Origin of the sequence: Pseudosulfitobacter koreensis, assembly GCF_024733015.1 — a bacterium.
GTDB lineage: Bacteria > Pseudomonadota > Alphaproteobacteria > Rhodobacterales > Rhodobacteraceae > Pseudosulfitobacter > Pseudosulfitobacter koreensis.
In genome coordinates, this window is sequence record NZ_JANKJG010000001.1 from 220,113 (window position 1) to 277,540 (window position 57,428).

At 62.3% G+C, this 57,428-nt stretch carries 55 protein-coding genes and 1 tRNA gene (2 of these 56 cut by a window edge); 33 read left to right on the top strand and 23 right to left on the bottom strand.

What is annotated here, in order from left to right:
* The 8 genes from NTA49_RS01205 to NTA49_RS01240 form a co-directional block, all read right to left on the bottom strand.
* Positions 1–89 carry the 5' end (the start) of a DUF1523 family protein gene (locus NTA49_RS01205; protein ID WP_258292820.1) on the bottom strand. It extends 559 nt beyond the left edge of the window, so the window shows 89 of its 648 coding nt (coding positions 1–89); it begins with the start codon at positions 87–89; its stop codon lies beyond the left edge, outside the window.
* Positions 90–102: 13 nt separating this feature from the next.
* The gene (locus NTA49_RS01210) at positions 103–381 is read right to left on the bottom strand and encodes a hypothetical protein (RefSeq protein ID WP_258292821.1); all 279 of its coding nucleotides are present in this window, start codon (positions 379–381) and stop codon (positions 103–105) included.
* Positions 382–384: 3 nt separating this feature from the next.
* Complete coding sequence (locus NTA49_RS01215; protein WP_258292822.1) at positions 385–1,749, bottom strand: DUF6638 family protein; 1,365 nt, start codon at positions 1,747–1,749, stop codon at positions 385–387.
* A complete protein-coding gene (locus NTA49_RS01220) occupies positions 1,746–2,282 on the bottom strand; it encodes a hypothetical protein (protein WP_258292823.1) in 537 nt (178 codons plus the stop codon). The genes NTA49_RS01215 and NTA49_RS01220 overlap by 4 nt, the downstream gene beginning before the upstream one ends.
* Positions 2,282–4,210: an AAA family ATPase gene (locus NTA49_RS01225; RefSeq protein WP_258292824.1), complete on the bottom strand. Its 1,929-nt coding sequence runs from the start codon at positions 4,208–4,210 to the stop codon at positions 2,282–2,284. Before NTA49_RS01225 ends, NTA49_RS01220 begins: the two co-directional genes overlap by 1 nt.
* A gap of 70 nt (positions 4,211–4,280) precedes the next feature.
* Entirely contained in the window at positions 4,281–5,396 is a 1,116-nt protein-coding gene (locus tag NTA49_RS01230) for a hypothetical protein (RefSeq protein ID WP_258292825.1), read from the bottom strand.
* A gap of 25 nt (positions 5,397–5,421) precedes the next feature.
* The gene (locus tag NTA49_RS01235) at positions 5,422–6,498 is read right to left on the bottom strand and encodes a coiled-coil domain-containing protein (protein ID WP_258292826.1); all 1,077 of its coding nucleotides are present in this window, start codon (positions 6,496–6,498) and stop codon (positions 5,422–5,424) included.
* A 144-nt stretch (positions 6,499–6,642) separates the two neighbouring features.
* On the bottom strand, positions 6,643–7,428 hold the full coding sequence (locus NTA49_RS01240; protein ID WP_258292827.1) for an alpha/beta hydrolase: 786 nt from the start codon (positions 7,426–7,428) through the stop codon (positions 6,643–6,645).
* 80 nt (positions 7,429–7,508) lie between these two features.
* Between NTA49_RS01240 and NTA49_RS01245 the strand changes: the two genes are divergently transcribed.
* Complete coding sequence (locus NTA49_RS01245; protein WP_258292828.1) at positions 7,509–8,984, top strand: NAD-dependent succinate-semialdehyde dehydrogenase; 1,476 nt, start codon at positions 7,509–7,511, stop codon at positions 8,982–8,984.
* 96 nt (positions 8,985–9,080) lie between these two features.
* Here the strand turns inward: NTA49_RS01245 and NTA49_RS01250 are convergent, their stop codons facing one another.
* The 6 genes from NTA49_RS01250 to NTA49_RS01275 form a co-directional block, all read right to left on the bottom strand.
* A complete protein-coding gene (locus NTA49_RS01250) occupies positions 9,081–9,551 on the bottom strand; it encodes an Hsp20 family protein (RefSeq protein WP_258292829.1) in 471 nt (156 codons plus the stop codon).
* Positions 9,552–9,713: 162 nt separating this feature from the next.
* Positions 9,714–10,499, bottom strand: a complete 786-nt coding sequence (locus NTA49_RS01255) for a trypsin-like serine peptidase (protein ID WP_258292830.1) — start codon at positions 10,497–10,499, stop codon at positions 9,714–9,716.
* Positions 10,500–10,596: 97 nt separating this feature from the next.
* Positions 10,597–11,982, bottom strand: a complete 1,386-nt coding sequence (gene glcF / locus NTA49_RS01260) for a glycolate oxidase subunit GlcF (RefSeq protein WP_258292831.1) — start codon at positions 11,980–11,982, stop codon at positions 10,597–10,599.
* Between the two features lie 10 nt (positions 11,983–11,992).
* The gene (locus NTA49_RS01265) at positions 11,993–12,361 is read right to left on the bottom strand and encodes a hypothetical protein (protein WP_258292832.1); all 369 of its coding nucleotides are present in this window, start codon (positions 12,359–12,361) and stop codon (positions 11,993–11,995) included.
* On the bottom strand, positions 12,361–13,473 hold the full coding sequence (locus NTA49_RS01270; protein WP_258292833.1) for an FAD-binding protein: 1,113 nt from the start codon (positions 13,471–13,473) through the stop codon (positions 12,361–12,363). Before NTA49_RS01270 ends, NTA49_RS01265 begins: the two co-directional genes overlap by 1 nt.
* A gap of 48 nt (positions 13,474–13,521) precedes the next feature.
* Positions 13,522–14,970 (bottom strand): FAD-linked oxidase C-terminal domain-containing protein, encoded by a 1,449-nt coding sequence (locus tag NTA49_RS01275; RefSeq protein WP_258292834.1) that lies wholly within the window; start codon positions 14,968–14,970, stop codon positions 13,522–13,524.
* Positions 14,971–15,050: 80 nt separating this feature from the next.
* Here NTA49_RS01275 and NTA49_RS01280 point away from each other — a divergent pair, with 80 nt between their 5' ends.
* Together NTA49_RS01280 and NTA49_RS01285 are read left to right on the top strand one after the other, a co-directional pair.
* Positions 15,051–15,749, top strand: a complete 699-nt coding sequence (locus NTA49_RS01280) for a DUF599 domain-containing protein (RefSeq protein WP_258292835.1) — start codon at positions 15,051–15,053, stop codon at positions 15,747–15,749.
* Complete coding sequence (locus NTA49_RS01285; RefSeq protein WP_258292836.1) at positions 15,746–16,093, top strand: hypothetical protein; 348 nt, start codon at positions 15,746–15,748, stop codon at positions 16,091–16,093. Before NTA49_RS01280 ends, NTA49_RS01285 begins: the two co-directional genes overlap by 4 nt.
* Positions 16,094–16,102: 9 nt before the next feature.
* Here the strand turns inward: NTA49_RS01285 and rlmH are convergent, their stop codons facing one another.
* Together rlmH and rsfS are read right to left on the bottom strand one after the other, a co-directional pair.
* On the bottom strand, positions 16,103–16,573 hold the full coding sequence (rlmH, locus tag NTA49_RS01290) for a 23S rRNA (pseudouridine(1915)-N(3))-methyltransferase RlmH (RefSeq protein WP_258292837.1): 471 nt from the start codon (positions 16,571–16,573) through the stop codon (positions 16,103–16,105).
* 7 nt (positions 16,574–16,580) lie between these two features.
* The gene (gene rsfS / locus NTA49_RS01295) at positions 16,581–16,949 is read right to left on the bottom strand and encodes a ribosome silencing factor (protein WP_258292838.1); all 369 of its coding nucleotides are present in this window, start codon (positions 16,947–16,949) and stop codon (positions 16,581–16,583) included.
* Between the two features lie 234 nt (positions 16,950–17,183).
* On the opposite strand from rsfS, the gene NTA49_RS01300 reads away from it, so the two are divergent.
* Entirely contained in the window at positions 17,184–18,401 is a 1,218-nt protein-coding gene (locus tag NTA49_RS01300; RefSeq protein ID WP_258292839.1) for a tetratricopeptide repeat protein, read from the top strand.
* On the opposite strand, the gene NTA49_RS01305 is transcribed toward NTA49_RS01300, so the two are convergent.
* Entirely contained in the window at positions 18,398–19,771 is a 1,374-nt protein-coding gene (locus tag NTA49_RS01305) for a mechanosensitive ion channel family protein (RefSeq protein ID WP_261368089.1), read from the bottom strand. The genes NTA49_RS01300 and NTA49_RS01305 overlap by 4 nt on opposite strands.
* Positions 19,772–20,149: 378 nt before the next feature.
* Between NTA49_RS01305 and leuC the strand changes: the two genes are divergently transcribed.
* The 4 genes from leuC (at position 20,150) to NTA49_RS01325 (ending at position 24,258) form a co-directional block, all read left to right on the top strand.
* Positions 20,150–21,565, top strand: coding sequence for a 3-isopropylmalate dehydratase large subunit (gene leuC / locus NTA49_RS01310; RefSeq protein WP_258292841.1), 1,416 nt, complete (start codon positions 20,150–20,152; stop codon positions 21,563–21,565).
* A 36-nt stretch (positions 21,566–21,601) separates the two neighbouring features.
* The gene (locus NTA49_RS01315) at positions 21,602–22,486 is read left to right on the top strand and encodes a hypothetical protein (protein WP_258292842.1); all 885 of its coding nucleotides are present in this window, start codon (positions 21,602–21,604) and stop codon (positions 22,484–22,486) included.
* Between the two features lie 11 nt (positions 22,487–22,497).
* On the top strand, positions 22,498–23,103 hold the full coding sequence (gene leuD / locus NTA49_RS01320) for a 3-isopropylmalate dehydratase small subunit (protein WP_258292843.1): 606 nt from the start codon (positions 22,498–22,500) through the stop codon (positions 23,101–23,103).
* Positions 23,104–23,442: 339 nt separating this feature from the next.
* Positions 23,443–24,258 (top strand): hypothetical protein, encoded by an 816-nt coding sequence (locus tag NTA49_RS01325; RefSeq protein ID WP_258292844.1) that lies wholly within the window; start codon positions 23,443–23,445, stop codon positions 24,256–24,258.
* On the opposite strand, the gene NTA49_RS17255 is transcribed toward NTA49_RS01325, so the two are convergent.
* Positions 24,246–24,536 carry a hypothetical protein gene (locus tag NTA49_RS17255; protein WP_258292845.1) on the bottom strand — a complete coding sequence of 97 codons (291 nt, stop codon included), beginning with the start codon at positions 24,534–24,536 and terminating at the stop codon, positions 24,246–24,248. The genes NTA49_RS01325 and NTA49_RS17255 overlap by 13 nt on opposite strands.
* A 118-nt stretch (positions 24,537–24,654) precedes the next feature.
* On the opposite strand from NTA49_RS17255, the gene NTA49_RS17260 reads away from it, so the two are divergent.
* The 6 genes from NTA49_RS17260 (at position 24,655) to NTA49_RS01360 (ending at position 30,491) form a co-directional block, all read left to right on the top strand.
* The gene (locus NTA49_RS17260; RefSeq protein ID WP_332844271.1) at positions 24,655–25,326 is read left to right on the top strand and encodes an endonuclease/exonuclease/phosphatase family protein; all 672 of its coding nucleotides are present in this window, start codon (positions 24,655–24,657) and stop codon (positions 25,324–25,326) included.
* A gap of 63 nt (positions 25,327–25,389) precedes the next feature.
* Positions 25,390–26,496, top strand: coding sequence for a 3-isopropylmalate dehydrogenase (gene leuB, locus NTA49_RS01340; protein WP_258292846.1), 1,107 nt, complete (start codon positions 25,390–25,392; stop codon positions 26,494–26,496).
* A gap of 106 nt (positions 26,497–26,602) precedes the next feature.
* Positions 26,603–27,499: a DMT family transporter gene (locus tag NTA49_RS01345; RefSeq protein ID WP_258292847.1), complete on the top strand. Its 897-nt coding sequence runs from the start codon at positions 26,603–26,605 to the stop codon at positions 27,497–27,499.
* A 67-nt stretch (positions 27,500–27,566) separates the two neighbouring features.
* A tRNA-Pro gene (locus NTA49_RS01350) sits at positions 27,567–27,643 on the top strand.
* Between the two features lie 134 nt (positions 27,644–27,777).
* Entirely contained in the window at positions 27,778–28,809 is a 1,032-nt protein-coding gene (locus NTA49_RS01355) for an agmatine deiminase family protein (RefSeq protein ID WP_258292848.1), read from the top strand.
* Complete coding sequence (locus NTA49_RS01360) at positions 28,806–30,491, top strand: amidase (RefSeq protein ID WP_258292849.1); 1,686 nt, start codon at positions 28,806–28,808, stop codon at positions 30,489–30,491. Before NTA49_RS01355 ends, NTA49_RS01360 begins: the two co-directional genes overlap by 4 nt.
* Here NTA49_RS01360 and pcaQ read toward each other — a convergent pair.
* The gene (pcaQ, locus tag NTA49_RS01365; protein WP_258292850.1) at positions 30,488–31,405 is read right to left on the bottom strand and encodes a pca operon transcription factor PcaQ; all 918 of its coding nucleotides are present in this window, start codon (positions 31,403–31,405) and stop codon (positions 30,488–30,490) included. The genes NTA49_RS01360 and pcaQ overlap by 4 nt on opposite strands.
* A 104-nt stretch (positions 31,406–31,509) precedes the next feature.
* Between pcaQ and pobA the strand changes: the two genes are divergently transcribed.
* From pobA to pcaG, 4 genes are read left to right on the top strand one after another with little or no spacing between them, the layout of a single operon-like run.
* On the top strand, positions 31,510–32,679 hold the full coding sequence (pobA, locus tag NTA49_RS01370; RefSeq protein WP_258292851.1) for a 4-hydroxybenzoate 3-monooxygenase: 1,170 nt from the start codon (positions 31,510–31,512) through the stop codon (positions 32,677–32,679).
* A gap of 12 nt (positions 32,680–32,691) precedes the next feature.
* A complete protein-coding gene (gene pcaC, locus NTA49_RS01375) occupies positions 32,692–33,072 on the top strand; it encodes a 4-carboxymuconolactone decarboxylase (protein ID WP_258292852.1) in 381 nt (126 codons plus the stop codon).
* The gene (pcaH, locus tag NTA49_RS01380) at positions 33,069–33,800 is read left to right on the top strand and encodes a protocatechuate 3,4-dioxygenase subunit beta (RefSeq protein ID WP_258292853.1); all 732 of its coding nucleotides are present in this window, start codon (positions 33,069–33,071) and stop codon (positions 33,798–33,800) included. The genes pcaC and pcaH overlap by 4 nt, the downstream gene beginning before the upstream one ends.
* Complete coding sequence (gene pcaG / locus NTA49_RS01385) at positions 33,800–34,405, top strand: protocatechuate 3,4-dioxygenase subunit alpha (protein ID WP_258292854.1); 606 nt, start codon at positions 33,800–33,802, stop codon at positions 34,403–34,405. Before pcaH ends, pcaG begins: the two co-directional genes overlap by 1 nt.
* Before the next feature lie 60 nt (positions 34,406–34,465).
* On the opposite strand, the gene NTA49_RS01390 is transcribed toward pcaG, so the two are convergent.
* Both NTA49_RS01390 and NTA49_RS01395 read right to left on the bottom strand, forming a co-directional pair.
* Entirely contained in the window at positions 34,466–35,302 is an 837-nt protein-coding gene (locus NTA49_RS01390) for an NAD-dependent epimerase/dehydratase family protein (RefSeq protein ID WP_258292855.1), read from the bottom strand.
* A gap of 11 nt (positions 35,303–35,313) precedes the next feature.
* Complete coding sequence (locus NTA49_RS01395; protein ID WP_258292856.1) at positions 35,314–36,528, bottom strand: NAD(P)/FAD-dependent oxidoreductase; 1,215 nt, start codon at positions 36,526–36,528, stop codon at positions 35,314–35,316.
* 278 nt (positions 36,529–36,806) lie between these two features.
* On the opposite strand from NTA49_RS01395, the gene NTA49_RS01400 reads away from it, so the two are divergent.
* From NTA49_RS01400 to NTA49_RS01435, 8 genes are all read left to right on the top strand, one after another.
* Complete coding sequence (locus tag NTA49_RS01400) at positions 36,807–38,225, top strand: circularly permuted type 2 ATP-grasp protein (protein WP_258292857.1); 1,419 nt, start codon at positions 36,807–36,809, stop codon at positions 38,223–38,225.
* A gap of 1 nt (position 38,226) precedes the next feature.
* A complete protein-coding gene (locus NTA49_RS01405; protein WP_258292858.1) occupies positions 38,227–39,168 on the top strand; it encodes an alpha-E domain-containing protein in 942 nt (313 codons plus the stop codon).
* Positions 39,169–39,188: 20 nt separating this feature from the next.
* Positions 39,189–39,986, top strand: a complete 798-nt coding sequence (locus NTA49_RS01410; RefSeq protein ID WP_258292859.1) for a transglutaminase family protein — start codon at positions 39,189–39,191, stop codon at positions 39,984–39,986.
* Positions 39,987–40,020: 34 nt separating this feature from the next.
* The gene (locus NTA49_RS01415) at positions 40,021–40,758 is read left to right on the top strand and encodes a peptidase (RefSeq protein ID WP_261368058.1); all 738 of its coding nucleotides are present in this window, start codon (positions 40,021–40,023) and stop codon (positions 40,756–40,758) included.
* 253 nt (positions 40,759–41,011) lie between these two features.
* Positions 41,012–41,662, top strand: coding sequence for a biliverdin-producing heme oxygenase (locus NTA49_RS01420; protein WP_258292861.1), 651 nt, complete (start codon positions 41,012–41,014; stop codon positions 41,660–41,662).
* Positions 41,659–43,947: an ATP-binding protein gene (locus NTA49_RS01425; RefSeq protein ID WP_258292862.1), complete on the top strand. Its 2,289-nt coding sequence runs from the start codon at positions 41,659–41,661 to the stop codon at positions 43,945–43,947. Before NTA49_RS01420 ends, NTA49_RS01425 begins: the two co-directional genes overlap by 4 nt.
* Positions 43,948–43,975: 28 nt before the next feature.
* Complete coding sequence (locus tag NTA49_RS01430) at positions 43,976–44,545, top strand: response regulator transcription factor (RefSeq protein WP_258292863.1); 570 nt, start codon at positions 43,976–43,978, stop codon at positions 44,543–44,545.
* 425 nt (positions 44,546–44,970) lie between these two features.
* Positions 44,971–45,897 (top strand): cobalamin B12-binding domain-containing protein, encoded by a 927-nt coding sequence (locus tag NTA49_RS01435; protein ID WP_258292864.1) that lies wholly within the window; start codon positions 44,971–44,973, stop codon positions 45,895–45,897.
* Here the strand turns inward: NTA49_RS01435 and ppsR are convergent.
* Together ppsR and NTA49_RS01445 are read right to left on the bottom strand one after the other, a co-directional pair.
* Entirely contained in the window at positions 45,850–47,262 is a 1,413-nt protein-coding gene (gene ppsR / locus NTA49_RS01440; RefSeq protein ID WP_258292865.1) for a transcriptional regulator PpsR, read from the bottom strand. The two genes, NTA49_RS01435 and ppsR, sit on opposite strands and share 48 nt — an antisense overlap.
* Positions 47,263–47,342: 80 nt before the next feature.
* Entirely contained in the window at positions 47,343–47,957 is a 615-nt protein-coding gene (locus NTA49_RS01445; protein WP_258292866.1) for a cobalamin B12-binding domain-containing protein, read from the bottom strand.
* Positions 47,958–48,377: 420 nt separating this feature from the next.
* Between NTA49_RS01445 and bchF the strand changes: the two genes are divergently transcribed.
* The 7 genes in view from bchF to NTA49_RS01480 are tightly spaced (at most 25 nt apart) and all read left to right on the top strand, a layout consistent with a single transcriptional unit that may run on beyond the window.
* Complete coding sequence (gene bchF, locus NTA49_RS01450) at positions 48,378–48,860, top strand: 2-vinyl bacteriochlorophyllide hydratase (protein WP_258292867.1); 483 nt, start codon at positions 48,378–48,380, stop codon at positions 48,858–48,860.
* Positions 48,857–50,152, top strand: coding sequence for a ferredoxin:protochlorophyllide reductase (ATP-dependent) subunit N (locus NTA49_RS01455; RefSeq protein WP_258292868.1), 1,296 nt, complete (start codon positions 48,857–48,859; stop codon positions 50,150–50,152). Before bchF ends, NTA49_RS01455 begins: the two co-directional genes overlap by 4 nt.
* Positions 50,149–51,666, top strand: coding sequence for a ferredoxin:protochlorophyllide reductase (ATP-dependent) subunit B (bchB, locus tag NTA49_RS01460; RefSeq protein ID WP_258292869.1), 1,518 nt, complete (start codon positions 50,149–50,151; stop codon positions 51,664–51,666). Before NTA49_RS01455 ends, bchB begins: the two co-directional genes overlap by 4 nt.
* 4 nt (positions 51,667–51,670) lie before the next feature.
* Positions 51,671–55,201 carry a magnesium chelatase subunit H gene (locus NTA49_RS01465; RefSeq protein ID WP_258292870.1) on the top strand — a complete coding sequence of 1,177 codons (3,531 nt, stop codon included), beginning with the start codon at positions 51,671–51,673 and terminating at the stop codon, positions 55,199–55,201.
* 25 nt (positions 55,202–55,226) lie between these two features.
* Positions 55,227–56,123: a ferredoxin:protochlorophyllide reductase (ATP-dependent) iron-sulfur ATP-binding protein gene (bchL, locus tag NTA49_RS01470; protein WP_258292871.1), complete on the top strand. Its 897-nt coding sequence runs from the start codon at positions 55,227–55,229 to the stop codon at positions 56,121–56,123.
* Positions 56,123–56,788 carry a magnesium protoporphyrin IX methyltransferase gene (gene bchM, locus NTA49_RS01475; protein ID WP_258292872.1) on the top strand — a complete coding sequence of 222 codons (666 nt, stop codon included), beginning with the start codon at positions 56,123–56,125 and terminating at the stop codon, positions 56,786–56,788. The genes bchL and bchM overlap by 1 nt, the downstream gene beginning before the upstream one ends.
* Positions 56,785–57,428, top strand: partial view of a PucC family protein gene (locus NTA49_RS01480; protein ID WP_258292873.1) — the beginning only. The gene runs 784 nt beyond the window's last position; the window shows 644 of its 1,428 coding nt (coding positions 1–644); it begins with the start codon at positions 56,785–56,787; its stop codon lies beyond the right edge, outside the window. The genes bchM and NTA49_RS01480 overlap by 4 nt, the downstream gene beginning before the upstream one ends.

The following is a 57,428-nucleotide window of genomic DNA, read 5'->3' on the forward strand; positions in this document are numbered from 1 at the left end:
ACGATATCCTTCTGCGGCAGGGTATAGTGGAAGAACGCCGCCACAAGAACCCAGAACATGATGATGAAAAACCACTTTATGTACCGCATGAGGGCCCTCCGTTCAGGCGAAATTGGTCAGATAGATGATGACGCCCACCAGTACCGTGGGCACCACATAGACGCCGAGGATCAGCTTGCGCCGCAGGGAATTGTCGTATTCGATCATGCCGACATCTACAAACGCATCTTCGGTCTGCTCGGCCACACCCGCCTGCGCCTGTTCGCGCCATTCCGCGCGCAGCTTGCCCTTGCGCACGCTCCGTGAATAGAGCGACAGCCCGATATAGATGACCGTCAGCACGACAAAGCCGACAACGATCAGACGTAGCAACGCGAACATGGCCTATCTCCTGACTGCGCCCCAGGGGCCGACGCGGGCGACGATATCGTCCAGCGTCTGCGCCCTGGCGCGGGGTTTGGTGACCGGGGGCTCTTCCATCGGGGCATCGTGGCCAAACAGCGCATCGCGCGTGCCAACCTTGTCCGCCTGATATTCCGCCGCCAGATATTGTGCGACATATTCCTTTTTCGGATCGGGCCAGCGTGCGTAGGTGTCATAGAACATCTGCTTGTGACAGATGAACAGCTGGCGCACGTCCTTCGGGCTCAGTTCGGCCAGCAGCATGTTCACCAGATCCGCATCGGCATGATCCGCCGCCCGCAGCGTATAGAAATAGGCGGGGTGATCCGACGCGATACGCGGCCACGCGCCGCCGTTCTCGGCCCAGTTCACCAGCGACGCCAGCGCGTGAAACTCCCCGGGCAGGTGCTGCGCATGGTCGCGCGCCAGCCGCCGCATGTCGGCGCGGGTGGTGCCCGACAGATCAACACCCGCCGAGGTGACGGCATCGACCAGGATAAAATCCATCTTCTGCCGCAGGATCGCGGCAGAATCGATCCCCCGCGCCGCCACGATGGGCTCGGCCAGCCCGTTCAGCTCCAAAAACCGCGCAATCTGGTTACGCTGTCCGGTCCCATAGACATGCTGGATCGGCAGTTCGCCCAGCGCCGACGCATCACCGCTGGCGATCGCCGCCGGATGCGCGAGGCTCTTGAACACGTAAAGCCCGCCGAAATGCGCCGTCCAGAAATTCCCCTGCTCAAAGCGCATCTTCTTCAGCTTCACCGGATTGCGCGTCACATCCCCCGTCTGCGCGGCAAGGCCGATCATCTCGGCGATCAGCACATCGTCGAACCAGGCGTCCTCGACCTGCAGGAACCGGTCCACCTTGCCCGCCAGTTCCTCGGCATTGCGCACGGTGCCTGCGGTGGTGTCTGCGTCGATGGTGATGGCGCGAATGTCGAAAAGCCGCTGCGGTCTGGACACGTCATAGACCGAATTCACCAGCTCGCCCGCCACCGCATCCCGCGCGGTCAGCGCAAACAGCGCCGCCTCGTTCTCGTCGATGAATTGCCGCAAGATGGTGCGAGAGGTCGAGAACTTCGCATCCAGCAGCGGCGCGCGCTTCTGCTCGGTGCTGAGCAGGATAAACTGCCGGTTCACGCCGCCCTTGTTCAGGTAGAGCGGATCGCCCAGATCAGCGCCCACTTCCGGGGAAAAGCCCGAAATGTCGATGTAGAAATCGGTGAGCGCGGTGCGCTTGCCCGTCAGATGCTCCAGCGCACGGTTATAGCGTTCGACCAGCGCGGGGCTGGTGACGGGGTAGAGATTGCCGAACATGAGGCCGAGGCGGATGAGGCGGTTCATTGGGGTGTCACCACTTCATCGTATGCTTCAAGTTCTTCCTTCAAGCGGTCCCATTCGGCCTTAAGATAACAATTCACTAAGTTTGTCAGTTCAAAGGCAATTTCATCATCAGCATTTCTATTTTTACTACTCATCAGCTTCGTCAGCTGGTCAAAAATAGCTTTGGAACCAACTTCCGATGGATTCATCTTGAGAAGCACACTCTGGATGCGCACATTGTAGTCGTCCACTCGCTGCCCCTCGTCTCCAGATTGGTATGGTTTCGCGCCGATGATTGACGCGAAATCTTGCCTTATCGAATCTATCCAAGCCTGGCGAAAATCTGCCAACTTCATTCGCCGGGATAACTCCAATTGAAGGCGCCTATCTGCACGTGCTCTTTGCTCTGCTTGATCACTGAGTATTTTGGCACGCTTTTCGTTCGATTTATTCAAAAGCTTAGTGACGAGAAAAGTGACTAGTAGAATTCCGATTAGCGTCACAAGCTCGCGGTGCTCGGCAATGAAGCTATTAATTGCTTTCAATAGCTCCATCACCCCAACCCCTCCAAATACCGCTTCTTCGCCGCTTCCTGCCGCCCAAACTCTCGCACCATCTCCTCAATCGCCACCTCGTCCGACTTGTCCGCATAGCGGAACTCGGAATCCGCGTAGCGGTTGATCTCCTGTATCACCATCTCCACCGTGATCGGCTGGCGCAGCTCAGAAATCATGTCCTTCTTGGCGTCATAGCCCTTGAACAGGAACAGTTCGGGGTTCTCCATCCATGCGTCGGGCAGCTCGAAATCCATCGCCCGCACCTTCACCGCGTCGGTGATGTTCTTGATCGCACGGCCGGTAAACCGCGGGTCGGCCTCCTGAATGGCCTTCAGATAGGTCCCCAGCTTGGCAATGGTGTCCAGCGTGCCGATCTGGTCCTGCACACGGTCGAACACCTGCATCAACCCCGCCTCGTGCGGGCGGCTGTGGCTTTCGAACGATGCGGCCACCGCCGATTTGATCTCCTGCGCCGAAAACACCTCGTGTGCGCCCACCGGGATGTCGTGGTTCTTGCCCATCAGCAGGTACAGGATGTCGATGTAATCCTCGCGCGTTTGCGGCCCGTCCACCAGAAACCGCGCCCCTGCCCGCTGGCGCAGCGCGTCGTCCACGTTCTCGGGATAGTTCGAGAACATGCCAAAGGTGCAATTGCCCCGCACGACCGTATTGGCCCCGGCAAAGCTTTCCATCAGCACCGCCGTGATCTCCAGCTGGCCCGTGCTCGACTGCCTGTCGCCCCGCTTGCCCGCCAGCTGGTCGATGTCGTCGATTGTGCCGAACCCGATGGCGTTGGGGTCGATGATCGTGTTGATGAAGGCCTTGGCGTTCTGCCCCGACTTGCCCTGATAGCTGTCGATGTTGTCGGTGCTCAGGTTCTGATAGCGGAACGGATAGCCCGCGACGGCGCAGTAATCGTGGATCAGCCCCGCCATCATCTGGATCAGCGTGGTCTTGCCCGTCCCCGGCTTGCCGTCGCCCATGAAGGTAAAGATGAACCCGCCCAGTTCGGCAAAGGGGTTCAGCTTACGGTAGAAATCATAGGCCATCAGCATCTTGGCCAGCTTCATCGCCTGATATTTGGCGATGTGGTTGCCCACGACCTCGTTGGGTTTCTTGAAGGTCATGGTCAGCTTGGTCGACTTCGCCTTGGTCGCGGGGCTGAATCCCGCAATGGTGAAATCATCCGCCTCGACGTGCCAGACCGCGTTGGTAAACCCCGCCAGACGCGGCGCCTCCTGCGCGCGCAGGGCGACCTTCTCCATTAGCGCCTCGGCAAAGGCCGCAACCGTCGCCACCAGCCGCGCGTCGTCAGACGCATGGGCGGCAATGTCCTGATCCAGCTCCCAAAGCGCGCCGTGCAGCGCGGTCTGGCCATTGTCGGTCAGCATCTCCTGCACGTCACCCACCTCGACCGTAACCTCGGACTGATGCGATGACATGAGGAACGCAACAGCATTGCCAAACACATAGAGCGTGACCAGCGCCTCGCCCGCCAGCAGCTCCGAAAACTCGAGCTTGCGCGCCTCGGCCAGATTCCCCGCAAGGTTGGCACGTTTCAGCTCGCCCAGCCCCGACACGTCGGCATAGTTCTCGGCCACCGCCAGCGCGATGGAAATAGCCCGCCGCAACGCGTTCAGCACCGTCGCCTGCAAGGGCGAAACCAGCGTATCCTCCGCACCCTCGACCCGCGCGATCACTTGCACCGCCCCGGCGGGCGTGCTCCGCCGCGTCACCAGCCCCGGCGTCGTGGTGCGAAATCGCCGCCGCGTGCCGATGCCCGAGGACGCCTCCTGCCGCTCGGCCTCGACCGCCTTGCCGATCCGCGGCGCATGGTCGAACCCCTGCAACATCGCCAGAGCCATCGCATAATGCGCGGTGATCTCTTCCTCGCGCAGCTCCATCTGATCGGCTGTCTGGCTCATCTCGGTTCCTCAATCTTCATCTTGCAAAATAAACTCCCCCCGGAGGGCCGGACCGCCAAAACCGATCCGCTCAATAGCGCAGCACCCGGCCCGCATCGCTGACCACGAACTTGGCGACTGACCGGAACCCCGGCGGGTTCAATTCTTCCAACACCTGATAGGGCCGCTGCGGCAGGATGATGCTGCGCTCCATCCGCGTGGCGCCCGTGTCGGCACCGCGCCCCGCAAAAGGATCCAGCTTGAAAATCTCGCGCTCGACGGATGAAAACCACCCGGCGCGCTCCTCGACCACACGGTCCGACAGCAGATCCTCTTCGGTCCAGACCAGCGCCCAATCCTGCCCGTCCGGCGCGCGCGCCTGCGACAGCACATCGCCGATCGGTCCCGATTGCTTGGTGAACGCATCCGAATACATCGGCCCCACATGAAACCGCCGCAGCCGCTTGGGGTGCAGGTCGTCGAAATCCTCGTCGAACCCCTTGGCGATGGTCATCAGCTTCAGCCCGCCCAGCGACTGCGCCATCAGATGCGCCTGCACTTCGGGCCAGCGACGCTGGTCCTTGGGCAGGGCGGTCCTCCCTGTGTCCTCCAGCTCCATCATGTAGATCACCGGCAGGTTCACCTGGCTGTCGTAAACCGCCCAGTGCATCCGGAACACGCGTCGCTCACCGGCATTGCGCAACCAAGCAATCTCGGGGTCGTTGCGCGGCCAGAACAGCTTGCCCTTCAGCAGTTCCTCGTAATAAAGCCGCTGCGACAGCGCGAACTGCAGCTTGGTCGGCACCGTGCGCTCGCTCAGGATCACCTGCACCATCTGCGCCTTCAGCGCCTCCACCGATGGCATCCCCAGCAGGTGCTTTTCCGCCTGCTGCGCGTCCGACGCCATGGTCAACAGCTCTTCCGACGCGGGAAACCCGCTTTCACTGGCGTCGATGGACAGCGACCCAAAGAACCGCCCGGTATCACGCCCGACCAGCAGATATTTCAGGCTCAGCGCCTTGAACGTATAGTTCAGCGCGGCGGCATAACCGACCAGTATGCTCACCTCCTCGCGGGTCAGCGTGCCTTCGGCTTCCATCACGCCCGCCACACGGGTCATGTGGGCCATGATCCCCTCGAACTTGCGGAAATACCGGCGCGAGGCGAAAAGGTCGGTCAGGCCGATGGTGTCATGCCGCGCGTTCATCGTTCAGGATGCCCCTTCGATCCGCTCACCCGCCATAGGCGTTGCTGTCGTGCTTCTTCACAATGGCCTCGAACCGGCGGGCAAAGCGTTCGTCGGCCTTGGCCTTCTGTTCCAGCACATCGCGGGCAAAGACCATGTGATCCTCATGCGCTTCCAGCATGTCGGCCATCCGCGCGTTGGTCGCAGCCCCGATCCCGGCCATCGCCGTCTGCGCCTCCTGGTCGGTTTTCACGCCGATCTCGTTGATGCGGTGCGCCACGTCCTGCTGTTGCGCCGTTTTCAGCGATTTGGTCAGCGCGTCGTACAGAACCACACGCTGCTTGGTGTCGGTCTGCAGTTTGTTGATCAGCACCATCTGTGTCGCCGCCTGGTTCTGCAGCGAATCAATCCAAGTCTTGCCCTTCTCGATATAGCGCTCCAGCGTCTGGCTCTTGGCCAGCTTCACCTGCTCGTCCTGCACCATCTGGTTATACAGGCTGTTCTGCTCGGCCAATTCCGTTTCCAGCCTGGTGCGCGCAGCCGCATCGGTTTCCGACGCGATCTTGTTTTCCAGACCGATGATCTTGGGGTCCATCGCCCTGATGTCATTCTGCAGTGTCGTCAGTTCCTGCACGGTGAACTCACGCTCGTCCAGCGTCTCGGTCAGGTTGTCCTCGACCTTCACCTTCTGCTCTTCCAGCATGGTCAGCTGCCCCTGCAGCAGTTGCACGATGATGTCCGATTTCGAGATCAGGTCCTGCAACTTGTCGTCGATCGACGCGGTGCGCACGCGCTCCTGCCGCATGCTGTCGGACTTGGCCTGCGAAAATATCCCGACGACGGATTCCCAGCCCGTCTTGTTGCGCATCTCGTCAAAGTCCTTCGAGAAAGCCGCGGTGACGTCGTCCAGCCCCATGATCAGCTCGGCGATGTTGGCGTTCATCACGTCGGTGTGGGCATGCACATCTTCGAGGGTGGCGTTTTCGATGTCGATCATCGCATCATCGCCCGCCTTCAGCTTGGCGCGTGCGGTCTCTATGCGGCTGGTCAGTTCGCTGATCTTCGCCTGAGCCTCGGCAACCTGCGACTGGGACTCGCGCACTTGTGCGTCGAAATTGGCCATGAAATTTCCTTTGTATCAATGTGTTGCCATCAATATAGGCAATGTTACACGAATTTACATCAGGCAGAGACCCGATTTCACGAAAACTTTCGCAAATCCGGCGATCAAAGGAAAGAACCAAGCGTGCCGTATGGGCAACTTGGCCTAGCCCAGCAGGATATCCAGCATTGCACTGTCCGTTTCGCCCAGCGGATCGACCACGTCGAAATGGTGCTTGTCTGCCGCAATATGATGCGCGCAACCCCACGCTTCGGCCAGCCAGCGCGCCTGATCCAGAAACGCGGGCCGCTCCGCGCCGCCGACCCAGACCGTCACGTCGCACTGCGGCTTGGGCTGGTACATCGGGCTTTCCGCCTGCGCCATCGCGGCGTCCATCTGGAAATCGTCGTTCATCGACGTCAGCAGCAGCGGCTCAAGGTCCGACAGCGGCGAGATCGGCATGACGTGCCGCACCCGTGCCGCCACATCGCCAGGCAACATGCCCGGCGCGCACATCCGTGCCACCTGATGCCCGCCAGCGCTGTGCCCCGCCAGGGCCAATGGTCCGTCGGTCTGCCCCGCGATCACCTGCACCGCCTGCGCAATCGACCGGGTGATCCCGGCGATGCGCACGTCGGGGCACAGCTCGTACCCCGGCATGGCCACGGCCCAGCCGCGCGCGACGGCACCGGCGGCCAGATGCGACCAGTCCTGCGGTGACAGCATCCGCCAGAAACCGCCATGCACGAAGATCAACGTGCCTTTGGGCGCGCCTTCGGGCTGGAACAGATCAAAGGTCTGGCGTGGGCTGGGGCCATAGCGCAAACCGGTCTGCGCCCGCGTCCCCAGGGCATCCCGAAATGCCGCAGCATCCTGCGCCCAACGGGCAGGATAGCTTGCCCCATCCGGTATGTGCGCCGCGTTGGCATAGGCATCGTCGTTCACTGGCATGTCGTCTCTCCCGCGTCTGGAACTGGACATTCATAGCAGGAGTTGGTTTTGCTGCACGAGACCAAATCTGGAGAGATGCAATGCCAAGTGCAAATACCGACCTGAAAAGCCTGCTCAAAGACCCCTCGTTGCTGGAAACACGCGCCTACGTGAACGGCAAATGGGTCGACGGTGAAGACGGCACATTCGACGTGACCAACCCCGCGCGCGGCGACGTGATCGCGCAGGTGGCCGATCTGTCACGCGCTCAGGTCGCAGGTGCCATCGACGCCGCCGAAGCCGCGCAAAAGGAATGGGCAAGCTGGACCGGCAAGGAACGCGCCGCCGTCATGCGCAAATGGTTCGATCTGATGATGGAAAACCAGGACGATCTGGGCACCATCCTGACCGCCGAACAGGGCAAGCCGCTGGCCGAAGCCAAGGGCGAGATCGCCTATGGCGCCAGCTTCATCGAGTTCTTCGGCGAAGAGGCCAAGCGCAACTATGGCGAAACCATCCCCGGCCACCAGCGCGACAAGCGCATCACCGTGATCAAGCAGCCCATCGGCGTCGCGGCCTCGATCACGCCGTGGAACTTTCCCAACGCGATGATCACCCGCAAGGCTGGCCCGGCCCTGGCCGCAGGCTGCGCCTTTGTCGCGCGCCCCGCCGCTGAAACCCCGCTGAGCGCAATCGTCATGGGCGTTCTGGCCGAACGCGCGGGCATCCCTGCGGGCGTGTTCAACGTCGTGCCGTCCTCGTCCTCCTCTGCCGTGGGCAAGGAATTCTGCGAGAACCCCAAGGTGCGCAAACTGACCTTCACCGGATCGACCGAAGTGGGCCGCATCCTGCTGAAGCAGGCGGCAGATCAGGTCATGAAGTGCTCGATGGAACTGGGCGGCAACGCGCCATTCATCGTGTTCGACGACGCCGATCTGGACGCCGCCGTCGAGGGTGCGATCATGTGCAAGTTCCGCAACAACGGCCAGACCTGCGTTTGCGCCAACCGCATCTATGTGCAGGCCGGTGTCTACGACGCCTTTGCGCAAAAGCTGAAAGACCGCGTGTCGCAGATGCAGGTCGGCGACGGTCTGGAAAGCGGCGTGGACCTGGGCCCGCTGATCAACGCGGACGCGTCCGAAAAGGTCATCGAACACATCAAGGACGCCAAGTCCAAGGGCGGCACGGTCATCCTGGGCGACGCGCAGGACGACATGACCGGCAATTTCTTCGCGCCGACGATCATCACCGGCGTCACGCAGGACATGGCCGTAGCCAAAGAGGAAACCTTTGGCCCGCTGGCACCTTTGTTCAAGTTCGAAAACGAAGACGAGGTGATCGCGATGGCCAACGACACGATCTTTGGTCTGGCGTCCTATTTCTACGCCAAGGATCTCAGCCGCGTCTACAAGGTGGCCGAGGCGCTGGAGTACGGCATCGTCGGCATCAACACCGGCATCATCAGCACCGAAGTCGCCCCCTTCGGCGGCGTCAAGCAATCGGGTCTGGGGCGCGAAGGCAGCCATCACGGCATGGAAGACTACCAGGAAATGAAATACATCTGCATGTCGGTCTGAGCCAAACTGCAGCGAAAAGCATCAAGGGGCGAACTTGTACAGTTCGCCCCCTTTTATGTACATATTCTCAGGTTGAGGCTACAAGCCGGGCCCGGATCAGTTCACCGACTTGGCGTCCACGACATCCTTGCCGATGGATTTGCGGCTGGCCGTGATCTCGATCTGGCGGGGTTTCAGCGCCTCGGGCACTTCGCGGTGCAGGTCGATGTGCAGCATGCCGTCAGCGTGCGACGCACCCGTCACGACCACATGGTCGGCCAGATGGAAGCGACGCTCGAACGCGCGGGTGGCGATCCCACGGTGCAGATAGCTGCGCGCGGTATCTTCGTCGGCCTTGCGCGCGGCAACGATCAACGCCTTTTCACGGACTTCGACGGAGAGATCGGCATCGGAAAACCCGGCGACGGCGATAGAAATGCGATAAGTGTCGTCATCGGTCTTTTCGATGTTGTAGGGCGGATAGCTGTTCTGCGCATGGTCGTTGGTCAGAACGCGGTCCATCATGTCGGCGATCTGGTCAAAGCCAACGGTCGAGCGATAAAGTGGAGCAAAATCAAAGGTTCGCATAGGTGTCATCCTCTTGAAGTGAGCGATTTCATGTCAGGCCCTCCGTGCGTGGACGAGCCCGTTCTGCAGTTACCGGAACCCTGTTCAGGCATTCCGGTGCAGCAAATGTGGGGATGGATTTCGCGGATTCAAGAGCTGTTCAGCGGCGCGTTGCGCCACTCTTCAAGGTTTGATGAACTTCGCCCCGGTGTTATTGCGCACACCGACGCGAATGCGGTTGGCGCTGGGGGACGCGCCCTGTTGAAACCCGCCACCTGCCATCAAGGCCGAACGCAATTCTTCCAGCGGTTCGGCCAGCGACGTGCCCAGGGACACGTTCTTGCCGTCAAGCTCGGCCTTGGCAGAGACGACGGACACAATGTTCGCCTCGCCGCCGTCAAAGCTGAAGATCGGCGCGCCGGACGATCCGAAATCGACGCTGCACGAGGTTATAAGCACCCCCTCCTGACGTGACAGCACCTCGCAGACCTCTTGCAGCGACGGCACTTCCGAGCGCGACTTGGCATAGCTGACGACCGCGACACGATCCCCCGTCGCGGGCCGCATCGCGGTCCCAAAGGGGCGGATGGTGGTGTTGCGGATCGGATGGCTCAGTTCCAGCAGCGCCAGATCATTGCGCACCCGCGCCGACGACGCCACTCCGTCATAGACATAGGCGGGGTGCACCACGGCGCGCCGCACATTGCGATAGGCCGAGGCGCGCCCGTTGCGCCATCCGGCCAGGAATTCGATCTTGTCATGGGCAATGGGCTGCTTGCTGTGCTTGTCAAAGAGGCAATGCGCCGCCGTCAACACCAGGTCGGGCGTGATAAGCGTTCCGGTGCAAAAGCCGATGCCGCCGATGTCCAGCCGCCCCACTGCTTCCCATTCACGACCCGTGTTGGTGGTCTCGAGCCTGCGCAGGCGCGCATCCTGTGCCGCAGCCGAGGACGCGACCACAATGGCCATTAAAAACAAAGACATCCAACGCCGCATTCAGTTCTTTCCCCATAGCATTCGAGTTGCCTACGCAGGCGATACGGCAGGAATATGGCGATGTCCAACTTCAGCGTAAAATCGGTACGGGATTCCGGTCGGCGGCGCGCGTAAGCGACGGGGGTTTCGGCCCGCCCGTGGCCCAATCCAGCAACTCGACCGTGTGAACCACGGGAATGCCAGTCGCGCTGCCGATCTGCATCATGCAGCCGATGTTGCCCGCGGCGATGATATCGGGCGACTTGGCCTCAAGCGTGCGAACCTTGCGCGTCTTCAACTCGGCCGAAATCTCGGGCTGCATCAGGTTGTAGGTGCCCGCCGACCCGCAGCACAGGTGGCTGTCGGCCGGTTCCACCACGCCAAAACCCGCCATCTTCAACAGGGTCTTGGGATGCGTCTTGATCTGCTGGCCGTGCTGCAACGAACAGGCCGCATGATAGGCCACGGTCACCGCGCGCGTGCCGTCCTGCGGCGCATCGGCGTCTGTGCCGGCAATGCCCATCGCGGCCATGTTGGGACTGCGGGCAATATGCTCGGACGTCATCAGCTGCACCAGCAATTCGCTGATATCCATGGCTTTTTCAGCAACGCGCCTGGCGTCAGCCTCAAGGTCGGTACGCGCGAACATATGCCCGTAATCCTTCACCGTTGTGCCGCAGCCCGAGGTATTGATCACGATGGCGTCCAGCCCGTCACCATCCATCTCGTCCGTCCATGCGGTGATGTTCTTGGCCGCCGCCGCATGGCTCTCGTCGCTTTTGCCCATGTGGTGCGTCAGCGCCCCGCAACAGCCCGCGCCCTTGGCCACGACCACCTCGCAGCCCAGCCTTGTCAGCAGACGGATGGTCGCATCGTTGATGTCGGTGTTCAGCGCCTTTTGCGCGCAGCCCGTCATCAGCGCCACCCGCTTGGTGCGTGGTGCAACGGGCGCAAAGCTTTGCGGATCATCGTTGCGGCTGACGGGCGGCACCTTTTTCGGCGCCATCGCGATCATCGCGCGCAGCCGCGGATCGGGCAGAAGCCGCGCGAAAGGCCGCGCCATCTTGGCCCCCAGCAGGGCCACGCGAAACCGCATCGGATAGGGCAGGATGCGCGCCAGCACCCAGCGCAGGGCACGATCGCCAAGGGGGCGTTTGTAGTTGTCCTCAATATATTCACGCGCCTGATCCACCAGGTGCATGTAGTGCACCCCCGAGGGACAGGTCGTCATGCAGGCCAGACACGACAGGCATCGGTCGATATGCTTGACCGTCTTGTCGTCGGGCACACGCTGGTTTTCCAGCATGTCCTTGATCAGGTAGATACGGCCACGCGGGCTGTCCAGCTCGTCGCCCAGCACCTGATAGGTGGGACATGTGGCGGTGCAAAATCCGCAGTGCACGCAAGACCGCAGGATCTGGTTCGCGCGTTGGATCTTCGGGTCCTGCATCTGCTCGGGCGTGAATGTCGTCTGCATCGTCTCTCTTTCAACTGCTCAACAGCCGGGCCGCAGCCAGACCGAACCATGGCACCGTGGTGCCCATCGCGCCGATCACACCGATCCAGCGGCGCATGGCTGGCCTGGGGTCACGCTGTCGCCATGCCAATGCCGCCAGTGCCAGAACCGCGATCCAGGCCGCCCAGATCAGCGTCATTCCGATCCATGTGGCCCAGACGTTTGCACCCCAGGGAACCGGCGCCACCCCCTGCAGCCAAAGGCTGACGGCAATAGCCATCACCAGGAACGCGAACAGGCCGAACAGCACCGCACGCGTCGTGGGCAGCCGAAACAGGCGCAGGAATATCCAGGGGCCCAGCCCGAAGATGATCAGGAACAGAACCAGCCAGAGTGCCATCAGGCGGCCTGTGCCGACGTGGCGTTCAGCACCCCGCGCGGATCGAACCGTGCCCGCACCCCGTTGGTCAGCGCCGCCAGCGCGGGGGCCTCGGGCTGGAACACCCCCAGCCGCGCCCGCGTCGGCGCATCTGCCCGTATCAGGGTCGCGTGCCCGGCGCAGGGTGCGATCCTGGCCCGCAGGTCGGTCCCCTTGGCGCAGAGCACCCAGATCAGCCCGCCGCCCCAGTCCAGCATGTAATCGGACTCTTCGGGCAATGCGGTGACGATGGCAGGCGCGTCGCTCGGCTTGACCGATATCCGCCAAACATCGCCATCGCGTTCGGCAAAACGCGCGACATCGCGCACGCCCCGCCACAGGGTCCGCGAGGCTTCTGCTTCCAGCCTTTCGATATCGCCAAACCCCGCAAGGGCCGCCTCCAGCGCGCCAAGCCGATAGGCGACCGAGCCGTCAAACCCTTCGATCCGCACCACCGCACCGCGATCCGGCAGGAAAGCCGCCCCCGTGACCTCGAAGGGTGATCCAAGCCCACGCGCCAGCGCTGCCACCGCCTGCCCGGCATCGCGGGTATCAATCACCAGGCTCGCTTCGATCTCGGGCCGGGGCAGCACCTTCATCGCGACTTCGGTCAGTACACCAAGCGTGCCGAAAGATCCGCACATCAGCTTGACCAGGTCATAGCCGGTCACGTTCTTCATCACCCGCCCGCCGTTCTTCACGATGCGCCCGCTGCCGTCGACAAACCGCACCCCCAGCGCAAAATCTCGTGCAGCGCCAACCGCAATCCGGCGCGGCCCGCTGACATTGGCCGCCATCACGCCGCCGATGGTCGGCGTGCCCGTGGTGCCCAACAGTGTGCGGTGGTCCATCGGCTCGAACGCGAGCCGCTGGTTCTCTGCAGCCAACGCCGCCTCGATCTCGGCCACCGGCGTGCCGGCCCCCGCCACCAGCGTCAGCGCGCCGGGCTCATAGAGCGCTACACCGCCCAGACCCGCTGCCGACAGCACGTCGCCCGTGCCCGAAAACCCGCGCGTGCCGCCGCCCTGCACCGCAAGCGGCCCTCTGGCATCGGCAATCAATGCGGCCAGTTCTGCTTCGCTCTGCGGTGTCATCATTTTCTCTTGGCTCCAAATATCCCGGGGGGACAGGGGGCTGGCCCCCTACTGCGCTGCAATCGCCACAACGCGCCGCGCCTCAGAGGCATCCAGCGGAAAGACCTTCGCAGGGTTCAGCAGCCAATGCGGATCGAACACGTCCTTGACCGCCATCTGCGCCTCCAGATCGTCCATTGTGTATTGCACGTGCATCAAATCGCGCTTTTCGATGCCCACACCGTGTTCACCGGTCAGACAGCCGCCCGCCTCGACACACAGCTTCAGCACCTCGGCGCCGAAGGCTTCGCACAGTTCCAGATCGCCGGGCTTGTTCGCGTCGAACAGGATAAGCGGATGCATGTTGCCGTCGCCTGCGTGAAACACATTGCCCACGCGCAACCCGTATTTTTCGGACATCTCGCCGATCCGCCGCAGCACGAAGGGCAGCGCCGACACCGGGATCGTGCCGTCGAGGCACATGTAATCGTTGATCTGGCCCATCGCGCCGAACGCGCTTTTGCGGCCCAGCCAGATGCGGGCGCTTTCCTCCGCCGACTTGCTTTCGCGCAGCTCAACCGGGTTGTGCCTGCGCGCGATCTCCATGATCCGAGCCAGTTGGTCGTCAATCTCGGCGTCAGATCCTTCGACCTCGACGATCAGCAGCGCCTCGCAATCGGGATATCCCGCACCGGCAAAGGCCTCTGTCGCCTCGATGCAGGGGCGGTCCATGAACTCGATCGCAACGGGCAGGACGCCCGCCTTGATGATGTCGCTGACGCATTCCCCCGCGACCTCGTTGTCGTCGAAACCCATCAGCACGGGTCGCGCGCCCTCGGGCTTGTGCAGGATGCGCAGGGTCGCTTCGGTCACCACGCCCAACTGCCCTTCAGAACCGCAGATGACCCCCAGCAGGTCCAGCCCGCCCGCATCCAGATAGCCGCCGCCGATTTCGACCACGGTGCCGTCCATCTGCACCAGCGTCACGCCCATCAGGTTGTTCGTCGTCACGCCGTATTTCAGGCAATGCGCCCCGCCGCTGTTCATCGCGATATTGCCCGCAATGGCGCAGGCCAGCTGGCTGGAGGGGTCGGGCGCATAGAAGAACCCGTCTTCCTCGACCGCGCCGGTCACGCTGAGGTTGGTGCGCCCGGACTGCACGCGGATGATCCGGTTGGCATAGTCCGTCTCGATCACCTCGTTCATCCGCGCCACACCCAGGATCACGCAATCCGCTGTGGGCAGCGCGCCCCCGGCAAGAGATGTGCCAGAGCCGCGCGGCACCACGGGGACGCCTTCTTCAAAGCAGATGCGCAGCACGTCCGAGACCTCTTGCGTCGTCGACGGCAGCACCGCCACCATCGGGGCGCATTTGTAGGCGGTCAGCGCGTCACATTCATAGGCGCGCGTCTCGGTTATCTCGCTGATCACGGCATCGGCAGGCAGCACCTTTGACAGGCGCTTGACCAGTTGGGCCTTGCGGGCCAGCACGGCGGGATTCGGGACGGGCATTTCCATGGCGCTTCCTCCTATTGGTAAACTAATATTACCAATTTGACCGCGTGACAAGAGGCGGCCTGACACCCTATCACTCTAGCATGACATGGACCTACCGTCTCACCCTGTTCGACCCGCTGGATTACATCGCCCTGGGCGTGTTGGTCGCCGCATGGCTGCTGATCGGCTGGCGCGTCGAAAGCACGACGTCCAACACGCCCTCGACGGCGCGGATCATGGCCGGATACCGACGCGAATGGATGGTGCAGATGGTCACGCGCGAGCCGCGCATTTTCGATGCGCAGATCCTGTCCAGCCTGCGCCAGAGCACCGCTTTCTTTGCCTCGACCGCCGCCATCGCCATCGGCGGCGCGCTGGCGATGATCGGCAATGCGGAAAGCATCACCGAGATCGCCAATGACCTGATCCTGACCTCGGAGCCGGTCTTTGTATGGGAAGCCAAGTTGCTGATCATCAGCCTGTTCCTGACCAACGCGTTCCTGAAATTCGTCTGGGCCAACCGCCTGTTCGGCTATGCCGCCGTGGTCATGGCCTCGGTGCCCAACGACCCGCAGGACCCCATGGCCCTGACCCGCGCCGGCCAATCCGCCGAGATCAACATCGCCGCCGCCCGCAGTTTCAACCGGGGCCTGCGCGCCGTCTATTTCGGCATCGCGATGGCCGCGTGGCTGCTGGGGCCGGCGGCCCTGCTGGTCGCCACCACCTTCACCCTTGCGATCATCTGGCGGCGGGAATTTGCATCGAACTCGCGGCGCATTCTTTTGGGGGCCCTGAAATGAGATGGCTTTCCGCCCTCATGCTGACCGCCACGACAAGCCTGGCCGATCCGCCGCAGATCGTCGCGGTGACCGCCGCGCAGACCGGTGACACATGGCAGTTCGATGTGACAATCGCGCACCCTGACACAGGATGGGACCACTACGCCGACGGCTGGCGGGTGCTTGACATGGACGGGCGGCAACTGGGCATGCGCATTCTGGCGCATCCGCATGTGAACGAGCAGCCCTTCACCCGGTCGCTGACCGGAGTGGCGATACCCGAAGGCACGCGGCAGGTGCAGATACAGGCGCGCGACCTGCCGGGGGGCTGGAATGCGCAGACGACGGTTGTGGAACTGGAATAAACATCACCTTCAATCGCGGTGGTACGGTGCCCCGGCCAGGATAGACGCGGCGCGGTACAACTGTTCGGCCAGCATCACCCGCACCAGCATGTGCGGCCAGACCATCGCGCCAAACGACAGGGCAAAGTCCGCCTCGGCGCGCAAGCCGGGATCAATCCCGTCGGCACCGCCGATCACCAGCGCCAGATCAGACCGCCCGCCATCGCGCCAACCGGCCAGACGTTTCGCGAACCTGGGCGATGTTTCCACCCGCCCACGTTCGTCCATCACCGCAAGCAATGCGCCCTTGGGCACCGCGCGGCGCAGCAGGTCGGCTTCGGCCGCCATGCCGCCGCCCTTGCGGTCGTCCACTTCAACGATCTGCGCCGGACCCAGGCTGAGAGCCCGTCCGGTGCGGTCGAAACGTGTCAGGTAATCGGAAATAAGATCTGCCTCGGGGCCGCCACGCAGGCGCCCCACGGCAATGATATGAACCTTCATTGATGCGTCAGCTGGGTGCGGTCGCACCGCCTGTGCTCTGCCACATCTTTTCAAGCTGGTAGAACTCGCGCACTTCCGGACGGAACACGTGTACGATCACGTCGCCCGTATCGACCAGAACCCAGTCGCCCGTGTCCTTGCCCTCGATCCGCGCGGAGCGGCCGAATGCCTCTTTCAGGCGCTGCACCAGCTTTTCGGCGATGGCGGAGACCTGACGCGATGACCTGCCCGAACACACGACCATATAGTCGCCAAAGGCCGTCTTGCCCTGCAGGTTGATCTGCACGACATCTTCGGCTTTGTCATCGGAAAGGGAAGAAAGGATCAAAGCCAGCTGCGCTTCGCTGCCTGCTTCGGGTGCATCGGCGCGCATCATCGCGCCCGTTTGGTCGGCAGATGGTGCCGACGTGGTATGGATTGACAGGACATTGCCCTCCTAGATACGCGCCGCCAGATCCCCGGCGCTGGGATACTCCCTTAAACTAGCAAGCAAACCGGCAGAATTCAACGTGTGCCGGACGCGATCCGCAAGACGGGCCAAATGCTGCTTAACTTGCATGCAGCGCCCCGCCATCGTTATGGTGCGCGGGCCTATGATCGAGGACCCGTTTTGCTGAGCCATGCCATCCGTTTCATCTGTACCTGCGCGGTGTTTCTTGCTGCCGCCGCGACGGCATCCGCTCAACAGGTGGTGTTCGACGAATGGCGTTACCATCAACCGGGTGATCTGCTGTACGACGAAGGCGTGCACACGGCGGGGGTGATCCTGGAGGACTACAGTTTTGCCGTCATAGTGCTGGACGCCGCCGGTAAAAACACCGCGATTGGCGCTGTTATCCCCGGAACCGAGTTCGAGGACAGCATCTCGTCGACCCTGACCATGACGGACGGGTTCCAGCGTAATCTGACCATTTCGGGCGACAGGTTGCGCCGCGAACAGCCCAAGAGCGACGGCATGGTGTCCTATACGTTCTCCATCTCGGAAGAGGACGTCGAGTTCTTTCAGGCGGCCCTGACCTGGACCCTTCAGGCGGGCGACCAAAGCGCCACCTTTCCGCTGGCGGGGTCACGCGATGCGGTCGATGCGGCCCGAGCCGCGCAGCAGATCAGCGCGGATGGCGCAGAGGTGCGTGCGGAATGGATCGCTGCCTGCGATGCCGCTGCCGGACACCCCTATGACACCGAATCAGATGCGCCCGGCGTGGCCTGGTCCGACATCGACGCGGACACCGCCACCGAGGCCTGTCTGAACGCCTATGCTGCGGGCGACGTCAGCCCGCGCACCCGGTTCCAGCTGGGCCGCGCCTATGACAAGGCGGGCGATGCGCGTGCGCTGGAATTGCTGGGCCGGGCAGCGCTGGGGGATGAGTATCCCATCGCCTTCCACAGCCTTGCCGCACTTTACACCGCCAGCGACTATACCTTTCGCGATCTTGGACGAGCGCGCGACCTGTTGGAGCAGGGTGCAGCCCTGGGGGATACGGTCAGCGCCTATGCGCTGGGGCGCATGCTGGTCGAGCGCGACGCGGACAAAGACCGGGGCCGCGCGCTGCTGCGCGACGCCGCCGAGGCAGGCTATCCCGCGGCGCAGCGCATCTATGGCGCATGGCTGATCGACGGCACATTGGAAAACGGCGATCCAGCTCTGGCAAGGGACTACCTGGAGCGCGCGGCGGACGGGGGCGACGCCGATGCGGCCTATGCGCTGGCGCAGCTGTATCTCGGCGACAGCGGCCTAGACCCGGATCCAAGGCGATACCTAAGCTATCTCAAGCTGGCGGCAAGGCGCGGCAACGCCCAAGCGCTCGACGCGCTGGCGCTGGATTAGCCGAAGGACGTATCGGGCCCTGTGTCCTTTTTCGCAGAGGAGCTTTCTTCCGCGACCTTTTCTGGCACCGCCTCGCCGAACGTCTGTTTGGGCATGTCGCTCAGCATCCGCACCTCGCGTTGGGGGAAGGGGATCGAGATGTCGTTCGCCTTGAAGATGTCCCAGAGCGCCAGATAGACGTTGCCGCGGATGTTGGTCAGACCGCCCGTAGGGTCCTTGATCCAGAACCGCAGAATGTAATCCACGCTGCTGTCGCCGAAGCCCACCACGTGACAGACGGGCGGACGGTGGCTGAGCACGCGGTCGGCGCTCTTGGCAGCTTCGATCGCCAGCTTGCGCACCTGATGAGGGTCGTCCGCGTAGGAGGTGCCAAAATAGATGTCCAGCCGCACGAAGTCGTTAGAGTGCGACCAGTTCACCACCTGTCCGGTGATCAGATCCTCGTTGGGGATCAGATATTCCTTGCCGTCGCGCGTGACCACGGACGCATAGCGCGCGCCGAGCGTCTGTATCCAACCGAAGGTATCGCCCAGGCTGATGACGTCACCCGGCTTGATCGACTTGTCGAGCAGGATGATCACGCCCGAAACAAGGTTCGAGATCACCTTTTGCAGACCAAAACCCAGGCCGACGCCGATGGCACCGGTCAGCACCGCAAGGCCGGTCAGGTCGATGCCCACCGCCTTGATCCCCGCAAAGAACGCAAAGCCATAAAGAGAGATCTGCACCGCCTTGACCGCAAGCACTTGCATCGAGGGGCTGATGTCCTCGTTTCTGCGGATGGTCCCCGCCGCGGTGTTGCTGATCAGACGCGCCAAGGTAATGAGCACGCCGATCACCACGGCAGCGGTGATCAAGGTCAGCACCGACAGCCGGAAATCGCCAACCGACAGCGCCAGCCGGTCGAGAAACAGCGCCACCTCGTCGGATACGTTGAGATAAAAGAGCGTGGCGTAGATCCACAGGCCCCAGGTCACCACCCGCCGCAGAAACCGGTTGCGCACCAGCCGTGCAGAGAAGCCGATGAACGCCCAGGCGGTCGCCAGCGTGGCGGCCAGCCCGATCAGATAGGACCGGGACGGCCAGGTTGTTTCCTGCATGAACAGCCAAACCGACCAGCCCAAGACCGAAAACCACACCAGCCCCAGCCTGCGCCTGATCTGCACGACCATGCGCAGTTGCCACGCCTTCCAGCCCTCGCGCGCGCGCACCCATGTCTGCAACGCGCGGCCCGAGAATTTGTGCAGGCCGTAGCACAAGGCGGCAAGCCCGAGGATGATCAAGACCTGGTAAAGGCGCCAACCGGGTTGCATCAGACTGATGGCGAAAGACTGGACCGTGCCGGCTGCTGTCTGAATCGACGCCAACATGTCCAGACCGAACTTTGCCCCGGTCTCGGTGGTGTTCTCCATGCGCACTCCCTGCGTTGATCTCATGGTGCACTTAGACTTAACCCTGTGCAAGCCAAACGAAACTGGCAGCCACACCCATGCAGGGCGTTCGGGCGTGGCGAGCGTGCCGCTTCAACCAAATGGGCCTTTTCGTTCGTCTCGCTTGCACCGCAAGGGGCAAAGGCGTATCTCTGCCGCCATGACACGTCTTTTCAATATCGACGACCGCGCCCGTCTGCGCGAACGCTTCTTCGGGGCGACCCATACGGTGCTGGCGCGACTATAAAGTCGCGCGCCCGAAGCCCCCACGCGATTTACGCATCCATTACTGCATTCAAAATACGGGAGAGGTCCCTCATGTCCCCTACATCCTCAGCCAAGACGCTTTATGACAAGATCTGGGATGCCCACGTCGCCCACGAGGCCGACGACGGCACCTGCCTGCTTTATATCGACCGCCATCTGGTCCACGAAGTGACCAGCCCGCAGGCCTTCGAGGGTCTGCGCATGACGGGCCGCACCGTGCGCAAGCCCGGCCAGACCATCGCCGTGCCCGATCACAACGTGCCCACGACGCTGGACCGCGCCAACGGCGGCATGAACGAGGAAAGTCGCATTCAGGTCGATGCACTGGACAAGAACGCCAAGGATTTCGGCATTCATTATTACCCTGTGTCCGATGTGCGTCAGGGCATCGTGCACATCGTCGGCCCCGAACAGGGCTGGACCCTGCCCGGCATGACGGTCGTGTGCGGTGACAGCCACACGGCGACCCATGGCGCGTTCGGCGCGCTGGCGCATGGCATCGGCACGTCGGAGGTCGAGCATGTACTGGCCACGCAAACGCTGATCCAGCAGAAATCCAAGAACATGAAGGTCGAGATCACCGGCAAGCTCAGCCCCGGCGTGACAGCCAAGGACATCACCCTTAGCGTGATCGGCGTGACCGGCACGGCCGGCGGCACAGGCTATGTCATCGAATATTGCGGCGAAGCGATCCGCGATCTGTCGATGGAAGGCCGCATGACCGTCTGCAACATGGCGATCGAAGGCGGCGCGCGCGCGGGCATCATCGCACCCGACGAAAAGACATTCGAATATTGCATGGGCCGCCCCCACGCGCCGAAAGGTGCCCAGTGGGAAGCTGCCGTGGCCTGGTGGAAAACGCTCTATTCCGACGATGACGCCCATTGGGATAAGGTGATCACGCTCAAGGGCGAAGACATTGCCCCCGTTGTGACCTGGGGCACCTCGCCCGAGGATGTGCTGCCGATCACCGCAAACGTGCCCTCGGCCAGCGATTTCACCGGCGGCAAGGTCAACGCGGCGCAACGCTCGCTGGACTACATGGGCCTGACGGCCGGCATGCCGCTGAGCGAGGTCGAGATAGACACGGTGTTCATCGGCTCGTGCACCAACGGTCGCATCGAAGACCTGCGCGCCGCAGCCGCGATCCTGAAAGGCAAAAAGATCAAGGACGGCCTACGCGCGATGATCGTGCCCGGTTCGGGTCTGGTTCGGGCGCAGGCCGAGGAAGAGGGCCTTGCCGATATCTTCAAGGATGCCGGTTTCGAATGGCGTCTGGCGGGATGCTCGATGTGTCTGGCGATGAACCCCGATCAGCTGAGCCCCGGCGAGCGCTGTGCCGCCACGTCGAACCGCAACTTCGAGGGCCGGCAGGGCCGGGGCGGACGCACCCACCTGATGTCGCCCGCGATGGCGGCGGCAGCGGCGATCACCGGTCGGCTGACCGACGTGCGCACTCTGACGTAATTCCCCCAACGCAGGCATGGCCCCAAACCGGGGGCCATGCCGCCCTTGCCCAAGGACACCGCCACCGATGCCGCTCCAGTGCTGCGAAGAGGACACGCCCCGGACATGAGCGCCGCCGACATCCCCGTCGGCTCGCTTTGGGTCGGAAAAGAGCTGCGTTGGCTGGACAAGCTGGCGCTGCGCAGCTTTGCCCATCGTGGTCATCCCGTTACCCTGTTCCACACGCATGAGCTGACGGACCCGCAGATCGAGGGCGTCACCCTGCGGCCCGCCGCAGAGGTCTATGACTATTCCGACCTGCTGCTGAATTCAGTCACGCCGACGGTCTTTGCCGACCTGTTCCGCCTACACCTGATGCGCGATACGAACCTGACATGGGTAGACACCGATTGCCTGTGCTACCGCCCGCTTTCGCCCAAGGACGGCTACCTGATCGGGTACGAATCCCCCACGACGGTCAACAATGCGGTGCTGCGCCTGCCCAAGGACAGTGCGGCGCTGGCGCTGCTGATCAAGCACCTGAACGACCCTGAATTCATCCCGCCCTGGCTGAAGTGGTCGCGCCGCAAGAAGTTGATGGAACTGCCCGAAGGCGAACAACTGCTGGCCGCCGCCCGCATGGTGCCCACCGTCTTTGGCCCGCAGGCGCTGACCTGGGCCCTGAACGAGACGGCAGAGATCGACCATGCGCTGCCGCGTCACGTGTTGAACCCGGTGCATTGGTCGATGGCAGATATCTATTTCAACCCGCACGGCGGCGTCGAGGGATGGCTGCGCGACGACACGCAGTGCGTCCACCTTTATGCCAGCCGCATCCGCGCAGCACACCGGCGCAGCATCCCCTACGAAGGCTCTTTCATTGCCAATTTCGCCACCCAAGTCGATCATGACTTTGGCGGCCAACCTTTCCGACAGACATAAGGACAGCTGATATGGACAAGTTCGAAACACTCACCGGGATCGCGGCCCCGATGCCGATGATCAACATCGACACCGACATGATCATCCCCAAGAACTTCCTGAAGACGATCAAACGCTCGGGACTGGGTGTGAACCTGTTCGACGAGATGCGCTATGACGACGACCGCAACGAGATCCCCGATTTCGTGCTGAATAAGGACGCCTATCGCGATTCGCAGATATTGATTGCCGGGGCCAACTTTGGCTGCGGGTCCAGCCGCGAGCATGCCCCCTGGGCGATCAAGGACTTTGGCATCCGCTGCGTGATCGCGCCCAGCTTTGCCGACATCTTTTTCAACAACTGCTTCAAGAACGGCATCCTACCCATCGCCCTGCCGCAAGAGCAGGTCGACCTGCTGATGAAGGACGCGGAAAAAGGCGCCAACGCACGCATGACCGTCGATCTGGACGCGCAGACCATCACAACGTCGGATGGCGAAGTGATCACCTTCGAGGTCGACAAGTTCAAGAAACACTGCCTGATGGAAGGTCTGGACGACATCGGCCTGACCATGGCCAAGTCCGACTCGATCGCCGCGTTCGAGGCGAAAACCGGCAGCGAGCGCCCCTGGGTCTAAGCTGCGGCAATCACGCTGCATGACGTGGAGAGGGCTGCAAGCGACACTTGCAGCCCTTTTGCATTTCAGACGGGCATTGCCGCCATATCGTCAACAATGCCCAGTTTGTGTCATGTTTATGATGCAAGATGGCACCACCTTGACCCACAAATCGCCACAAGGATTGCGTTTCCTTTAACGGGAACTTGAGCCAACTGGCGAAAGAAGGCACAAATTGGGCAAGAATGAGGCAAGCTGCCACAAACGGCAGGATCAAGTTGGAACAAGTTCGCGGCAACGTATCGCGTCTGGCCAGTTTGAAGGGAACGAGAAGTGATTGCACGACTGACAGGTGCCGCCATGCGCGGTCTCTTGGTGGCATTGATGATCGCCACCCCGGCACTGGTGTTGCCGTGGGTGTCTGCGGATTCGACCCAAGTGATCCTGTTGACCGCACTTCTGGCCGCCGCCCTCGTCTTTGTCGAATACAACTCGAATTTCCCGTCCATCGTCGAATTCCGCAATGCGCCGCCGCTGAACCGGCTGCGGTTCTGTGGCACCTTCGTGACGGTGTTTCTGCTCACGGTGATCTGCGCGGGCCGGACCGAACCGACGCTGATGACAGGTGCGATGACCTCGGTTGCGCGTCTGGTGGGCCACATGCTCGACTTTCCGTTCTCGCCCGTGCGGCTGGTCATCCTGTCGATGCCCGCCGAGACGCCCGAAGACACCCTGCGCATCGTGCGCGCAGCGGCGGGGCTGAGCTATCTTTTGTCGCTGGTCACGGCTGCCGTCTTTGTCGTCATGGTGCGCCTGTTTGGCTGGCCATCGTCGCGCAACGGCGCGTTCAACGTCTGGATCAACCTGCCGCTTTTCGACCCCACGGCGGGCGGTGACGCGCTGACGCGGTTGCAACGCGATGCGCGGATCAACATCGTTCTGGGCTTTTTGCTGCCTTTCGTGCTGCCGGCCATCGCGAAACTTGCAGGAAACATCACCGGGCCGATAACATTGCAAGACTCGCAAACCCTGATCTGGACGATGACCCTATGGGCGTTTCTACCTGCCAGCCTACTGATGCGCGGCATTGCGATGGGCAAGGTCGCCGAGATGATCGAAGAGAAACGCCGCCGCAGTTATGCGCGCGAGGCGGAAAACGACTATCAGGTCGCCTGATACTCTGGGCCTGTGCCCTTTGCCTGCTGACCCATCCTGCGTTTGCCGACAGCCTGCGCATTGCCACCTACAACACCGAATTGGCGCGCAAGGGCCCCGGCCTGCTGCTGCGTGACATTGCGCGGGGTGGTGATCCGCAGGTCGATGCCGTTGTGGCAGTGCTGGTCCGCGCGCAGGCCGATATCGTCGTGTTGCAGGGGTTTGACTACGACCTGTCGGGGGCTGCGCTGAGCGCTTTTGCCGATGCGCTTGCGGCTGAGGAGCTGGAGTATCCCCACTGGTTCGCGCTGCGACCCAACACCGGGATGACGACGGGGCTGGACATGGACGGCGATGGCCGTCTGGGGGACCCGCGCGATGCGCAAGGCTTTGGCACCTTCTCGGGGGCAAGGCGGCATGGCGATCCTTTCGCGCTATCCGGTGGCGCAGGACGCGGTGCGCGATTTCTCGGGGCTGTTGTGGACCGATCTGCCGGGGGCGACCTTGCCGCAGACTGTCGCGGGGCCGTTCCCGAGTGTCGAGGCGCAGGCGGCGCAGCGGCTATCCACCACCGCGCACTGGGTGGTGCCGGTCGACGTGCCGGATATCGGGCGCATTACGCTGCTGACCTATCACGCGACACCGCCGGTCTTTGACGGACCCGAGGACCGCAACGGGTTGCGCAACGCCGATGAGACCCGGTTTTGGCAGGTCTATCTGGATGGCGCGTTCGGTGCAGCCCCGACGGAGCGTTTTGTGCTGCTTGGCGATGCCAATCTGGACCCTGCAAGCGGGGACGGACGCCAGCCCGTGATGCGTGCGCTTCTGAACGATGCGCGCCTGAATGATGTGGCCCCGACCAGCGCTGGAGCCGCCGCAGTTGGGGATGCCACGGACACTGCCGACTGGGACGATCCCTATCCCGGCAACCTGCGCGCTGACTACGTCCTGCCCTCGGCGGATTGGACCGTAATAGACAGCGGCGTGATCTGGCCATCGCCTGACGATCCATTCGCGCAGACCTTGGCCCTTGCCAGCCGTCACCGTCTGGTCTGGGTGGACCTTGTGGGCGCTGACCCTGCGCGGTGACAACTTGACGCTCGCAAGCCCCCGCGCTACGCCCGTTTCAACCAATTTCCGAGGAGAAAACCCATGTCGAACCCTTCCCTGTTGATCCTTGCCGGGGACGGCATCGGCCCCGAGGTCATGACCGAAGTGAAACGCGTCATCGACTGGTTCGGCGCGAAACGCGATCTGGCGTTCGACGTGGAAGAAGACCTGGTCGGCGGTGCCGCTTATGACAAGCATGGCACGCCGCTGCACGACGACACGATGGCCAAGGCGCTGCAGGTCGATGCGGTGCTGCTGGGTGCCGTGGGCGGCCCGAAATACGACGCGCTGGATTTCAGCGTCAAACCCGAGCGCGGCCTGCTGCGCCTGCGCAAGGAGATGGACCTGTTTTCCAACCTGCGTCCTGCGCAATGCTTTGACGCGCTGGCGGATTTCTCGTCGCTGAAGAAGGACATCGTCGCGGGTCTGGATATCATGATCGTGCGCGAACTGACCTCCGGCGTCTATTTCGGCGAGCCGCGCGGCATCTTCGAGGAGGGCAACGAGCGGGTCGGGATCAATACCCAGCGCTATACCGAATCCGAGATCGACCGCGTTGCGCGCTCGGCCTTCGAGTTGGCGCGCCGTCGCGGCAACAAGGTCTGCTCGATGGAGAAGGCCAACGTGATGGAAAGCGGCATCCTGTGGCGCGAAGTCGTCCAGAAGGTGCACGACACGGATTATCCCGATGTCGAGTTGACCCACATGTATGCTGACAACGGCGCGATGCAACTGGTGCGCGCGCCCAAGCAGTTCGATGTGATCGTAACCGACAACCTGTTTGGCGACATCCTGTCCGACTGCGCGGCGATGCTGACCGGCAGCCTTGGCATGTTGCCCTCGGCCAGCTTGGGCGCGCCGAACGCCGATGGCCGCCCCAAGGCACTTTACGAGCCGGTCCACGGGTCCGCTCCCGATATCGCAGGTCAGGGCAAGGCGAATCCGATCGCCTGTATCCTCAGCTTTGCGATGGCGCTGCGATATAGCTTCGATCAGGGCGACGAAGCTGCGCGTCTTGAGGCCGCCGTTGAAAAAGTGCTGGCCGACGGTGTTCGCACCGCCGATCTGCTGGGCGAAGAGGGCGTGACCCCGGTGTCGACCACCGGCATGGGCGACGCGATCCTCGCGGCACTCGACGCCTCGCTGTAATCAGCCGACCAGGCGTGCCTGCATCCGGGTGCAGGCACGCAACCCGCCCTTGTGGCCCGCCCGAATTCCCGCCATGCCGGGGGGCGAGGTTTCAAGAGGTCGCACCATGTCGCGCAACATCCAAGGTATCCTGATCGCCCTGACGGGCGCGCTGATCTATTCCGCACATGACGCGATCATCAAGGGGCTGGGGGCGACACTGCCCGCCATCCAGATTGCATTCTTCGCCTATCTGCTGGGCCTGCCTTACGTCATCTTCATGCTGATCCACGACAAGACGCCGGGCACCCTGCGGCCTGCCAATCCGCTGTGGATGGCGATCCGTGTGGTGGGAGTGGTCGTTGCGACGGTCGGGGCGTTCTATGCGTTTCTGGTGCTGCCGCTGGCCGAAGCCTATACGATCCTCTTTGCCGCACCGCTGCTGGTGACGCTGCTTGCCGTGCCGCTGCTGGGCGAGGTCCTGCACTGGCGGCGCACCACGGCGGTGATCGTGGGACTGGTGGGCGTGCTGGTCGTGCTGCGGCCCGACACCAACACGCTGAACCTGGGGCATCTGACCGCGCTGGCCTCGGCTGTGGGCAACGCGATGGTCCATATCTCGTCGCGGCGCATCGGCGGGTCGGAACGTCTGCCGCTGATGATCCTCTATCCGATGCTGGGCATCATTGTGCTGCTGGGCGCGGTCATGCCGTTCACGTTCCAGCCGGTCAGCGGCGCGGCCTTTGGCGGGCTGGCCATTGTCGCGCTGTTCTCGTTCCTGGCCATGCTCTGCCTGATCGAAGCCTTCAAACGCGGCGAGGCGGCGCTGATCGCGCCCATGCAATATTCGCAACTGATCTGGGGCACGATCTTTGGCATCCTGTTCTTTGCCGAATATCCCAAGGGGCAAACGCTGCTGGGTGCCGTGCTGATCATCGGGTCGGGGCTGTATATCGTTTTCCGTGAAGCGGGGCTAAAACCGGGCGCGCCGGTGACGCCGCCGATGGCCTCTCGCCGCCCCTGACAAGGGGGCGGCGTGCAAATCAGCCTTGCCAATCGGGGGCAAAACCGCTACCTCGCGACCTCACGGTCGGGCTGTAGCGCAGCCTGGTAGCGCACCTGCTTCGGGAGCAGGGGGTCGGAGGTTCGAATCCTCTCAGCCCGACCAGTTTTCATGAAATCCACATCTTGATGCCGCGCCTTCGCGGTCTGCCACTTCGGACAGGCCGGGGGGCTTTACACAGGCTGCGGGAATTTGTCTAACCTTGAAGGCAGCAGAACGGCGCTTCAGGAGACGACCCGATGACTTGGCACATGCCCGCAGAAACCGCCCCGCAAGACCGTATCTGGATGGCCTTCCCCCGCGAAGGTCAGACCCTGGGCGAGACCAGCGCCGAGCGTGATGCAGGCTATGCCGCCTGGGCGCATGTGGCCAGCACCATCGCCGGTTTCCAGCCTGTATCGATGATCGTGGATCCGACCGAGATGGCGCGCGCCAAGCGTATGCTGTCGTCCGAGATCACCCTGCACGAACGCACCATCGACGACTTCTGGATGCGCGATCCGGGGCCGACCTTTGTGCATGGTCCCGACGGGGCGCTGGCAGCGGTCGACTGGGTGTTCAACGGCTGGGGGGGCGGCGACTGGACGGCCAGCGGCAACGACCGCGATCTGGCGCGGTTCATCGCCGATCTGACAGGCGTGCCGGTGGTGCCGTCCCTGCTGGTGAACGAAGGCGGTGGCATCCATGTGGACGGCGAAGGCACGGTTCTGCTGACTGAAACTGTCCAGCTGGACCCTGACCGCAATCCCAATCTGGACCGCGGGCGTGTGGCCGAGGAAATAGCCCGCACGCTGGGTGCGACCAAGGCGATCTGGCTGCCGCGCGGACTTGAGCGGGACTATGACACCTTCGGCACGCGCGGGCATGTGGACATCGTGGCCTGTATGCCGTCGCCGGGTGTGATCCTGCTGCACGACCAGCGCGATCCGTCGCACCCCGACCATGCGGTGATGCAGGGCATTCGCGCGCAGCTGGCTGCCGAGACGGATGCCAAGGGCCGCAGTTTCGAGATCATCGACCTGCCCGCGCCCGAGACGCTGACCGATGCGCACGGCCCCGTCGACTGGAGCTATGTGAACCATCTGGTGATCAACGACGCGGTGATTGCCTGCGCCTTCAACGAACCACGCGCCGATACGCAAGCGCAAGAGATACTTGCCGCCGCCTATCCGGGGCGTCAGGTCATCGGCGTCGATGCCACCGAGCTTTTTGCCCGTGGCGGCGGCGTGCATTGCATCACCCAGCAACAGCCCAAGCCGCGCGCGTCATGAACATCGTCGAAGCCTCGATTGCCGACCTGCGCGCCGCACTGGAACGCGGTGCGACGACCAGCGTCGCCCTGGTGGAGACCTATCTGGACCGCATCGCCCGTTTCGACAGCGCAGGCCCCTGTCTGAACGCGGTGCCCGTGCTGAACCCCGATGCGCTGGCCGAGGCGCAGGTGTCGGACGCGCGGCGTGCGGCGGGTCAGGTGCGCGGCCCGCTCGACGGTATCCCCTACACGGCCAAGGACAGCTACAAGGTCAAGGGGATGACCGTCGCCGCCGGATCGCCCGCGTTCGAGAACTTGGTTGCGGGCGACGACGCCTTTGCCATCGCGCAGTTGCGCAAGGGTGGCGCGGTGCTGATCGGGCTGACCAACATGCCGCCGATGGCCAATGGCGGCATGCAGCGCGGAGTCTATGGCCGCGCGGAATCGCCTTATAATGGGGATTACCTGACGGCAGCCTTTGCCTCGGGGTCGTCCAACGGATCGGGCACTGCAACCGCCGCCAGTTTCGCAGCCTTTGGCTTGGGAGAAGAGACATGGTCGAGCGGGCGCGCGCCTGCGTCGAACAACGCGCTTTGCGCCTACACGCCCAGCCGAGGCGTGATTTCGGTCCGGGGCAACTGGCCGCTGGTGCCGACGATGGACGTGGTGGTGCCGCAAACGCGCAGCATGGCCGATCTGCTGGAGGTGTTGGATGTGATCGTCGCGGATGACCCAGACACCCGCGGCGATTTTTGGCGCGCGCAACCGTGGGTTGCGCTGCCTGTCGCCTCTGATGTGCGGCCTGCCTCTTATCTGACGCTGGCGGGTGGTTCCTTGCGCGGCAAGCGGTTTGGCGTGCCAGCGATGTATGTCAACGCCGACCCCGATGCAGGCTCGGCGCCGGACGCGGGCATCGGCGGGCCAACCGGCCAGCGCATTGAGACGCGCGCGTCGGTCATGGCGCTATGGGAACAGGCGCGAGCTGCACTGGAACAGGCGGGGGCCGAGGTGGTGGTGGTCGATTTCCCGGTGATCTCGAATTACGAGGGCGACCGCCCCGGCTGCCCCAAGATCGGGACGCGTGGGCTGGTCTCTGCCGACTACCTGAAACGCGAGATTGTCGATCTGTCGGTCTGGGGCTGGGACGATTTTCTGCGCGCGAACGATGATCCGGCGCTGAACCGGCTTGCCGATGTCGATGGCACCCGGATTTTCCCCGCGCCGCAGGGCGCCCTGCCCGACCGCTACACTGGCTTTGACGACGATATCGCGCAGTATCCGGCCTACGCCCGCGACCATCCGGTTGCTGATTTCACCCAGATTCCGACCCTGCCCGAAGGGTTGCAGGGCCTGGAAGACACCCGCCGCGTCGATCTGGAGAACTGGATGGACGGTCTGGGCCTGGACGCCGTGATCTTCCCGACCGTGGCCGACGTGGGCCCAGCGGATGCGGACACCAACCCCGCATCCGCCGATCTGGCTTGGCGCAACGGGGTTTGGGTGGCCAACGGCAATCTCGCGATCCGGCACCTGGGGATTCCGACCGTATCTGTGCCGATGGGCACGATGGACGATATCGGGATGCCCGTTGGGCTGACCTTCGCCGGACGCGCCTACGACGACAGCGCCCTGCTGGCGCTTGCCTGCGCGTTTGAGGCGACGGGGCCATATCGCACGGTGCCACCGCGCACCGCTGACTAGAGCGCTTCACGAATCTCCAACACCCTGCGCGTCGCCAGCAGCACGGTGTCGGCTGCGGCACTGGGCTGTTGGCCTGCGCGCGTCATCACGCCGATCGGTCCGCGCGTGGGCGACGTGTCGAAGGGCAGCCGCACCAACCGCCCCGCCTCCAACGCCGGGGCGACCACCCCGTGCGAGATGATCCAGATCGCATCGGACGCCGGCGTATAGACATGGGCAAAGGCACCGGACACGGTTTCCAGCCGGTTCGGCAGATCGCCGATGCCATTGGCCAGCAGGAAGGTCTCGACCAGGGCATATATCGCACTGTCGCGCGGCGGATAGATCACCGGCCAATCGCCAATCGCCTCCAGGCGCGGCGCGCGCAGCAGCGGGTGGCCGGGGCGCACGACCATGTCCACAACTTCGGTGTAAAGCTGGGTGAACGACAGCCCTTGCATCGTGTCCACCGCACCCAGCCGTCCGATCACCATGTCCAGCGCCCCCGACCGCAGCCGCGCCACCAGATCGCCATGCGCCCCCTCGACGATGTGCAACTGCATGTTCGGCGCAGCACTGGCCAGATGTGCGGCAACCTGCGGCATCAGGCTGGCCGCGACAGACGGCAACGCCCCCACCGCCGCGACCGAACGCCCGCCGCGTGTCATCTGATCGACGCCGTCCAACCCTTGTTGCAGCGCAGCCAGTGATGTCTGGGCAAAGTGTCGGAAAACCTCGCCGCGAGGCGTCAGGGTGACACCGCCCCTGTCGCGTTCCAAGAGCGTGGCACCCAGCGTCTCCTCAAGCTCTTTCAGCGTGCGCGACACGGCGGGTTGCGTCAGGTTCAGCCGTTCGGACGCGCGTTTGAGACTGCCCTGACGCACGATTTCGACAAAGCACTGGATGTGACGGAATTTGATGCGGGCGTCGATCATGGCTGTCGGATCATGGTTACCAGTTCCGGTATGTTTATCGGCGTACATATCAATTTACTTGCATATTATCAGCATTAAAATGAGCGCCAGAAAAAGGATCGTTCATGCGCACTCAAATCGTGATTATAGGCGGCGGCCCGTCTGGCCTGCTCTTGGGCCAGCTTCTGCACACCCAAGGTATCGAAGCCGTTGTTCTTGAGCGTAAAACCCAAGGCTATGTGCTGTCGCGCATTCGCGCGGGCGTGCTTGAGCGCGGGTTGATCGGGCTGATGGAACAGGCGGGTGTATCGGACAGGATGCACGCCGAAGGCTACATCCACGACGGCACGATGGTCGGTTATGACGGCGACATGTTCCGCATCGACTTTGCAGAGCACACGGGCACTTCGGTCATGGTCTATGGGCAGACCGAAGTGACCCGCGACCTGTATGAGGCGCGCGACAAGGCCGGTTTGCAGACCATCTACGAGGTCGAAGACGTGGTGATTCACGACGCCAAGAGCGATGCGCCCTATGTGACCTACCTCAAGGACGGGCAGCAAACCCGCATCGACTGCGATTTCATCGCCGGGTGCGACGGTTTCCACGGTGTCAGCCGCAAGACCATCCCCGAGGCGCAGCGGCGCGAATACGAAAAGGTTTACCCCTTCGGCTGGCTGGGCATCCTGTCGGAAACGCCGCCCGTCGATGACGAGCTGATCTATTCAAACTCGGAGCGCGGCTTTGCCCTGTGCAGCATGCGCAACGATCACCTCAGCCGCTATTACATCCAGTGCCCCGTGACGGACAGTGTCGAGGCATGGTCCGACGATGCGTTCTGGGAAGAACTGAAGCGCCGCATCCCGCAGAGCGCCGCGGACAAGATCGTGACCGGACCCAGCATCGAGAAATCCATCGCGCCGCTGCGGTCCTTCGTGACCGAACCGATGCGCTGGGGCCGTCTGTTCCTGTGCGGGGACGCCGCGCATATCGTGCCGCCGACGGGGGCCAAGGGATTGAACACCGCCGCATCGGACGTGCATTATCTCTATAATGGCCTGAAACAGTTCTATCTGGACGGCGACAGCGACGGCATTGACCGCTATTCGGAACGCGCGCTTGGCCGTGTCTGGAAGGCCGAGCGGTTCAGCTGGTGGTTCTCGAACCTGATGCACAACTATCCCGGCCAGTCGGATTTCGACAAGAAGATGCAGCTGGCCGAACTGGCCTTCCTGCGTCAAAGCCCGGCGGCACAGGCCGCGATGGCCCAGAACTATGTCGGCCTGCCCTACTGAGGAGAGTTCACAATGAACGACAAGACAGACACCGGCATGAAGGTCCGCCGCGAAGTGCTGGGCGATGCCCATGTGGACCGCGCCGAGGCGAACAAGACCGGTTTTGACGAGGCGTTCCAAGAGCTTATCACCGATGCGGCCTGGGGCACCGTCTGGGCCAGCGACGCGATCAGCCGCCGCGAAAGGTCGATGCTGACGCTGGCGTTGCTGGCGGCGACGGGCAATTTCAGCGAAATCCCGATGCACATCCGTGCCACGGCGCGCACCGGCGCCACCAAGCAGGATGTGATCGAGGCGTTTCAGCACGTGGCGATCTACGCGGGTGTTCCGAAAGCCAACCACGCGATAGCCTTGGCCAAGGCGACATATGCCGAGATGGAGGATGCGCAATGACCGAGAAACCCTCTGGCCTGTTTCATCGCGACCGGGGCTGGCACCCGCCTGCGCTGACGCCGCTTTATAAAACCAGCGTCAAACGCTCGCCCGCTGCGGCACCGATTGCCATGCCCTCGACGCTGAGCGAAGATACGGGCCCCGTGTTCACCCGTGACATTCTGGGTCCGCAGGACGCCGACCTGATCCACAACTTTGCCAGCGACGGGCAATCGGCCATCGGGCCGCGCATCATCGTCTACGGGCGGGTGTTGGACGAGACCGGGCGCGGCGTGCCGAATGCGCTGGTCGAGGTCTGGCAGGCGAATGCCGGTGGCCGCTATCGCCACAAGAAGGAAAGCTATCTGGCCCCGCTCGACCCCAACTTTGGCGGCTGCGGGCGGGTGATCACCGACGAACAGGGCAACTACGAGTTCCGCACGATCCAGCCCGGCCCGTACCCTTGGCCAAACGGTCCGAACGACTGGCGGCCTGCGCATATCCACTTTTCGATCTTCGGGCGGTCCTTTGGCCAGCGGCTGATCACCCAGATGTATTTCGAGGGCGATCCGATGATCTGGCAGTGCCCTATCGTCGGCACGATCCCGTCGCGCGAAGCGATCGAGACGCTGGTTGCCGCGCTCGACATGCGCCGCACCGTGCCGATGGACGCGCGCGCCTACAAGTTCGACATCGTCCTGCGCGGTGTGCGCCAGACCATGTTTGAAAACCGGTTGGAGGGGCTTTGATGGTACAGAAGCTGGACACATTGAAGGAAAGCCCGTCGCAGACGGCTGGCCCCTATGTTCACATCGGTCTGACCCCGAATTTCAGCGGCATCACCGGCGTGTATGAAAGCGATCTGGGCACGACGATGCTGGGTGATGCGCCCAAAGGCGAGCGGATTACGATCACGGGCCGGGTATTGGACGGCACCGGCACGCCGCTGCGCGATGCGCTGCTGGAGATCTGGCATGCGGATGCAAGCGGCATCTATCCCGGTCAGGATGGGGCCGATGCGGATGTCTATGGCTGGGGACGTTGCCCGACGGATATGGACAGCGGAACCTTCCGGTTCGACACGATCAAGCCGGGCGCGGTGAAAAACCGCGATGGCACGCCGATGGCACCCCACGTCACCTTGTGGATCGTTGCGCGCGGCATCAACCTTGGCCTGCACACGCGCATGTATTTTGCGGATGAAGAGGCTGCGAACGACGCCGATCCGGTGCTGAAGCGCATCGAACATCAAGTGCGCGTGCCGACGTTGATGGGCCAGCCGCAGGGCGATGGCACCTACCTGTTCGACATCCACCTGCAGGGACCGGGCGAGACGATCTTTTTCGACATCTAAGTTTTTTCTATGGCTGAGCCCAAAAGGGGCGGCGCTGGTGACAGCGCCGCCCCTGCTGCATCAATCCTGAGACTGGCTGCCGCCCATCTTGCTGAGGTCCACGCCCTGACCGAAGGGGATCGTGGCAAAGGGGCCGGCATGACGCGTCTGCGCCGGGTCGGACGGATCGGCAGGCTCCGCCTCGGCAAAGATATCTTCCGCGAACTGTTCCGCATTGTCCTGCGGCTTGTACCCCAGGAACGCAGCACCCGAGTTGTCCACCGGGCAGCGGTCGTTGTTGGACACACCGTAGATGATGGTGAATTCCGTGGTTGGCGTGTCGATCGCGCGGGTGACCAGACGCACCAGATCGGGCATCGACAGCCATGTGCCCAGCGCGCGCGTGCTGCGGACGGGCGCGGCGGACAGGATGCGCAGGCAGACGGCCTCGATCCCGTTTTTCTCCCACATCATGCGGCCCAGGTTTTCGCCAAAGCATTTCGCCAGCCCATAGAATGTGTCGGGGCGATGGGGCGTATCGACGCCGATGTATTCGTTCTTGGGGTACATCCCGACGGCGTGGATCGACGAGGCATAGATCACCCGCTGCACGCCCTGGCGACGCGCGGCCTCCCAGATGTTGTAGGTGCCGCGAAAGTTCGAATGCAGGATGGAGTCGAAATCGGATTCGTTGGCGATGGCCCCGAAGTGGACGACCATGCTGGCGCCCTCCATCATTTGCAGGATCGGATCGAATTCGCCCAGATCGGCGGTAACCCATGTCTCATTCGGCAACAGATCGCCCTGGGCCTCGGCGATATCGGTCGACACCAGCTCCTTGGCCATCTTCGACATCTGTTCGCGCAAGGCATGGCCCAGCGCCCCTGCGGCGCCTGTGAGTACGATTTTTTCCAGCATATTTCAGTCCTTTAGATAATGGCCTTTTCGACAAAGCCTGCGCCCTGTGCGATCCGGTCAAAGTGGAACGAGGTCAGGTCAAGCGACCGGTAACCCCGATGCATGATCATCTCGGCAGTGCCTCGCCCGATGGCAGGGGCCTGTTGCAGCCCGTGGCCCGAGAACCCGTTGACGAAGATGAAATTCGAAACCTCCGGGTGCGGTCCCAGAATGGCGTTCTGATCCAGCGTGTTATAGGCATAATGCCCCACCCATTCATTCACCAGCTTGATCCGCTCGAACTGCGGTACGCGGTGCGCGAGCACCGGCCAGACCTTGTTTTCCCAGATGCCATGATCGGGGGCAAAGTCGTCCGCATCGACGGCCATGTCGTCGTCGGGCGGGCAGCCTGCCATGTAATAGAGCCCGTCGCTGCGCATGTGCACCCCGCTGGGGTCGATGGTCAGCGGCAGGTCGCGGTCCAGCCGTTCGGCGGCGGCAAAGATGAAGGTGAACCGCTTGCGCGGCTCGACCGGCAGGGGAATACCTGCCATCGCCGCCACCGTTGCGGCGCGTGGCCCTGCGGCGTTGACCACGGTGCCGCAAGCCACGGTTTGACCGGTGGCCATCGTCACGCCTGTCACTTGCGTGCTCTCTGGGTTCAGGGTCAGGCCCACGACTTCGTTCGCCACATATTCCACCCCGTTTGCGCGGGCCTTCTTGCGGAACCAGTCGAACACGGTGCCGCCGTCGAAATAGCCTTCGTCGATCAGGTTGTGGTTGCCCGCGATGATGTCGTCGACGTTGTAGAACGGATAATCCGCCTTGATCTCGGCCGCCGTCATGTGCCGTGTGCCCGCGCCACAGTCTGCCTGCACTTGCTGGGCCTGCGCCAGATTGTCGGCCTGGGCTTGCGTCTCGGCCAAGTACATATAGCCGAAAGACTGGATCGGCAGGTTCGGCACCTCCGGGTCATCACCCATGTGGCGGCGCATGTTCTGGACGAAATCGGCGCCAAACTGCGAAATCCGCACGTTGATCTCGTTGCTGAACTGCTGGCGGATGCAGCTGTTGGTGTGCGCGGTCGAGCACATGGAATAGCTTGAGTCACGCTCGACCACCAGGATGCGGCCATCGAACCCCAGATGGGTCAGCCACCATGCGACGGACGACCCGTACATCGCGCCACCGATCAGAATGACGTCATAGGAGGCGTGTTTCGGCGGGGTGAATCGGGGTGCTGTCATCGGTGCGTTCCTGAGCCATCGTGGCTGAGGCGGACCACATCACGCTTGGCGGTTCCTTGCCAAGGGGCTGTGAAAGGCCAAGGACAGAAAAATACGCTTCATGCCGATGGCACCCTTCTGGCAAGGACAAATCCGGCAGGGCCGCGGCGTGACACTGGCGCCGACCTGTGCCCGCCGAAAGTACAGGGTTTGCCTGAAATTTGAGCGGTTTAGCGGGTCATAAACGGTCCGAACAAAGGCCCTGTTGCGCATTGATTGCAAAGATGTACTCTTGAGACATGACATCACAAAGCCAACACTTCAGCGAAATGATGGGGCAGGACAGCGTCCGCACGCCCTATGTGGATTATGACGCCTGGTTCTCGAAGCAAGACACCACGCGATTGTCCCGCAAAGCCCAGGAGGCCGAGGCCTTCTTTCGCCGCACCGGCATCACGTTCAACGTCTACGGCCAGTCCGACGCCGAAGAACGTCTGATCCCCTTCGATCTGGTGCCGCGCATTCTTACCGCAGCGGAGTGGGCGAAGCTCAGCCGCGGCATCGACCAGCGCGTGCGTGCGATCAACGCCTTCCTGCACGACATTTACAACCGCCAGGACATTCTGCGCGCGGGCATCATTCCGGTCGAACTGATCCAGAACAACGATGCGTTCCTGCCGCAGATGATCGGCTTTTCGCCCCCAGGCGACGTCTACACGCATATCATCGGCACGGATATCGTCTGCACCGGCGAGGGCGAATTCTACGTTCTGGAAGACAATGCACGCACGCCGTCCGGTGTCAGCTATATGCTGGAGAACCGCGAGACGATGTTGCAGATGTTCCCCGAGCTGTTCAGCAAGATCAAGGTTCAGCCGGTCAGCGATTATCCCAAGAACCTGCGCCGGTCGCTTGCCGCCTCTGCCCCAGCCAGCTGCGAAGGTCGCCCCACCGTGGCGGTGCTGACGCCGGGCATCCACAACTCGGCCTATTACGAACATTCGTTCCTGGCCGACCAGATGGGTGTCGAACTGGTCGAAGGGCACGACCTGCGAATCGTTGACGGCAAGATCGCGATGCGTACCACCGAAGGTCACAAGGTGATCGACGTGATCTATCGCCGGATCGACGACGAATACCTTGACCCGCTGACCTTTAATCCGGACTCGTTGCTGGGCGTTCCGGGCATCATGGATGTGTACCGCGCGGGCAATGTCACCATTGCCAACGCACCGGGAACGGGTGTCGCCGATGACAAGGCGATCTATTGCTACATGCCCGAGATCGTCGAGTTTTATACCGGCGAGCGCGCGATCCTGAAGAACGTCCAGACCTTCCGTTGCTCCGACTCGCTGCAGTACGTGCTGGATAACCTGGCCGATCTGGTGGTGAAGGAAGTGCACGGATCGGGCGGCTATGGCATGCTGGTCGGCCCCGCCGCCAGCAAACAAGAGATCGAGGATTTCCGCGCCAAGCTGAAGGCGCGCCCCTCGAACTACATCGCGCAGCCGACGCTGTCGCTGTCTACCGTGCCGATCTTTACCGATGCGGGCCTTGCCCCGCGCCACGTCGACCTGCGCCCCTTTGCGCTGATGTCGCCCCAGGGCGTGAACATCACGCCGGGCGGGCTGACGCGCGTGGCGCTGAAGGAAGGGTCGCTCGTGGTGAACTCAAGCCAGGGCGGCGGCACCAAGGACACATGGGTATTGGAAGACTGATATGCTGGGAAAAACCGCAGGCGGTCTGTATTGGATGTTCCGGGGTCTGGAACGGGCGGAAAACAACGCCCGTTTGATCGAGGCCGGGTTTCGCATCGCGCTGACACGCTCGACCAACACCGAAACCGAATGGAAATCGGTGATCATCACATCGGCGGCCCAACAGGGGTTCACCGCCAAACACTCGGAGTTCAACAGCACCAACGTCATCGACTATCTGCTGCGCGACACCGACAACCCGTCGTCGGTTCTGTCCGTCGTAAAACAGGCGCGCGACAATGCGCGGCTGGTGCGCACGGCGCTGACCACCGAAGTGTGGTCTGCGGTCAACGAGACGTGGATGCTGATCACCGAGCTGTTGAAAAACCCGATCGCGGACACCGATCTGCCCGAGGTGCTGTCGATCATCCGCCAGCAATCGGCGCTGGTGCGCGGGGCGCTGCACGGCACCATGTTGCGCAACGACATCTATGATTTCTGTCGGCTGGGCACGTTCATCGAACGCATGGACAGCACCGCGCGGATCATCGACGTGAAGTATTACACTTTGCTGCCCTCGCCCTCGCTGGTGGGCAGCCGCATGGACAACGTACAGTGGGAAACGCTGTTGCGTTCGGTTTCGGCGCACCGGTCCTATCGCTGGGCGGTCGAGGATGATTACACCGCGACCAACATCGCCAACTTCCTTGTTCTTGACCGGCGCATGCCGCGCTCGCTGGCCTTTTGCGCCGGCCAGATCGTCGAAAATCTGGATTACCTGTCCGAGGAATACAACGACCGCCGCCCCTCGCTGGACATGGCGGAACGTATGGCGGCCCGCCTGAAGGGGCGCGATATCCATTCGATCATCGAGGAAGGTCTGCACGACGTTCTGGGCACGATCATCTCGGACGTGGCGGCCCTGGGCGCGCAGATCGAGAAAGACTATCGTTTCATCCATTAATCACAGGCAGGATCTTTCAGTTGCAACTGCACGTCACGCACACGACCCGATACGCCTATGATGCACCTGTCATCTACGGACTTCAAAAAATTCGGCTGCGGCCGGTGGCGTCGCCGATGCAGAGCGTTTCCGACTGGGATCTGACCGTGACCGGCGGCAAGATCGAATGTTCCTATGCCGATCACCACGGCAACCAGACCGATCTGGTTTCGATCACGCCCGAGGGGGATTCCGTCGAGATCACGGCGCGCGGCACCATCAACACCGAGAACACACATGGCGTTCTGGGCAAGGTCTATGGCCGCGTGCCGCTCTATCTGCTGCGCATGCCCACGCTGACCACGCATGCGGGCCCCAAGATCCAGGCCTTTGCCCAGACGCTGGACAAACACGACGACCTGCTGTCCGGCCTGCACGCGCTGTCGCAGGCGATTATCGAGGCAGTTCCTTACGAGGCGGGCCATACTGCCGCCGACACGACCGCCGAAGAGGCGCTGTCCGGTGGCAAGGGCGTGTGCCAGGACCACGCCCAGATCTTCATCGCCGCTGCCCGTCTGGCGGGGCTGCCCGCGCGCTATGTCTCGGGGTATCTGATGATGGACGACCAGATCGACCAGGACGCAAGCCATGCCTGGGCCGAGGTGCATCTGGACACGCTGGGCTGGGTCGGCTTCGACGTCTCGAACGGCATTTCACCCGACGAACGCTATATCCGCATCGCCGTGGGCCGTGACGCAAAAGAAGCATCTCCCATAGAAGGGATGCGAATGGGCTCTGCCGGCGAATCGATGATTGTGTCTTTGCAGGTCCAGCAGTAATCACAGGCATCGAAACTGCTTTGGATTGCCTGCCATGACGTACTGCGTCGGAATGCGCCTTGATAAAGGTCTGGTCTTCATGGCCGACACGCGCACCAGCGCGGGTGTCGACAACTTTGCCGTGACCCGCAAGATGTTCAGCTTTGAAGTGCCGGGCGAGCGGTCGATCGTCATCATGACCGCGGGCAACCTCGCCACGACTCAGGCGATGATCAGCCTGCTTGAGGAGCGGTCCAAGACCACCGAGGAACGCGATCCTTCGATCCTGCGCCAGTCGACGATGTTTCAGGTGGCGCGCCTTGTCGGAGAGACCCTGCACGAAGTCATCGTGAATTCCTCGCCCAACGGTCAAGGGGCTGCGGATCAGTTCCGCGCATCTGTGATCCTTGGCGGTCAGATCGGAACCGGCAAGCCCACGATCTTCCTGATCTATCCCGAAGGCAACTTTATCGAGATCACCGACGACACACCCTTTTTCCAGATCGGCGAGACCAAATACGGCAAGCCCATCCTGGTGCGGACCTATGACCGCGAGCTAAGCTTTGAAGACGCGGTGAAGCTGCTGCTGGTGTCGTTCGATTCGACCGTGAAATCGAACCTCAGCGTCGGGCTGCCCTTCGATCTGATGATCTATGACCGCGACAGCCTGAACCCCATGCGCCTGACCCGTATCGACGCCACGGACACCGTCTATCAGGCCATCTCGAACGGGTGGGGCGACGCGCTGAAAGATGCGTTTCAACACCTGCCCAGCTATAAACTGAAGGCCTGAACCGGCTGGCCAAAGCCAGACCGGTGCAGCTGCATTGCTTTTGCGCGAAGGGCGCTGCATGCTGGACACTCTTCAAGACGTGATCCTGTTTGCGGCGCGATTTGGCATATGCGTCGGCCATGTCCGCTATGCCCGTCGGATAAACAATCGCCGTTTCACAGTGACCCGCCGCACCACCACGACACGCGCCAGACCCTTGCAACGCGTTGCGTGCTGATGAAAAGTTTCACGCTAACCGACTGGAGTTGAGCCTGTGACAGACCTTCATCCGCGACACGCAGAGACGGCCCGCGACGTGGTGCGCAGGCAGACGGATGCGGCCCATGCCAAGCTGCACCTGCACGCGACCTTCGTGGCGCTGTTCGAGGGCAACATCGAGCTTGATGCCTATACCCGGCTGATACAGCGGTTTCACGGTTTCTATGCGCCGCTTGACCGGGCCATCGAACAGACGATTGCGACCATGCCTGACGGGCGCGACCGCTATCCCTATGTGCGGCGATCTGACCTTCTGGCGCAGGACCTGATTGACCTCAAGGCAACCGCGCTAGATCTACGCGGGGGCCCGCAGTGTACGCGGGCGGCGCAGATCGTGACGCCGGAAACGCTTGGGGGGGTGCTGTACGTGATCGAAGGGGCGACTTTGGGGGCAACAGGGGTCGACCGCGCGGCGCAAAGGCTGCTGGACGCAGACAATTGCGCGGGGCGGCGGTTCTGGGCCTGGGGCCGGGCGCAGAAAGCGCAGCGGTGGACGCTGGCGAATGACTATCTAGAATTGCGCTACGCCCAAGGGACAGCGCTGGACGATCTGGTTGCAGGCGCGCGTGATACGTTCGATGTGCTGGCCGACTGGCTGGCCCCGCTGGAGCAACCTCGGCCGACCCTGCAAAGGGCAGCTACGTGACGACCGATCAGGTTGATCTGACGACCTGCGACCGCGAACCGATCCACCTGATCGGCGCTGTGCAGCCGCACGGCGCGCTGATCGCCCTGAACAACGAGACCGGCATAATCGAATACGCAAGCCTTAACACCGCATCCTATCTGGGACATGCGCCCGAGACGATCCTGGGGCAGACGCTGGACTTCGTGATCGGTGGTGATAACGCCGCGGCCCTGCCCCGGATCGACCGCGTCACCACCACGCCCGAGCTGCTGCAACCGTGGTTCTTCAGTTTTGACGCACCGGACGGCACGCGCATCGACGCCGAATGCCTGCCCCATCGTAGCGACGACCACATCATTCTTGAGTTCGTCACGTCAGAGCCCAAGCCCGCAGCCGTCTGGGAAGACGAGATGCTGCGGCGTGGGGTGATCACCGAATTGTTCAAGCCGGATGTGCTGGGCGAACTGGCGAATATCAGCGCCAAAATGATCCGCGAGGCAACCGGATTCGACCGCGTGATGATCTATCGCTTTGCCGAGGACAAACACGGCGAGGTCATCGCCGAAAGCACCGACCGCCCCGACAGCTTTCTGGGGCTGCATTACCCGGCCTCGGACATCCCCGAACCTGCGCGGCGGCATTTCCTGTTGAACGTCATGCGCACGATCCCGGACATCAACAGCGTACGCATCCCCATCGTCGACCGCTCGGGCGAGGTTGCGAACGCCGAGGCGATCCGCCCGCTGGACCTTACGTTTTCCAAACTGCGTGCCGTCGCGCCTGTGCATGTCGAATATCTGAACAACATGGGCGTGGGTGCCAGCATGTCGATCTCGTTGATCACCAATGACAGGCTTTGGGGGCTTGTGGCGTGCCATCATTATGGGCCACGGCTGGTGTCGTCCAGCAGGCTGCGCTTTGCCGAGCTTCTGGGCAGCACCACGTCGGCGCTGTTGCAAAGCATCGAGAACACGAACCAGCTTCAGAAAAGCATCAAGGCGGAAAAGACCGCATTCCAAATCGAACAACAGGCCCGGACGGGGCGACCGCTTGGCGCGCTGATCCAGGATCAGGCGCGCGGTCTGATGGAGCTTAGCGATGCACAGGGCATGATCCTGGTTCTGGGCAAGGATGTGATCCAAAGCGGGACGGTGCCCTACACCGCGATAGATTTCGAGCCGCTGCGCGCACGGTCGGTCGATGGTGTGGCTGCCACCGAGACCCTGTCCGCCATCGTGGACATGGATGCCGGACAGATGAGTGTGGCCGCCGGTGCCGCCTATCTTGAACTGTCCGAGGATGGCGCGGACCACCTTGTGCTGTTGCGCACCAGTTTCGACCAGACGATCCGTTGGGCGGGCAAGCCGGAAAAGGTCGAAACCGTCGGCGAGGACGGGACCGCGCGGCTGTCCCCTCGGGGATCGTTTGCCCTGTGGCGTGAAGAGCGGCGCGACAGCAGCAAACCATTTGACGCCACCGACCGCGACGCGCTGCGCATTCTGCGCCGTGCCTTGTTCGCGCTGAACAGTCTGGAACGCGAGCGTCTGGCCCGCGACGCGCAAAAAACCTCGGAGGCCGAGGAGATCCGGCTGCGGCACGCGTTGCTGGATGCGGCACGGGCCAGTTCGCTGGGAGAGCTGGCTTCGGCCATCGCGCATGAACTGAACCAGCCATTGTCGGCGGTCTCGAACTACGTCAGCGCCTGTCGGCAGGAATTCATCAACGCCAAGGTCGAAATGCCCGAACGCGCAGGCGAATTGATGGACGACGCCATCGCCGAAACCACGCGGGCCGGGGAACTGGTGCGCCGGATCAGGGATTTCATCACCCGTGGCGACCTGAACGCCGACTATATCGACGTCATGCCCGCCATCCGGCAAGGTGTGGACCTTGCCACCGTGGCCAGCCAGTTGCCACGATTGAAAATCGACATCGCAGCCCAGGATGAGCTGCCGCAGGTGCTGGCCGATCCGGTGCAGATCGGGCAGGTGATCCTGAATCTTGTGCGCAACAGCATCAGTGCGATGCGCACATCGCAAACGCAGGCGTTGACCATTTCCGTGACCCGCGACAACGGGGACGTTCAGGTGCTGATACAGGACACAGGCCCCGGTATTCCGACCGAAATGCAAAATTACATCTTTGAACCTTTCCACGCATCGACAACAAAGGGGATGGGCATCGGCCTGTCGCTGTGTCGCTCTATAGTCCAGGCTCATGGCGGCAGCATCTGGGTGCAGCCATCAGAGGTCGGCGCGACCATCGGGTTCACGCTACCGGCAAGGGAGGAACATGATGAATAGGTTTGAGGAGAATCTATCCATTTACGTAGTGGAGGATGATCCAGGCGTGCTGAAATCGCTGTGCGCGCTTTTGGGTGCACACGGGCATGCCACGATTCCCTGCGCCTCGGCCGAGAATTTCCTTCGGGTGTTCGATCCCGACCGCAAGGCCTGTCTGCTGCTTGACGTCCGCTTGCCCGGTATGAGCGGAACACAGTTGCAGGCCCATCTGAACGAACAGGGGATATCGCTGCCCACCGTCGTCGTGACAGCCCATGGCGACGTGCCGATTGCCGTGCAGGCGATGCGGGCCGGGGCGATTGATTTCATCGAAAAACCCGCCCGCGCCGAGGACCTGCTTAATGCCGTCAACCTGGCCATTGGGATGCTGTTCAACCGTCAACCTGCTGTTATCTCGAAAAAGATCGTGTCGGACCGCCTTGCCAAACTGACCGACCGCGAGCGTGAGGTTCTGCATCATCTGCTGTTGGGAAAACTGAACAAAGAGATCGCAAACGAGCTGAAAGTCAGCCAGCGCACGGTCGAGGGTCACCGTTCGCGCATCCGTGAAAAGATGCACGCGCGCGGCATCGCCGACCTGATCCGCATGCTGGGCTAGTTCCCGCGACTTCACGTCACTTTGCCCGACTTCGCGCAAATTTCCGCAGGTAGAACTACGCAGTGGGAATTCCGAACTGTTGCTGAAAGTTTAAGCTGTTTTAAACTGGAACTCTAGAAAAGGTGGAGTTCTTGACCGCAGGGTTGTCTTCAAATTCCGTATAAGAGAACTGGTTTGAAACCAACCCGTTCTATTCTCTGAACTCGTGCGATGCGACAAAGTCTTATCCGAAATCCTGAATACATCCAACCGAAACAGCAGTCCCGAGCTATTCGATACTTTGAGGTGGGGAGGCCCTCAGTAGCGAATTCATGCAATACTCGTCACTTGGGTAAACCCTTGTGAGTGCTCCGCAAACAGGCCGCTAGAAATGCAGTTGGCAAACGGCAGAAATCTGCCTTTTGCATCAGGGGGAGTTATTGGAGATGCCAAGAGAACAGAACATGTCGTCGGAGCCTTCTTTCCGGGAGCCGCTTGAATACCGGGTTTACGAGAGAAGCCAGGCGAACATCCTCCGACTGAAAGAGCGGCTGCCCGAAGATACAGTTCTGAGCCTGGCGCGCGAAGTCATCCGTCGCGTTGCATCGAAGGGTCAGAAAATCGAATATGCGACGCTGGTGACGTCCGACGCCGACCTTGAAAAGCTGTGCCGCGAACTGCTGTCGGACGATCCCAAGGCAGCCGTAGAGATGATCGCAGGCCTGCGCGCCGAGGGTGTCAGTTCAGAGCAGATCTATCTCAAGTACCTAGCCGGTGCGGCACGGATGCTGGGCGAATGGTGGGAGCAGGACAAGGCCAGCTTTTCCCAGGTTACGACCGCAAGCACTCGGATGCTGGCCATTATGCGCGGCATGCGGCACCTGTTCGAACCCGCCGCGACCGCCCAGACGAAATCGGCGGTGTTCGCCTCTGTGCCCGGCGAAGATCACACACTGGGGGTCAAGATGGCCGCTGACCTCTTCCGCAAGGAAGGTTGGGATATCTCGCTCAAGCTGGGACTGAAACACGACGCGCTGGTGGCCGAGATCGAGCGGGAGCCAAAGGGCATCGTCGGTCTGTCCATGTCGGGGCGCCATTCGATCGAAAAACTGTCGAAACTTGTCATCGCCCTGCACATCTGTTGTCCGCAGGCCTATCTGCTGGTCAGCGGACAAGACGTCGAGGAAACGCGGCCGACGCTCGCGCTGATGGGCTTTGACGGCATTGCAGGGTCCGTCGAGGAAGCGCGCGAACAGATGGCGGCATTCTGGGAGCGCAAGACGCTCAGGTCATCCGCGCAGCGCGACAGGAACAACGGGAATGGTTCAGCCCTTGCTGAGAAGCCCGTATTTCCGAAGCTTCACATACAGTGACTGTCGCGACAGGCCCAGCATTTCGGCTGCCGCAACGCGGTTGTTCGAAGTCATTTCAACAGCCGTTTCTATGCACATCTTCTCGACCACATCGGTCGTTCTGGCCACGATGTCCTTCAAGGAGTGGCCACCGATCAGTTCGATGACCGATTGCATGTCAACGTCGGTGATCTGCTTTTTCGGACCACCCGACGCTTCGACGCGCCGGGAATCGCGGATGATCATGCCAAAGATGGCTTGCCCGCCCGCACTGATCTGGGTGGTCGAGATTTCGACGGCACGCTCGGACCCATGCTCGCTGACCAACCTGGTCGCATAAAGGCGCATCTGCCCCGTGCGCCGCGCATTCTCGAGCATGACGTTCACATCCACCGATCCACGGCCGAGGAATTCCGAGATGGACCGGTGCCGAAGGCTGTAGGCGTGCGTGATATCGGCCAGTTTTGGAAAAGCGTCATTGGCGCTGAGGATCTGCCCCGCCGCATCGACAAAGACAATCGCGTCCACGCCGCTGTCGTAAAGCCCCGTAAGCTGGGCCTGCAACTGATCCAGCGACCTGTCCGCGCCGCCTGCCACGGTGATCTTGCACAGCAGCATCTGGCCATTCACACCCCGAAACAGGGTGGGCCGCAGGGACAGCATCAGCTTGGTCAGCCTGGACTTTGCAATCACCGGAGAAACGGATTGTTCGGACGCGGCAGAGACCATGCGGTTAACCACGTCCGCCCGCCCCTTGGATTCGAACTCCGCATCAAGAGGGCCATCGACAAGAACGCCACGGGGCTTTCCCAAAAGCTTTTCCGCCGCCGCATTGCAGGCGACGACATTGCCATCTTTCACGGACACCAAAAGCGTTGCCGTGTCAGACGATTCCATGAGAACACGGAACCGGATGTCATGTTCGCGCTGCGCCTCGTAGTCGTTTTCAAGCGCGATCTGCGCCGAAACCAATTGCTGCTGCATGTCAGCGATGGGCCGCATGTCACTGCCCAGCATCAGGATATCGCCGTCAGAGCCGATTGCGTGCAGGCTATAGCGCATCGGCAATTCGTCCAGACCGTCGCGGGCGATATGGTTCAGCTCGACAGCTTTCGCGCTGCCGGAATTTTCCCTGAACTGCTTGAGACGTAGTTCGAACTTTGGAACGGATTCGACATTCAGAACATCCTGAACCTGCAGGCCTGCCCATTTTTTGACTGCGTCCCGCCCGACAAAATCCGGATTGCACGAGATAGACGTGATCTTTCCCGTGTCGGAAAGGACCAGCGCAACATCCGAAATTCTTGAAATGATGTCCGTCACATCCTTGGGATCAACCTTGGGCATCAGCCCAAGTGCCCAAGTTTTTTCACCTTGTGACGTCATTGGTCGAAATCCTTCGCTCGGATAAAAGCATGTTCCACAGGCACGCGGATCAATCTTGGGTTTTCAGCTTAACAACAGTCTCAGGCGCAGAAATCAAGCGCCTCGTGCACATCACCGGACAAGAAGTCGGCCCCGGTCGCCGCCTTGAGATCGACATTCTGATCTAAAATACCACCACCGATAATGACTTTCGGGCCATGTGTTTGCAGTCGGCTGCTGTCCACCAAAGCGCGCAAATCTGCGGGCGGCCTGCCTTGGGATGCCGAGATCATGACCATATCAAAGGGCCGGGACCGCACGCATTGGGCCAGCCCCGATGCGCTGATTCCCAGTATCAGCTGGGGCACCGCCCCGCGATGGCGCAGCTGGTCGGCCAGCACGACGGCACCCAGCGTGTGCTGTTCGCCTTCGGGCACGACGACTAGACAACTGTGATGCGGGCCTGCATCCAGCGCCAGGGGCGGATCTTCCTCCAGGCGGCTGACAATCGCCTGAAGCCGCGCGCATCCGATCGTGACCGCGGCAAAGCTGGCATTGTCCGCCACCCAGTCGGCCCCAAGCTGGCGCGCGACGTGGGGCACAAATGCCGATTTTATCACCTTATTACAAAGACCCGCGCCCTGCATGTCGCGCACGGTCGCCCAGACCAGATTGCGATCCGGCGAAATCGCGGCGTCATACAGACGTCTGTTCATTTCATCGAGGCAGAGGGCGGGCGCGGGCGCACTGGCAGGTTCCGTTCCGGTTGCGGCCTTGCACCGGGCCGAGATTAGAACGGTAAGCGCGTGAAGCGCCACGCGGTCAATCTCGCGGGACATGTCTGTCAGAAAATCCTGCTGATTCTGAAACACCGCAATCCCCCCAGAAGAAGACCTGCCCCAGCCCATCGGGGCCCTGTGGCGGTCGAGATGCCCCGTAGCGTCCTTCATCACGTAAAATATGTCAATTTATTATGACATCTATTTTCTTGAGCCATATTTAGAAACGGGTACACCAAGGAAACCCACGCAAATGCGGGCTTAAATCTCCGGCAAAACTGTAAATCAAAGTTGACACAACCCGGCGGCCCTGCCAGATTATTCGATAGAAGACACACGCCAAGGGGAGGGCAACAAATGACCAGCGCAGCACAATCGCAGACGTTCGGGCTTTATACGCCCCAGCAGCGCGCGCGCCGTGATGCGACCGTCTGGACCGTGGTTCAGGGTGTTCTGGCGCCCGTTCAATTCGCGGTCTTCCTGATCTCGCTTGCCCTCGTCATCCGCTACATGACCAGCGGCGAAGGCTATGGAATCGCGACGGCCTCGATCATTGTCAAAACCGGCTTTTTGTATCTGATCATGGTCACCGGCGCGATCTGGGAGAAGGTGGTGTTCGGCCAATGGCTGTTTGCCGCCGCGTTCTTTTGGGAGGATGTGTTCAGCTTTGCCGTTATCGCCCTGCATTCCTTGTATCTTTACGGTCTGCTGACCGGTGCCTTTGCGCCCGACATGCTGATTGCTATCATCCTGCTGGCCTATGCCACCTATGTGGTGAACGCGGGGCAGTTCCTGTGGAAACTGCGCGCTGCGCGTCTGCAAATGCAGGTGGCGGCATGACCGACCGGATGACCCCACCGCCCGCACTGGGCTGCCGGTCCGCCCCCGTGCTGAAGCAGCGCGGCCAGCGCGAAGTGTTCTGCGGTCTGACCGGGATCATCTGGCTGCACCGCAAGATGCAGGATGCGTTCTTTCTGGTGGTCGGTTCGCGGACCTGCGCGCATCTTCTGCAAAGCGCCGCCGGCGTCATGATCTTTGCGGAGCCACGATTCGGCACCGCGATCCTGGAAGAATCGGATCTGGCGGGCCTGAATGACGCCCACGCCGAACTTGACCGCGAGGTCGAGACGCTGCTGGCGCGCCGCCCCGACATCCGGCAGCTGTTTCTGGTGGGCTCGTGCCCGTCCGAGGTAATCAAATTGGACCTGAGCCGCGCCGCCGAACGGCTGACGCAACTCTACGCGCCCAAGGTGCGGGTTCTGGAGTATTCCGGGTCGGGCATCGAAACCACGTTTACCCAAGGCGAAGATGCCTGTCTGGCGTCGATGGTTCCGGTCCTGCCCGCCACGCAAGAGCGTAATCTGGTCGTCGTGGGCGCATTGCCCGACGTGGTCGAGGACCAGATGCTGAGCCTTCTGGCCGACCTGGGCGTCGGACCGGTTCAGGTTCTGCCCGCGCGCACGATTGACGCGGATGTGGCCGTGGGGCCGAACACCGTGTTCGCCCTGACCCAGCCGTTTCTCAGCGACACGCACGCGGCCCTGATCCGGCGCGGTGCACGCCACCTTGCGGCGCCCTTCCCCCTGGGCGAAGAGGGCACGACCGCCTGGCTGGCCGCAATCGCATCCGAATTTGGTGTCACGCAGGACACATTCGATACCGTTACCGAAGCGCCCCGCCGCCGTGCCCGTCAGGCGGTTGCGCAAGCCGCCGAGGCCTTGGACGGCAAGTCGGTGTTTTTCTTCCCGGACAGCCAGCTGGAAATTCCACTGGCGCGGTTCCTGACGCGTGAATGCGGCATGCGGGCGGTCGAGGTTGGCTCTCCCTATATTCACGATGAAATCCACGGCCCCGACCTGGACCTGCTGCCCGCAGGCCCGCAGATTTCCGAAGGGCAGGACGTCGATCTGCAACTGGACCGTTGCCGCGCGGCGCGGCCCGATCTGACCGTCTGTGGGCTAGGCCTTGCCAATCCGCTCGAGGCCGAAGGCCTGTCGACCAAATGGGCCATCGAGTTGGTTTTCACCCCGGTGCATTTCTACGAACAGGCGGGCGATCTCGCCTCGCTCTTTGCGCGCCCCTTGCGCCGGAAACGCATTCTGAACGGCCCCGCGCTGGAGGCTGCACAATGAAGCTGACCGTCTGGACATACGAAGGCCCACCGCACGTCGGTGCAATGCGCGTGGCGACCGGCATGAAGGGTCTGCACTACGTCTTGCACGCCCCGCAGGGCGACACTTATGCCGACTTGCTGTTCACCATGATCGAACGCCGCGACCATCGCCCGCCCGTCACCTACACGACATTTCAGGCGCGCGATCTGGGGTCTGACACCGCTGGACTGTTCAAGCGGGCCTGTCAGGATGCCTATGACCGGTTTCAGCCCGAGGCGATCATCGTCGGCGCGTCCTGTACTGCCGAACTGATACAGGACGATCCCGGCGGTCTGGCCGAAACCATGGGCTTGCCGATCCCTGTCATCCCCCTGGAACTGCCCAGCTACCAGCGCAAGGAGAACTTCGGCGCGGACGAGACGTTCTTTCAGATCGTTCGGCATCTGGCCAAACCGGCAGAGAAGACCGCACGTGTCAGCTGCAACATCATCGGTCCGACCGCCTTGGGCTTTCGTCACCGCGACGACGTTCAGGAAATCACCAACCTGCTCTATGAGCTGGGGATCGAGGTGAACGTGACCGCTCCAATGGGGGCCACGCCCGGCGATATCGCGCGAATGGGACAGGCGCATTTCAACGTGCTGCTCTACCCTGAAACCGGCGAACAGGCCGCTCGGTATTGCGAAAAGACATTCGGCCAGCCCTACACCAAGGTCGTGCCAATCGGTGCAGGGGCGACTTGGGATTTCATCGAGGAAGTCCGCAGGCACTCCGGCTCTGCCGCACAGATCGACAGCGATTGCCTGCGTCAAAGCTGGTGGTCGCGTTCGGTCGACAGCACCTATCTGACCGGCAAGCGCGTGTTCATCTTCGGCGATGGAACGCACGTCAAAACAGCAGCCCGCATCGCGCGCGACGAGATGGGTTTCGAGGTTGCGGGCATCGGCTGCTACAACCGCGAATATGCGCGCGACGTCCGCACGCTGGCCAAGGACTATGGCCTCGAGGCGCTGATCAGCGACGATTACCTTGCCGTCGAGCGCGCCATCGAAGCGCTGCAACCCGAAATGATCCTCGGCACCCAGATGGAACGCCACATCGGCAAGCGTCTGGGCATTCCATGCGCCGTCATCTCTGCCCCCGTGCATGTGCAGGATTTCCCGGCCCGCTATTCTCCGCAGATGGGGTTCGAAGGCGCGAACGTGATTTTCGACACGTGGATTCACCCGCTGGTCATGGGGCTGGAAGAGCACCTGCTGCACATGTTCCGCGAAGACTTTGAATTCAACGATGCCGCAGGCCCCAGCCATCACGGCGGCCATGCGACGCCGCAGACTGCGCCTGCACCCGAAGCGGCACCGCAGGACGACAATGTCATCTGGCTGTCCGAGGCCGAGAAAGAGCTGAAGAAAATCCCGTTCTTCGTGCGCGGCAAGGCCCGCCGGAACACCGAATTCTACGCCACCGAACGAGGGCTGCACGAGATCAGCCTCGACACCCTTTACGAAGCGAAGGCCCACTTTGCGCGATGACGTAATGCATAAGCCCTATAACGTCGTTCTGCTGACGTTGGACCGCCACGCGGCGGGCCCTGCCGCGCGTGCGGCACCGGGGCTTGCGGATGACTTTCCCGGTCTGGCGCTGCACATTCACGCCGCTGCCGAGTGGGGCAAGGACGAAGACGCGCTGGCAGATGCAAAAGCAGACATCGCAGCCGCCGACATCATCGTGACATCAGTCATCTTTCTCGAAGATCACATCAAGGCGATCCTGCCCGACCTCAAGGCGCGGCGCGATGCCTGCGACGCGATGGTGGGCATCATCGCCGATCAGGAAATCGTCCAGCTGACCAAGATGGGCGATCTGGACATGATGCGTCCTGCGACTGGGGCGATGGCGTTGCTGAAAAAGCTGAAGCCTGCCAAGAAATCCGGCAATGCGGGCGCAGGCCAGATGAAGATGCTGCGCCGCATTCCCAAGATCCTGCGCCTGATCCCCGGCAAAAGCCAGGACCTGCGGGCGTGGTTCCTGTCGATGCAATATTGGCTGGGCGGGTCCGACGACAACATCGACAGCCTGGTGCGGTTTTTGATCTCGCGCTATGCGGTACGGCCCGAATGGCGCGGCACGGTCGCGAAAGCGCCCGTGGAATATCCCGAGGTCGGGCTTTATCATCCCGATCTTCCGGGACAGCGCATCACGACAGATCTGGCCGATCTGCACCTCAAGGGCACGGGCCCCACCATCGGCTTGCTGATGCTGCGCAGCTATATTCTGGCCAGCGACACGGCCCATTACGATCACGTGATCCGCAGCTTCGAGGCGCGGGGGCTGCGCGTGATCCCGGCCTTTGCCGGCGGACTGGACGGACGCCCCGCAATCGACGCGTTCCACAAGGGGCGCATCGACGCCATCGTCTCTCTGACCGGCTTTTCGCTGGTCGGCGGCCCTGCGTACAACGACACCGACGGTGCCGTTCGCGCGCTGAGCGAACTGGACGTGCCCTATGTCGCGGCGCAACCGCTGGAGTTTCAGACTCTTTCGCAATGGGCAAACGGCGGTCAGGGCCTCAGCCCGATCGAGGCCACCATGCTGGTCGCCCTGCCCGAGATCGACGGCGCAACCAACCCGACCGTCTTTGCCGGACGCCATGCCCCCGAAGGCTGCCAGGGCTGCGCGCACCGTTGCGCGGCGCAGGGTATGGTCAAGGCGATGGCACCCTGCATCGAGCGTATCGACGCGCTGGTCGAGAAATCAGAGCGTCTGGCCCTGCTGCGCCGCAAGAAGAATGCGGACAAGACCGTGGGCATCGTTCTGTTCGGATTTCCACCGAACGCAGGGGCCGTGGGCACCGCCGCCTATCTGTCCGTCTTCGAAAGCCTGCACAACACGCTGCACCAGATGGAGCGGGACGGCTATGACATCCAGCCGCCCGCGACCGTCGACGCTCTGCGCGATGCAATCCTGCACGGCAACGCGCAGACCTATGGTCAGGATGCCAACGTCGCGGCGACCGTCAGCGCGGATACCATCGTGTCAGGCACGCCGTGGCTGGACGAGATCGAAGCCTCCTGGGGGCCTGCCCCCGGACGCGTTCAGTCGAATGGACGCGAAGTCTTTGTACTGGGTGCGCGCTTTGGCAAGGTCTTTGTCGGCGTTCAGCCCACGTTCGGCTATGAAGGCGACCCGATGCGGTTGCTGTTCGAGCGCGGCTTTGCGCCGACGCATGCCTTCAGCGCGTTCTATCTCTATCTGAAAAACGACCTGCGCGCCGATGTGGTCCTGCACTTCGGGATGCACGGCGCGCTGGAATTCATGCCCGGCAAGCAGAACGGTCTGGGTGGCAAGGACTGGCCCGAGCGGCTGATGGGCAATCTGCCCAATGTCTATCTCTATGCCGCCAACAACCCGTCCGAGGCGACGCTTGCGAAACGCCGCAGCAATGCCGTGACGATCACGCATCTGACGCCGCCGCTGCAGTCGTCGGGGCTTTACCGTGGATTGGCAGATGTGAAGGACAGCCTGACCAAATGGCGCGGGCTGAGCGTGGATGACGCAGGCCGTGCGGAACTGGAAGAGCTGATCCGCGCCCAGGCCGAGATCGTGCACCTGGACGGCAGCGATCTGAACACGCTCTGGCTGAAACTGCTGGAGACCGAAGCGGCCCTGATCCCAGACGGTCTGCACATCGTCGGCCGCGCAATGTCGCCCGAGGCTGTCGAGAACACGCTTGCGCTGATGAGCTTTGACACCAAGGCAGAGCGCGAGACTGCGCGCGGGCACCTGTCGCGCAACGTCGAGCTTGAGGCGCTGATGCGCGCGCTGAACGGCCAGTTCATCAAGCCGGTGCCCGGCGGCGACGTGATCCGCGCGCCCGAGATCCTGCCCACGGGCCGCAACATTCATGCCTTCGATCCGTTCCGCATGCCCACCGCCTTTGCCATGGCCGACGGCGCCCGTCAGGCGCAGGAGTTGCTGGACACCCACGCAAGCCTGCCCAAGACGGTTGCACTGGTGTTGTGGGGGTCGGACAATATCAAATCCAACGGCGGCCCGATCGCACAGGCGCTGACCCTGATGGGCGCAAAGCCGCGGTTCGACACGCACGGACGGCTGTGCGGGGCCGATCTGGTTTCGCTGGCCGATCTGGGCCGCGCGCGTATTGACGTGGTGATGACGCTGTCGGGTATCTTCCGCGACCTGCTGCCGCTGCAGACCAAGCTGCTGGCCGATGCGGCGTTGCAATGCGCGATGGCCGACGAGCCGCTGGATCTGAACCCGATCCGCGCGCACGCGCTGGCCTTTGCCGAAACGCAGAAATGCGATCTGAAAACAGCTGCCCTGCGGGTCTTCTCGAACGCCGAAGGAGCCTATGGCTCGAACGTCAACCAGCTGGTGGACAGCTCTGCCTTCGAAGACGAAGGCGATCTGGCGGACGCCTATCAGGCGCGCAAGAGTTTCGCCTATGGCACCGACGGCGAGACATCGCAGCAATCCGAGCTGTTGCAAGACACGCTGCGCACCGTCGATCTGGCCTATCAGAACCTTGAATCGGTCGAACTTGGCATCACCACGGTCGACCATTATTTCGACACGTTGGGCGGCATTGCCGCCGCCGTCAAACGCGCCAAGAACGGGGCAGAGACGCCAATCTACATCGGGGACCAGACCCGCAGCGGCACCAAGGTGCGCAGCCTGCAGGACCAGGTAGCGCTGGAAACCCGCGCCCGCAGTCTGAACCCGAAGTTCTACGAACCGCTGCTGAAACACGGCCACGAAGGTGTGCGCACCATTGAGGCACAGATCACCAACACCGTCGGCTGGTCTGCGACCACCGGCAAGGTCGAACCGTGGATCTACCGCGAACTGTCCGAGACCTTTGTGCTGGACGACGTCATGCGCAAACGGCTTTCGGAGCTGAACCCGCAGTCTTCCATGCGCATGGCAAACCGCCTGCTGGAAGCCTCGGACCGCGCCTATTGGACACCCGATGCGGCGACGCTGGCCGCGTTGCGAAACGCGGCGGACGCGATCGAAGACAGACTAGAGGGCATTGCAGCCGAATGACCCAAACTTTTGGAAAGGGACCAAAATGAGCCCACTCGATAGAAACATACCCATCTTCGGAGGGGACGGAGAAGGTTCCGTTCAGGTACATCAGGACGAAAGCGCCAAGATTGAAGGCGCGAAGGTCTTTGCCGTCTACGGCAAGGGCGGCATCGGCAAATCGACCACCTCTTCGAACCTGTCGGCAGCTTTTTCCAAGCTGGGCAAACGCGTTCTGCAGATCGGCTGCGATCCCAAGCACGACAGCACCTTTACCCTGACGGGCCGATTGGTGCCGACGGTGATCGACATCCTGAAAGACGTGGATTTCCATGCCGAGGAACTGCGCCCAGAGGACTTCGTGTTCGAAGGCTACAACGGTGTCAAATGCGTCGAAGCGGGCGGACCGCCTGCAGGCACGGGCTGCGGCGGCTATGTCGTCGGGCAGACCGTCAAACTGCTCAAGCAGCATCACCTGCTGGAAGACACCGACGTGGTGATTTTCGACGTGCTGGGCGACGTGGTCTGCGGCGGCTTTGCGGCCCCCCTGCAACACGCCGACCGCGCGCTGATCGTGACCGCCAACGACTTCGACAGCATCTATGCCATGAACCGCATCATCGCGGCGGTCGAGGCGAAATCGTCGAACTACAAGGTGCGTCTGGCGGGATGCGTCGCCAACCGCTCCAAAGATACCAACGAGGTAGACCGCTACTGCCAGACGGTGGGCTTCAACCGGCTTGCGCACCTTCCCGATCTGGATGCCATCCGCCGGTCGCGCCTGAAGAAGAAGACGTTGTTCGAGATGGACCTCGATGACGATATCGCCGCCGTTCAGAAGGAATACATCCGTCTGGCCGAGACCCTCTGGGGCGGCACCGAACCGATGGCACCCAAGTCGCTGCCGGATCGTGAAATCTTTGATCTGCTGGGTTTCGACTGATGACATATGAAGCCACCCGCAACCGTGTCGAAACTTATTTCGACACCACGGCCACCCGCACATGGGAGCGTCTGACATCCGATGCCCCCGTGTCGGGTATCCGCGCCACCGTGCGCGCAGGCCGTGACCGGATGCGGGATTTGCTGATTGCGCAATTGCCGCACGACCTTCAGGGCGCGCGCATTCTGGACGCGGGCTGTGGCACGGGTGCCCTGGCCTGCGAACTGGCCATGCGCGGTGCAGACGTTGTCGGCATCGACATTTCGCCCCGCCTGATCGACATCGCGCAAAAGCGCCGTCCCGCCCATGTGGCAGGGTCGCTGCGTCTGGAAGCGGGCGACATGCTGGACCGGGGGCTGGGCCGGTTCGACCACATCATCGCGATGGACAGCCTGATCTATTATTCCGCCGCCGACATTGGCCGCATCCTGGACGATGTGGCACCGCGCGTCGGCATGAACATGGTCTTTACCGTCGCCCCGCGCACGCCCCTGCTGATGGCGATGTGGCGCATGGGCAAGCTGTTTCCGCGCACGGATCGCTCGCCCACGATGGTGCCGCACACACCCGCCGCAATCGCGGCCCAAACCCGCGGCAAGATCCGTCCAGTCGAGCGGGTCACATCCGGTTTCTACATCTCCCAGGCCCTGGAATTCCGCCCATGATCCGCAAGCGCTCGATCAAAGCCATGACGCTGAAGATGCTGCCCTTTTCGGATGCGGCCAGCGAGGGTTTGCCGCTGTCGCAACTGCTGCGTCTGTCGCTGTTCCAGATTTCGGTCGGCATGGCCGCCGTGATGCTTTTGGGCACGCTCAACCGGGTGATGATCGTGGAACTGTCGGTTCCCGCCATGATCGTGGCCGCGATGATCGCCATTCCGGTTCTGATCGCTCCCTTCCGCGCGCTTTTGGGTTTCAAGTCCGACAACTACCGCTCGGCCATCGGGTGGAAACGCATTCCCTATCTCTGGTTCGGCACGCTCTGGCAGTTCGGCGGGCTGGCGATCATGCCCATGGCCTTGTTGGTGTTGGCGGGCGACAGCGCAATTGACGCGGGCAGTTTCGGTCAGGCCGCAGCGGCGCTTGCGTTCCTGCTGACCGGCCTTGGCATGCACATGACCCAGACTGCGGGCCTTGCGCTGGCTGCGGACCGCGCAACCGAAGAAACCCGCCCAAAGGTCGTCTCGCTGCTCTATGTCATGTACCTTTTGGGTATGGGTCTTTCCGCCGTGATCATCGGCACCCTGCTGCGCAACTATACATCCCTGCTGCTGGTGCAGGTCGTGCAGGGGGCCGCCGTTGTCAC

Coding starts and splice junctions, on each gene's coding strand:
- NTA49_RS01445 (WP_258292866.1), bottom strand. CDS start 47,957: ATGAACAGACGTCTGTATGACGCCGCGATTTCGCCGGATCGCAATCTG.
- pcaQ (WP_258292850.1), bottom strand. CDS start 31,405: ATGATCGACGCCCGCATCAAATTCCGTCACATCCAGTGCTTTGTCGAA.
- NTA49_RS01415 (WP_261368058.1), top strand. CDS start 40,021: ATGACGTACTGCGTCGGAATGCGCCTTGATAAAGGTCTGGTCTTCATG.
- NTA49_RS01265 (WP_258292832.1), bottom strand. CDS start 12,361: ATGGCACTCTGGCTGGTTCTGTTCCTGATCATCTTCGGGCTGGGCCCC.
- NTA49_RS01235 (WP_258292826.1), bottom strand. CDS start 6,498: ATGGCCAATTTCGACGCACAAGTGCGCGAGTCCCAGTCGCAGGTTGCC.
- glcF (WP_258292831.1), bottom strand. CDS start 11,982: ATGCAGACGACATTCACGCCCGAGCAGATGCAGGACCCGAAGATCCAA.
- NTA49_RS01245 (WP_258292828.1), top strand. CDS start 7,509: ATGCCAAGTGCAAATACCGACCTGAAAAGCCTGCTCAAAGACCCCTCG.
- NTA49_RS01395 (WP_258292856.1), bottom strand. CDS start 36,528: ATGACAGCACCCCGATTCACCCCGCCGAAACACGCCTCCTATGACGTC.
- NTA49_RS01280 (WP_258292835.1), top strand. CDS start 15,051: ATGACATGGACCTACCGTCTCACCCTGTTCGACCCGCTGGATTACATC.
- NTA49_RS01435 (WP_258292864.1), top strand. CDS start 44,971: ATGCCAAGAGAACAGAACATGTCGTCGGAGCCTTCTTTCCGGGAGCCG.
- pcaC (WP_258292852.1), top strand. CDS start 32,692: ATGAACGACAAGACAGACACCGGCATGAAGGTCCGCCGCGAAGTGCTG.
- NTA49_RS01390 (WP_258292855.1), bottom strand. CDS start 35,302: ATGCTGGAAAAAATCGTACTCACAGGCGCCGCAGGGGCGCTGGGCCAT.
- NTA49_RS01305 (WP_261368089.1), bottom strand. CDS start 19,771: ATGTTGGCGTCGATTCAGACAGCAGCCGGCACGGTCCAGTCTTTCGCC.
- NTA49_RS01405 (WP_258292858.1), top strand. CDS start 38,227: ATGCTGGGAAAAACCGCAGGCGGTCTGTATTGGATGTTCCGGGGTCTG.
- NTA49_RS17260 (WP_332844271.1), top strand. CDS start 24,655: ATGGCGATCCTTTCGCGCTATCCGGTGGCGCAGGACGCGGTGCGCGAT.
- NTA49_RS01345 (WP_258292847.1), top strand. CDS start 26,603: ATGTCGCGCAACATCCAAGGTATCCTGATCGCCCTGACGGGCGCGCTG.
- leuD (WP_258292843.1), top strand. CDS start 22,498: ATGGACAAGTTCGAAACACTCACCGGGATCGCGGCCCCGATGCCGATG.
- NTA49_RS01400 (WP_258292857.1), top strand. CDS start 36,807: ATGACATCACAAAGCCAACACTTCAGCGAAATGATGGGGCAGGACAGC.
- NTA49_RS01255 (WP_258292830.1), bottom strand. CDS start 10,499: ATGGCCATTGTGGTCGCGTCCTCGGCTGCGGCACAGGATGCGCGCCTG.
- NTA49_RS01230 (WP_258292825.1), bottom strand. CDS start 5,396: ATGAACGCGCGGCATGACACCATCGGCCTGACCGACCTTTTCGCCTCG.
- NTA49_RS01285 (WP_258292836.1), top strand. CDS start 15,746: ATGAGATGGCTTTCCGCCCTCATGCTGACCGCCACGACAAGCCTGGCC.
- pobA (WP_258292851.1), top strand. CDS start 31,510: ATGCGCACTCAAATCGTGATTATAGGCGGCGGCCCGTCTGGCCTGCTC.
- NTA49_RS01220 (WP_258292823.1), bottom strand. CDS start 2,282: ATGGAGCTATTGAAAGCAATTAATAGCTTCATTGCCGAGCACCGCGAG.
- pcaH (WP_258292853.1), top strand. CDS start 33,069: ATGACCGAGAAACCCTCTGGCCTGTTTCATCGCGACCGGGGCTGGCAC.
- NTA49_RS01325 (WP_258292844.1), top strand. CDS start 23,443: ATGCGCGGTCTCTTGGTGGCATTGATGATCGCCACCCCGGCACTGGTG.
- NTA49_RS01215 (WP_258292822.1), bottom strand. CDS start 1,749: ATGAACCGCCTCATCCGCCTCGGCCTCATGTTCGGCAATCTCTACCCC.
- NTA49_RS01250 (WP_258292829.1), bottom strand. CDS start 9,551: ATGCGAACCTTTGATTTTGCTCCACTTTATCGCTCGACCGTTGGCTTT.
- bchL (WP_258292871.1), top strand. CDS start 55,227: ATGAGCCCACTCGATAGAAACATACCCATCTTCGGAGGGGACGGAGAA.
- bchM (WP_258292872.1), top strand. CDS start 56,123: ATGACATATGAAGCCACCCGCAACCGTGTCGAAACTTATTTCGACACC.
- NTA49_RS01270 (WP_258292833.1), bottom strand. CDS start 13,473: ATGACACCGCAGAGCGAAGCAGAACTGGCCGCATTGATTGCCGATGCC.
- NTA49_RS01210 (WP_258292821.1), bottom strand. CDS start 381: ATGTTCGCGTTGCTACGTCTGATCGTTGTCGGCTTTGTCGTGCTGACG.
- bchB (WP_258292869.1), top strand. CDS start 50,149: ATGAAGCTGACCGTCTGGACATACGAAGGCCCACCGCACGTCGGTGCA.
- pcaG (WP_258292854.1), top strand. CDS start 33,800: ATGGTACAGAAGCTGGACACATTGAAGGAAAGCCCGTCGCAGACGGCT.
- bchF (WP_258292867.1), top strand. CDS start 48,378: ATGACCAGCGCAGCACAATCGCAGACGTTCGGGCTTTATACGCCCCAG.
- NTA49_RS01315 (WP_258292842.1), top strand. CDS start 21,602: ATGCCGCCCTTGCCCAAGGACACCGCCACCGATGCCGCTCCAGTGCTG.
- NTA49_RS01240 (WP_258292827.1), bottom strand. CDS start 7,428: ATGCCAGTGAACGACGATGCCTATGCCAACGCGGCGCACATACCGGAT.
- NTA49_RS01360 (WP_258292849.1), top strand. CDS start 28,806: ATGAACATCGTCGAAGCCTCGATTGCCGACCTGCGCGCCGCACTGGAA.
- NTA49_RS01225 (WP_258292824.1), bottom strand. CDS start 4,210: ATGAGCCAGACAGCCGATCAGATGGAGCTGCGCGAGGAAGAGATCACC.
- rlmH (WP_258292837.1), bottom strand. CDS start 16,573: ATGAAGGTTCATATCATTGCCGTGGGGCGCCTGCGTGGCGGCCCCGAG.
- ppsR (WP_258292865.1), bottom strand. CDS start 47,262: ATGACGTCACAAGGTGAAAAAACTTGGGCACTTGGGCTGATGCCCAAG.
- leuB (WP_258292846.1), top strand. CDS start 25,390: ATGTCGAACCCTTCCCTGTTGATCCTTGCCGGGGACGGCATCGGCCCC.
- NTA49_RS01355 (WP_258292848.1), top strand. CDS start 27,778: ATGACTTGGCACATGCCCGCAGAAACCGCCCCGCAAGACCGTATCTGG.
- rsfS (WP_258292838.1), bottom strand. CDS start 16,949: ATGATGCGCGCCGATGCACCCGAAGCAGGCAGCGAAGCGCAGCTGGCT.
- NTA49_RS01275 (WP_258292834.1), bottom strand. CDS start 14,970: ATGGAAATGCCCGTCCCGAATCCCGCCGTGCTGGCCCGCAAGGCCCAA.
- leuC (WP_258292841.1), top strand. CDS start 20,150: ATGTCCCCTACATCCTCAGCCAAGACGCTTTATGACAAGATCTGGGAT.
- NTA49_RS01455 (WP_258292868.1), top strand. CDS start 48,857: ATGACCGACCGGATGACCCCACCGCCCGCACTGGGCTGCCGGTCCGCC.
- NTA49_RS01465 (WP_258292870.1), top strand. CDS start 51,671: ATGCATAAGCCCTATAACGTCGTTCTGCTGACGTTGGACCGCCACGCG.